Annotated in this window: 47 protein-coding genes and 1 pseudogene (1 of these 48 cut by a window edge); 29 read left to right on the top strand and 19 right to left on the bottom strand. The window is 68.8% G+C overall.

Annotated elements, in window-relative coordinates; genetic code table 11:
• Window positions 1–312: 312 nt before the first annotated feature.
• Entirely contained in the window at window positions 313–2,112 is a 1,800-nt protein-coding gene (locus tag AB3K92_RS15350) for a methyl-accepting chemotaxis protein (RefSeq protein ID WP_021162001.1), read from the top strand.
• Window positions 2,113–2,170: 58 nt separating this feature from the next.
• Here the strand turns inward: AB3K92_RS15350 and AB3K92_RS15355 are convergent, their stop codons facing one another.
• Entirely contained in the window at window positions 2,171–3,208 is a 1,038-nt protein-coding gene (locus AB3K92_RS15355) for a sigma-54-dependent Fis family transcriptional regulator (RefSeq protein ID WP_048023164.1), read from the bottom strand.
• Window positions 3,209–3,589: 381 nt separating this feature from the next.
• Here AB3K92_RS15355 and AB3K92_RS15360 point away from each other — a divergent pair, with 381 nt between their 5' ends.
• Both AB3K92_RS15360 and AB3K92_RS15365 read left to right on the top strand, forming a co-directional pair.
• Window positions 3,590–5,581, top strand: coding sequence for an ATP-binding protein (locus AB3K92_RS15360; protein ID WP_369465362.1), 1,992 nt, complete (start codon window positions 3,590–3,592; stop codon window positions 5,579–5,581).
• Window positions 5,582–5,962: 381 nt separating this feature from the next.
• Window positions 5,963–6,574, top strand: coding sequence for a DUF4142 domain-containing protein (locus AB3K92_RS15365; protein WP_060232759.1), 612 nt, complete (start codon window positions 5,963–5,965; stop codon window positions 6,572–6,574).
• Between the two features lie 21 nt (window positions 6,575–6,595).
• Here the strand turns inward: AB3K92_RS15365 and AB3K92_RS15370 are convergent, their stop codons facing one another.
• The 3 genes from AB3K92_RS15370 to AB3K92_RS15380 all read right to left on the bottom strand — a co-directional run bounded on the left by AB3K92_RS15370 (window position 6,596) and on the right by AB3K92_RS15380 (window position 8,203).
• Window positions 6,596–7,102 (bottom strand): PRC-barrel domain-containing protein, encoded by a 507-nt coding sequence (locus AB3K92_RS15370; RefSeq protein WP_059492251.1) that lies wholly within the window; start codon window positions 7,100–7,102, stop codon window positions 6,596–6,598.
• Between the two features lie 57 nt (window positions 7,103–7,159).
• Window positions 7,160–7,591: a CBS domain-containing protein gene (locus AB3K92_RS15375; RefSeq protein ID WP_021162006.1), complete on the bottom strand. Its 432-nt coding sequence runs from the start codon at window positions 7,589–7,591 to the stop codon at window positions 7,160–7,162.
• 363 nt (window positions 7,592–7,954) lie between these two features.
• Window positions 7,955–8,203 (bottom strand): hypothetical protein, encoded by a 249-nt coding sequence (locus tag AB3K92_RS15380; RefSeq protein WP_021162008.1) that lies wholly within the window; start codon window positions 8,201–8,203, stop codon window positions 7,955–7,957.
• A 141-nt stretch (window positions 8,204–8,344) separates the two neighbouring features.
• On the opposite strand from AB3K92_RS15380, the gene AB3K92_RS15385 reads away from it, so the two are divergent.
• From AB3K92_RS15385 to AB3K92_RS15405, 5 genes are all read left to right on the top strand, one after another.
• Window positions 8,345–8,644 carry a hypothetical protein gene (locus AB3K92_RS15385; protein ID WP_369465363.1) on the top strand — a complete coding sequence of 100 codons (300 nt, stop codon included), beginning with the start codon at window positions 8,345–8,347 and terminating at the stop codon, window positions 8,642–8,644.
• Window positions 8,645–8,950: 306 nt separating this feature from the next.
• Window positions 8,951–9,262 carry a hypothetical protein gene (locus AB3K92_RS15390; protein WP_042977308.1) on the top strand — a complete coding sequence of 104 codons (312 nt, stop codon included), beginning with the start codon at window positions 8,951–8,953 and terminating at the stop codon, window positions 9,260–9,262.
• 201 nt (window positions 9,263–9,463) lie between these two features.
• Window positions 9,464–10,345, top strand: a complete 882-nt coding sequence (locus AB3K92_RS15395) for a MipA/OmpV family protein (protein WP_021162747.1) — start codon at window positions 9,464–9,466, stop codon at window positions 10,343–10,345.
• Between the two features lie 96 nt (window positions 10,346–10,441).
• A complete protein-coding gene (locus AB3K92_RS15400; protein WP_369465364.1) occupies window positions 10,442–12,136 on the top strand; it encodes a VRR-NUC domain-containing protein in 1,695 nt (564 codons plus the stop codon).
• Entirely contained in the window at window positions 12,133–14,433 is a 2,301-nt protein-coding gene (locus AB3K92_RS15405) for an ATP-dependent DNA helicase (protein WP_369465365.1), read from the top strand. The genes AB3K92_RS15400 and AB3K92_RS15405 overlap by 4 nt, the downstream gene beginning before the upstream one ends.
• Window positions 14,434–14,446: 13 nt before the next feature.
• Here AB3K92_RS15405 and AB3K92_RS15410 read toward each other — a convergent pair whose 3' ends face one another.
• Window positions 14,447–15,217: an IclR family transcriptional regulator C-terminal domain-containing protein gene (locus AB3K92_RS15410; RefSeq protein WP_021162744.1), complete on the bottom strand. Its 771-nt coding sequence runs from the start codon at window positions 15,215–15,217 to the stop codon at window positions 14,447–14,449.
• Window positions 15,214–15,447, bottom strand: coding sequence for a hypothetical protein (locus AB3K92_RS15415; protein ID WP_369465366.1), 234 nt, complete (start codon window positions 15,445–15,447; stop codon window positions 15,214–15,216). Before AB3K92_RS15415 ends, AB3K92_RS15410 begins: the two co-directional genes overlap by 4 nt.
• Window positions 15,448–15,602: 155 nt before the next feature.
• Here AB3K92_RS15415 and AB3K92_RS15420 point away from each other — a divergent pair, with 155 nt between their 5' ends.
• Window positions 15,603–16,214, top strand: a complete 612-nt coding sequence (locus tag AB3K92_RS15420) for a hypothetical protein (RefSeq protein ID WP_021162742.1) — start codon at window positions 15,603–15,605, stop codon at window positions 16,212–16,214.
• A 110-nt stretch (window positions 16,215–16,324) separates the two neighbouring features.
• On the opposite strand, the gene AB3K92_RS15425 is transcribed toward AB3K92_RS15420, so the two are convergent.
• Together AB3K92_RS15425 and shiA are read right to left on the bottom strand one after the other, a co-directional pair.
• Window positions 16,325–17,626: a UDP-N-acetylglucosamine 1-carboxyvinyltransferase gene (locus AB3K92_RS15425; RefSeq protein ID WP_059591134.1), complete on the bottom strand. Its 1,302-nt coding sequence runs from the start codon at window positions 17,624–17,626 to the stop codon at window positions 16,325–16,327.
• Window positions 17,627–17,831: 205 nt separating this feature from the next.
• The gene (shiA, locus tag AB3K92_RS15430; RefSeq protein WP_369465367.1) at window positions 17,832–19,139 is read right to left on the bottom strand and encodes a shikimate transporter; all 1,308 of its coding nucleotides are present in this window, start codon (window positions 19,137–19,139) and stop codon (window positions 17,832–17,834) included.
• Between the two features lie 355 nt (window positions 19,140–19,494).
• Here shiA and AB3K92_RS15435 point away from each other — a divergent pair, with 355 nt between their 5' ends.
• A complete protein-coding gene (locus AB3K92_RS15435; RefSeq protein ID WP_021162738.1) occupies window positions 19,495–20,622 on the top strand; it encodes a 4-hydroxyphenylpyruvate dioxygenase family protein in 1,128 nt (375 codons plus the stop codon).
• A 46-nt stretch (window positions 20,623–20,668) separates the two neighbouring features.
• On the opposite strand, the gene AB3K92_RS15440 is transcribed toward AB3K92_RS15435, so the two are convergent.
• From AB3K92_RS15440 to AB3K92_RS15460, 5 genes are all read right to left on the bottom strand, one after another.
• A complete protein-coding gene (locus AB3K92_RS15440) occupies window positions 20,669–21,904 on the bottom strand; it encodes an NADH:flavin oxidoreductase (protein ID WP_369465368.1) in 1,236 nt (411 codons plus the stop codon).
• Between the two features lie 177 nt (window positions 21,905–22,081).
• Window positions 22,082–23,422, bottom strand: a complete 1,341-nt coding sequence (locus tag AB3K92_RS15445; protein ID WP_369465369.1) for a type II toxin-antitoxin system HipA family toxin — start codon at window positions 23,420–23,422, stop codon at window positions 22,082–22,084.
• Between the two features lie 2 nt (window positions 23,423–23,424).
• On the bottom strand, window positions 23,425–23,853 hold the full coding sequence (locus tag AB3K92_RS15450; RefSeq protein ID WP_369465370.1) for a helix-turn-helix domain-containing protein: 429 nt from the start codon (window positions 23,851–23,853) through the stop codon (window positions 23,425–23,427).
• Window positions 23,854–24,005: 152 nt separating this feature from the next.
• Window positions 24,006–25,130: a bifunctional 3,4-dihydroxy-2-butanone-4-phosphate synthase/GTP cyclohydrolase II gene (ribBA, locus tag AB3K92_RS15455; RefSeq protein ID WP_048024702.1), complete on the bottom strand. Its 1,125-nt coding sequence runs from the start codon at window positions 25,128–25,130 to the stop codon at window positions 24,006–24,008.
• Entirely contained in the window at window positions 25,127–26,065 is a 939-nt protein-coding gene (locus AB3K92_RS15460) for an alpha/beta hydrolase (protein ID WP_124466301.1), read from the bottom strand. The genes ribBA and AB3K92_RS15460 overlap by 4 nt, the downstream gene beginning before the upstream one ends.
• Window positions 26,066–26,346: 281 nt before the next feature.
• Here AB3K92_RS15460 and AB3K92_RS15465 point away from each other — a divergent pair, with 281 nt between their 5' ends.
• The gene (locus tag AB3K92_RS15465) at window positions 26,347–27,537 is read left to right on the top strand and encodes a LuxR family transcriptional regulator (protein WP_021162732.1); all 1,191 of its coding nucleotides are present in this window, start codon (window positions 26,347–26,349) and stop codon (window positions 27,535–27,537) included.
• 193 nt (window positions 27,538–27,730) lie between these two features.
• On the opposite strand, the gene AB3K92_RS15470 is transcribed toward AB3K92_RS15465, so the two are convergent.
• The 3 genes and pseudogenes from AB3K92_RS15470 to AB3K92_RS15480 all read right to left on the bottom strand — a co-directional run bounded on the left by AB3K92_RS15470 (window position 27,731) and on the right by AB3K92_RS15480 (window position 29,349).
• Complete coding sequence (locus AB3K92_RS15470; RefSeq protein WP_059650693.1) at window positions 27,731–28,396, bottom strand: cation diffusion facilitator family transporter; 666 nt, start codon at window positions 28,394–28,396, stop codon at window positions 27,731–27,733.
• A gap of 92 nt (window positions 28,397–28,488) precedes the next feature.
• Window positions 28,489–28,722, bottom strand: a pseudogene (locus AB3K92_RS15475) (LysR substrate-binding domain-containing protein); the annotation flags it as partial.
• A 135-nt stretch (window positions 28,723–28,857) separates the two neighbouring features.
• The gene (locus tag AB3K92_RS15480) at window positions 28,858–29,349 is read right to left on the bottom strand and encodes a papain-like cysteine protease family protein (RefSeq protein WP_059814131.1); all 492 of its coding nucleotides are present in this window, start codon (window positions 29,347–29,349) and stop codon (window positions 28,858–28,860) included.
• 262 nt (window positions 29,350–29,611) lie between these two features.
• Here AB3K92_RS15480 and AB3K92_RS15485 point away from each other — a divergent pair, with 262 nt between their 5' ends.
• Complete coding sequence (locus AB3K92_RS15485; protein ID WP_369465794.1) at window positions 29,612–30,631, top strand: DNA-binding protein; 1,020 nt, start codon at window positions 29,612–29,614, stop codon at window positions 30,629–30,631.
• A 113-nt stretch (window positions 30,632–30,744) separates the two neighbouring features.
• Here the strand turns inward: AB3K92_RS15485 and AB3K92_RS15490 are convergent, their stop codons facing one another.
• Window positions 30,745–32,316, bottom strand: coding sequence for a hypothetical protein (locus tag AB3K92_RS15490; RefSeq protein WP_059677894.1), 1,572 nt, complete (start codon window positions 32,314–32,316; stop codon window positions 30,745–30,747).
• Between the two features lie 309 nt (window positions 32,317–32,625).
• Here AB3K92_RS15490 and AB3K92_RS15495 point away from each other — a divergent pair, with 309 nt between their 5' ends.
• From AB3K92_RS15495 to AB3K92_RS15530, 8 genes are all read left to right on the top strand, one after another.
• On the top strand, window positions 32,626–33,246 hold the full coding sequence (locus tag AB3K92_RS15495) for a TetR/AcrR family transcriptional regulator (RefSeq protein ID WP_021162725.1): 621 nt from the start codon (window positions 32,626–32,628) through the stop codon (window positions 33,244–33,246).
• Between the two features lie 233 nt (window positions 33,247–33,479).
• Window positions 33,480–34,538 (top strand): NADP-dependent oxidoreductase, encoded by a 1,059-nt coding sequence (locus AB3K92_RS15500; protein ID WP_059650687.1) that lies wholly within the window; start codon window positions 33,480–33,482, stop codon window positions 34,536–34,538.
• A 93-nt stretch (window positions 34,539–34,631) separates the two neighbouring features.
• Window positions 34,632–34,931: a putative quinol monooxygenase gene (locus AB3K92_RS15505; RefSeq protein ID WP_021162723.1), complete on the top strand. Its 300-nt coding sequence runs from the start codon at window positions 34,632–34,634 to the stop codon at window positions 34,929–34,931.
• A gap of 147 nt (window positions 34,932–35,078) precedes the next feature.
• Entirely contained in the window at window positions 35,079–35,534 is a 456-nt protein-coding gene (locus AB3K92_RS15510; RefSeq protein WP_021162722.1) for a (2Fe-2S)-binding protein, read from the top strand.
• Between the two features lies 1 nt (window position 35,535).
• A complete protein-coding gene (locus AB3K92_RS15515; protein WP_369465371.1) occupies window positions 35,536–37,770 on the top strand; it encodes a molybdopterin cofactor-binding domain-containing protein in 2,235 nt (744 codons plus the stop codon).
• Between the two features lie 15 nt (window positions 37,771–37,785).
• Entirely contained in the window at window positions 37,786–39,084 is a 1,299-nt protein-coding gene (locus tag AB3K92_RS15520; RefSeq protein ID WP_111997276.1) for a cytochrome c, read from the top strand.
• A gap of 152 nt (window positions 39,085–39,236) precedes the next feature.
• Window positions 39,237–40,682: an NAD-dependent succinate-semialdehyde dehydrogenase gene (locus AB3K92_RS15525; protein ID WP_059552233.1), complete on the top strand. Its 1,446-nt coding sequence runs from the start codon at window positions 39,237–39,239 to the stop codon at window positions 40,680–40,682.
• Between the two features lie 451 nt (window positions 40,683–41,133).
• Complete coding sequence (locus tag AB3K92_RS15530; RefSeq protein ID WP_059650683.1) at window positions 41,134–42,612, top strand: sensor domain-containing diguanylate cyclase; 1,479 nt, start codon at window positions 41,134–41,136, stop codon at window positions 42,610–42,612.
• Between the two features lie 54 nt (window positions 42,613–42,666).
• Here AB3K92_RS15530 and tagH read toward each other — a convergent pair whose 3' ends face one another.
• Complete coding sequence (gene tagH, locus AB3K92_RS15535; RefSeq protein WP_369465372.1) at window positions 42,667–44,112, bottom strand: type VI secretion system-associated FHA domain protein TagH; 1,446 nt, start codon at window positions 44,110–44,112, stop codon at window positions 42,667–42,669.
• A gap of 44 nt (window positions 44,113–44,156) precedes the next feature.
• Entirely contained in the window at window positions 44,157–44,543 is a 387-nt protein-coding gene (locus AB3K92_RS15540; RefSeq protein ID WP_021162715.1) for a TssQ family T6SS-associated lipoprotein, read from the bottom strand.
• 631 nt (window positions 44,544–45,174) lie between these two features.
• On the opposite strand from AB3K92_RS15540, the gene tssJ reads away from it, so the two are divergent.
• From tssJ to tssC, 9 genes are all read left to right on the top strand, one after another.
• Window positions 45,175–45,690 carry a type VI secretion system lipoprotein TssJ gene (gene tssJ / locus AB3K92_RS15545; RefSeq protein ID WP_042977289.1) on the top strand — a complete coding sequence of 172 codons (516 nt, stop codon included), beginning with the start codon at window positions 45,175–45,177 and terminating at the stop codon, window positions 45,688–45,690.
• Window positions 45,687–47,093, top strand: coding sequence for a type VI secretion system baseplate subunit TssK (gene tssK / locus AB3K92_RS15550; protein WP_369465373.1), 1,407 nt, complete (start codon window positions 45,687–45,689; stop codon window positions 47,091–47,093). The genes tssJ and tssK overlap by 4 nt, the downstream gene beginning before the upstream one ends.
• A gap of 15 nt (window positions 47,094–47,108) precedes the next feature.
• Window positions 47,109–48,431 carry a DotU family type VI secretion system protein gene (locus AB3K92_RS15555; RefSeq protein WP_059484913.1) on the top strand — a complete coding sequence of 441 codons (1,323 nt, stop codon included), beginning with the start codon at window positions 47,109–47,111 and terminating at the stop codon, window positions 48,429–48,431.
• A 1-nt stretch (window position 48,432) separates the two neighbouring features.
• Window positions 48,433–52,062: a type VI secretion system membrane subunit TssM gene (tssM, locus tag AB3K92_RS15560; protein WP_369465374.1), complete on the top strand. Its 3,630-nt coding sequence runs from the start codon at window positions 48,433–48,435 to the stop codon at window positions 52,060–52,062.
• Window positions 52,044–52,742 (top strand): type VI secretion system-associated protein TagF, encoded by a 699-nt coding sequence (gene tagF / locus AB3K92_RS15565; RefSeq protein WP_369465375.1) that lies wholly within the window; start codon window positions 52,044–52,046, stop codon window positions 52,740–52,742. Before tssM ends, tagF begins: the two co-directional genes overlap by 19 nt.
• Before the next feature lie 75 nt (window positions 52,743–52,817).
• Window positions 52,818–55,193 (top strand): protein kinase, encoded by a 2,376-nt coding sequence (locus tag AB3K92_RS15570; RefSeq protein WP_369465376.1) that lies wholly within the window; start codon window positions 52,818–52,820, stop codon window positions 55,191–55,193.
• The gene (gene tssA / locus AB3K92_RS15575; protein WP_369465377.1) at window positions 55,180–56,295 is read left to right on the top strand and encodes a type VI secretion system protein TssA; all 1,116 of its coding nucleotides are present in this window, start codon (window positions 55,180–55,182) and stop codon (window positions 56,293–56,295) included. The genes AB3K92_RS15570 and tssA overlap by 14 nt, the downstream gene beginning before the upstream one ends.
• Before the next feature lie 82 nt (window positions 56,296–56,377).
• Window positions 56,378–56,932 carry a type VI secretion system contractile sheath small subunit gene (tssB, locus tag AB3K92_RS15580; RefSeq protein WP_048024666.1) on the top strand — a complete coding sequence of 185 codons (555 nt, stop codon included), beginning with the start codon at window positions 56,378–56,380 and terminating at the stop codon, window positions 56,930–56,932.
• Window positions 56,925–57,292, top strand: the 5' end (the start) of a protein-coding gene (gene tssC, locus AB3K92_RS15585; RefSeq protein ID WP_048024664.1) for a type VI secretion system contractile sheath large subunit. Its footprint extends 1,141 nt past the window's final position; the window shows 368 of its 1,509 coding nt (coding positions 1–368); it begins with the start codon at window positions 56,925–56,927; the stop codon falls past the right edge of the window. The genes tssB and tssC overlap by 8 nt, the downstream gene beginning before the upstream one ends.

Below are 57,292 nucleotides of genomic sequence, written 5' to 3' on the forward strand. Positions count from 1 at the left end.
TCGCCGCGCCACGGCCGGGCTCCAATCGACACGCATGCATCCGTCGACCGAGCACCGGCCTGTCTCAACCTCCTTTTCGACGCCTCCTGCCCACGCTCACAGGTGCCGTCGTCGCGTCCCGGCGGCGTACGCGTGCGGCGCAGGACGGCGCACTCATCCCGACGATTCGCCGACAATCCGCTGACGATCGGCATTACGTTTCATCAGACGTTTCACGGAATTGTCACAGCAGCCTCAAGTAAGCGGCGCGATTGCCGTTTACCCGGTGAATTCGTCCACCGGGCGTTCGCGCTCCCTTACCGAGTCGTTGCCATGTTCTCGTCCATCCGCGCCCGCATCCTCGCCGCGTGCGTCGCCATCGTCGTATTCGCGCTCGTCGCCACCACGCTCATCAACTACTTCATCGCGCGCTCGTACAACGACGACGCGATCGACCGCAACCTGACCTCCGTCGCAAGCGGACACGTGGTCGGGATCGCCGACTGGGTCGCCACCCGGAGCCGGATGATCGCGTCGCTGCAGGATGCCGCGCTGACGCCCGATCCGCTGCCGGTGTTCAAGCAGATGGCCACGGCCGGCGGCTTCACGAACGTCTATGCGGGCTACGCCGACAAGGCGTTCCACTTCTCCGACCCGACCGGTATCCCGCCCGACTACGATCCGACCGGCCGCCCGTGGTACAAGCAGGCCGCGCAGGCCGGCAAGCCGGTCGTCACGCCGCCTTACGTCGATGCCGGCACGGGCAACCTCGTCGTCACGTTCGCGGTGCCGATCCTGCGCGACGGTACGCTGAAGGGCGTCGTCGCCGCCGACGTCGCGATGGACACCGTGATCGCGAACGTCAAGTCGATCCACCCGACGCCCGCGAGCTTCGGGATGTTGATCGACAGCAGCGGCCACGTGGTCGCGCACCCGGACCCGAAGCTCACGCTGAAGCCGGTCGCCGACGTGTCGCCCGAACTCGGCGCGACGAACGGCGCGACGATCGCGGCCGCGACGGCGCCGGTCGAGGTGAGCGTCGGCGGCGACGCGAAGCTGGTGCGCGCGCGCCCCGTGCCGGGCACCGACTGGTACGCGCTGGTGCTGCTCGACAAGAACGAGGCGACGGCCGGGATGCGCTCGCTGCTGACCGCTTCGCTGATCACGCTGCTCGTGATCGTCGGCGTCGCGTCGCTGATCATCGGCGCGATCACCGCGACCGCGTTCCGCCGCCTGTCGCAAGTGCGCCAGGCGATGGCCGCGATCGGCTCGGGCGCCGGCGACCTGACGCAGCGCCTGCCGGCCGACGGCCGTGACGAAGTAGCCGACATCGCACGCTCGTTCAACAGCTTCGTCGACAAGCTGAACGACGTGATGCGCGAGATCCGCGATGCGAGCGAATCGGTGCGCACGGCCGCGAACGAGATCGCGGCGGGCAACCAGGATCTGTCGTCGCGCACGGAATCGGCGGCGGCGAGCCTCGAGGAAACGGCCGCGTCGATGGAAGAGATCACCGCGACCGTCGGCCAGTCGGCGGCGGCCGCCGGCCAGGCCGACGAACGCGCGGCAGCTGCGTCGCGGATCGCGTCGCACGGCGGTGTGGTCGTGTCGGACGTCGTCGCGACGATGGAGAAGATCGAGGAAGCGTCGGGCCGGATCGGCGACATCATCGGCGTGATCGACGGGATCGCGTTCCAGACCAACATCCTCGCGCTGAACGCGGCCGTCGAAGCGGCACGCGCGGGCGAGCAGGGCCGCGGCTTCGCGGTGGTCGCCCAGGAAGTGCGCAGCCTCGCGCAGCGCAGCGCGCAGGCCGCACGCGAAGTGAAGGTGCTGGTCGAATCGACGGTCGCGAGCGTGTCGGCCGGGTCCGGACAGGTGCGTCAGGCCGGCGATACGATGCGCGAGATCGTCTCCAACGTGGCGAACGTGACGACGATCATCTCGGAGATCACGCACGCGGCGAACGAGCAGACGCGCGGCATCCAGGAAGTGAATCGCGCCGTGACGCAGCTCGACGAAATGGTGCAGCAGAACGCGGCGCTCGTCGAACAGTCGACCGCCGCCGCGACCGCGCTGCAGTCGCAGGCGAACGCGCTCGCGACCACGGTCGGGCGGTTCAAGGTCGCGTAATCATGTTGCGCCACGCGCAGCCGCGGCATGCGGTGCGCGGGCGATACGGCCGCGCCGCTCAGGAGCGGCCGTTGTCGCGCATCAGCGCGAGCCGGTTGTAGAGCGTTTTCAGGCTGATGCCGAGTGCTTTCGCGGCGCGCGGCTTGTTGCCGTCGAAGTGGCGCAGCGTCGCCGCGATGAAGCGCTGCTGCGCATGGTGCAGCGTCGCGCCGAGCGGCAACGCCATCGTGTCCTCCGACAGACGCTCGGGCGGCACCGCCGGCTTCGGCAGCGTGACGTCGATGCCTTCGTCCGACAGGATGTACGCGCGCTCGATCGTGTTGTGCAGCTCGCGGACGTTGCCGGGCCACGAATACGCGCGCAGTGCTGCGATCGCCGCGTCGGTCAGCCGCTTGTGCGCGTGGTGCCGTGCGTTGAGCGTGTCGACGAACTCCAGCGCGATCGTCTCGACGTCGCTGTCGCGCTGGCGCAGCGGCGGCACGTACAGCGCGAACGCGGCGAGGCGATAGAACAGGTCCTCGCGCAGCCGGCCGTCGCGCACGGCTTCGGCCGGGTTGTGGCGCGTGGCCGACACGATGCGCACGTCGAGCGGAATCGGCTCGGTGCCGCCTACCCGGACGATCGCATTCGATTCGAGCGCCCGCAGCAGCTTCACCTGCAGCGACGCGGGCATTTCCGCGATCTCGTCGAGCAGCAGCGTGCCGCCGCGCGCGGCTTCGAAGAAACCCTCCCGCTGTGCGATCGCGCCGGTAAAGCTGCCCTTTTCGTGCCCGAACAATTGCGATTCCGCGATATCGGGCGGAATCGCGCCGCAGTTCACGGGCACGAACGGGCCGTCCCGCCGGGCACTGAGATCGTGCAGCCGGCGCGCGACGATATCCTTGCCGACCCCGCTTTCGCCGGCAATCATCACGCTGGCGCGGGTCGGCGCAATTTTTTCGATGCGGCCGAGCAGCGTGCGCATCGCGGACGAGCGGCCCGACAAACGGCGGCCGTCTGCACGCTGCTTCGAACGGTTTGCGGTATCTCCCATCGGCATTAGCGGGTCGTTTTGAAAATCGGCATCACCCGTTCCGTTGATTGCAATATTTATCATCGACAGCGAAACGACCACGAAGGTGCCTCGGAATAGAAATTTCCAATGTGGGTAGCGGGGGCGGAAGAAACAGGCCATCGATTTACGGCACGAATCGCGGCACTTCCGGGATCCAGGGGCACATCGGTGCTTTTTTACAGCGCTCCGATGAAAAAGACGGTCGCGACGCCTTGTGCCGATGCGTACCCCTATACCAGCCGGAGCCCGACCGGCCGCGGCCTTAGGAGCAGCCAGGCCGGCTGGCGCCGGCCGGGCGCCTGAAACACGCATCGGGCATGTCGCTTGCGGGTGCCATCAGGCTCGCCCGGCACGCTCGACGGCAGGTCGGTCGACAAGCGGCATGACGCCGTGCGACGGGAGCCGGCGCGAGGCAAGGATGCAATGAGGACCCTGACCCGTGAGCTGTTACGGCAGGGTGCATGGGTCGTGCTGGCCGTCGGGCTGGCGTCCGCGCTGCAGGCGTGGACGGTTCGCGTCGTCGGCGAGCACGCGCCATTTGCGCCGCTGCCTTTCTATGCAGGCGTTGCGGCCGTCGCATGGCTGGCGTCGTTCGGCGGCGGCCTGGTCGCGGCCGCCGCGAGTGTGGCCGTGATCTGCGCGCTCTGGTGGCGCAATGCGCCGCTGGCCACGCTGCTCGAGCAAGCCGGCGCGTTCGTCGCGATCAGCTTCGTCGAGTGCGTGCTCGTGATGGCCGTGAAGCCGCTGCTCGCGAGCGATCGTCTCCGCGAAATCCATGACGATGGCGACGCCGGTGCCCGCGAGCCGCATGGCGAGCCTTCGCCGGCCGCGCGCGTGCCCGTACCCGACGACGTCCTGCTGCGCCGGGTGGTCGACGCGTCGCCCGACGCGATCGTCGGCGTCGATACCGCACACCGGATCACGAACTGGAACCCGGCCGCGCGACGGATCTTCGGCATCGATGCGGCGCAGGCCATCGGGCTCGACGTCGCCGAACTGATCGCGCCGCGCTGGTTGCGGCGGCATCCGCTGCCCGGATCGTTCGCGACGCTGCGTGCGCCGGTCGGTCCGCTCGACGTGCTGTGCGTGCGACGCGACGGCGGCCGCTTTCGCGCGACTTTCGCCGCGTCGCCGATCGTCGATGCGCGGGGCGATTGCACGGGGCTGTCGATGACGCTGCGCGACGCGCACGAACGGCGTCGCGGCGAGCGGCGCAACATGCGCTCGCTGCGCGGCGCACGCGACGCACGCGCACAGGCGGACGCGTCGAACCGGCTGAAGGACGAACTGCTCGCCACGGTGTCGCACGAACTGCGTACGCCGCTGAACGTGATCTACGGCTGGGTCGAGGTCCTGCGCAACGTCGACGGCGAAGGGCTCGCGCAACAGGCGGTCGACGCGATCGACCGCAGCGCGCGATCGCTGTCGCACATGGTGGCCGACCTGCTCGACGCGTCGTCGCTGGCGACGGGCCGATTGCGCCTCGAGCGCGTGCCGGTCGATCTCGTGCGGATCGTGCGCGATGCCATGCGGGAACTCGACGCGACGGCGCAGGCGAACGGGCTCGACCTGTCGACGAAATACGAAATGGCGACCTGCGTGATTCCGGCGGATCGCGAGCGCGTGCGCCAGATCCTGTCGAACCTGCTGTCGAACGCGATCAAGTTCACGCCGTCCGGCGGCCGCGTCGTCGTGTCGCTGACCCGGGCCGGCGAGCGCGTGCGGCTGTCGGTCGCCGACACGGGCCAGGGCATTGCGCCGGAATACCTGCCACACCTGTTCGAGACGTTCAGCCGGCCCGAACGCGCATTCGCATCGCCGAGGCGCGGCCTCGGGCTCGGCCTGTCGATCGTGCGCAACATCGCGCAACTGCACGGCGGCGAGGTCGTCGCGACGAGCGCGGGCACCGGGCGCGGGACGACCGTCACGGTCACGCTGCCGGCCCGGTGGGATGCCGACGATCCTGCCGAGGACCTGCTGCACGCGGCCGGCACGCCGGATACGGTGGCGCTCGACGGCCGGCGCGTGCTCGTCGTCGACGACGACGCGACCTCGCGCGCGAGCCTCGCCGCGGCACTCGAAACGATGGGCGCGCAGGTGTCGACCGCGCAATCGGGGCACGACGCACTCGAAGTGGTGGAACAGGATGCGCCGAACGTCATGCTGTCGGATCTCGCGATGGCGGACGGCGACGGTTTCTGGCTGCTCGACCGCATCCGTCATTTGCCGGGTGGCAGCGGGCGTCTGCCCGTCGTCGCGGTCACGGCGCACGCCGGCAACGCCGACCGGCACCGCGTGATGGCCGCTGGCTTCGACGCGTATCTGTGCAAGCCGGTGGACATGCCGACGCTGGCGAGCGTGATCGCCGATGTCGCGCCGGACGCCGGGCACGATCGGAACCCGCATGACCGGTAGCGGCAGGTAGCCGGGGCATCCGGCGCTATCGACGTGCAGGTTCGCCATCGTGTGGCCGAACTGACGGGCAGCGTATCCAACGAACGGCGGCGCGCGATCGCGGTCTGCGTCGTGCACGACGTCGGCGGCGTGAGCGGCGTACTCGACAGGCGGCAGATCTGCCGGAAGCAACGTGACGCACCGGCAAAGCACCGGGCCGGTCGCGCGCCGCGTGCGCGCGGCCCGACCCGGTACTTTGCCGGGCAGGAGGGATCGACATGGACACCATCATTGCCGGCCGTTTTTCGACGCTCGGGCAGGCGCAACACTGCGCGGAGCGGCCCCCGGCGTGACGGGAACCCGCGCGACCGGCGCGTTCCGTCGAGACACACGGAGGTCGCGATGAAAGCGAACCGAACCCGCCGGCCGACGGCGACCGTGCTGGCCGCCGCCGTCGGCCTGCTGGCCGCCGCGTTTCCGCCGGCCCAGGCGTCGCCCGCTTCGTCGGCGCAGGTCGGGCCCGGCGTGATCCGCCCCGGCACGACGGCCGACGAGGCCGGCATGACGCAGCGGCCGACCGGTATCGATGCCGAGTTCGTCGACAAGGCCGGCATGATCGGCAAGGTGGAGCGGCAGGCCAGCCAGCTCGCGCTCGACCGCTCGTCGAACCCGGACGTGAAGGCGTTCGCGCGCCGGATGGTCGACGATCATCGACGGATCGCCGGCGAATTGCAGCAACTCGGGGCGGCCAAGGGCCTGCCGGTGCAGTCGCGGATGCTCGTCGATCCGGCCGTCACGGCATTGAGAACCAGGGAAGGGCGCGCGTTCGACACGGCCTATGTCGCGCTGGCGGGCCCGCGCGCGCATGAAGCGGCGATCCGTCTCTACGAAGCGGAGGCACGGAACGGCCGCGATCCGCAGCTTCGCGCGTTCGCGGCCAACACGCTGCCGATGCTCAACGCGCATCTGGCGGCCGCCCGGCAACTCGAACGGACGGTGGCGGCCGCGCACTGACCGGCGTGACCGGCGATCGCGTTACCGCTTGCCGCCTTTCGTACCTTCCGGACCTTCCGGCGACGCCTCGTACGGCGGCGAGTCGAGCGCCGTTTCGCCTTCCTCGATGAGCCAGTACGGCGAACTGCCGTAGTACGCGTGCAGTGCCTCGGCCCAGTCCGGATCGGCCATTGCCGGCCAGCGATTCCTGTCGAAGCCGGGGGCTTCGCGCACCCGTTCGGTGGCCACGGGCAGCACGAAGCATTGGCGCTCGACGTCGAGCACGAGTACGTTCCACGGCACTGCGAGCAGCTTGTCGCCGATCCCCGGCTCGCCGCGTGACGAAACGACCGCGTACGCGATGCGGCCGGAACGCACGTCGAGCATGATGTCGTCGATCTGGCCGATGTCGTCGCCGTCCATCGTCAGCACGCGATCGCCTTCGAGCGTGCGGGCGGCCATCACGTCGGGCCCCGGCCCGCCGCCGGCCGTGCGGCGGTCGTTGCCGACGATGCGCGTGTCGTCGCGCGACGGTCTGTCGGTTGTCATCGAACACCTCCTGGTCGAAGCGGCACCCGGGCGGGTCGCCGATATGAACGGCGCCGGTCAGCGTCGGCGCGGCAGCGACACGTCCTCGAGCGTATTGGCCAGTTCGTCGCGCTCGGGGCCGCCCGCGCGCGTCGCGATGTCGCCGAGCGACACCATGCCGACCAGCCGCCGGTGACGGTCGAGCACTGGCAATCGATGCAGCTGCACGTCGGCCATCCGCTGCTGGACGTCGCCGACACCGTCGTCCTCGACGCACCATTGCACGGGCATGGACGCAACCGCCTGCACCGGCGTATCGAACGAATGGCCGTGCGACAGCCCGCGCACCGCAAGGTCGCGGTCGGTCACGATCGCGACGAGTTCGTCGCCGTCGCAAACGGGCAGTACGCCGATATCGAAGCGCCGCATCAGCTCGGCCGCGTGGCGAATCGTGTCGGTCGGCGCGACGCACACCACGTCGCGCGACATGATCTCGGTGACGCGATACATGAAGCCTCCTTCGTGAGCGGGACGATGTGCAAGCAGATGGCGTGCCGCGCGCGTAACTCACACGCCAGGGCACACGCCGGGGCACACTCCGGGCCTCGACGGCCCTGCGACGGAGAAATTTGCCAGCCCGCTTGTACATCTTCCACGGCGCAAGCCGCGAACGGGCCGTACAGGGTGTCAGTGGCCGATGCCCGTCATCGCGACGATCGCGAGCACCACTGCGCTTTCGATTGCCGCCAGCGCCGCGACGCCGGCGGCGCCGCTGATTTCATGCCATCTGCGTTCAAGGCGTTTCATCAGATCAACTCCGGATTGCTCCGGCGCGCCGCTGCGCCGCCGCGCAGCGCGAGCCGGGTGCCGCCGTCAGCCGTGATCGCGGGGCGGGGAAGGAACGTGCGGCGCGCGGCGTTCGTGCTCGCCGGACGGCCTGGCAGGGTCGATACGGGTCGCGCCGCCAACGGCGGGCGGGTCGCTGGCCGGAAACGTCTCCTCGAGTCCCTCGTCGATGCGCTCCTCCGTCTTGTCTTTCGACGGCGGGCGCGACGTGGCGAGCCAGAGCAGTCCGGCAGCCGGTGGCACGGCGTGGTGGCGGCCGGGGGCGTGAACGGTCATGGTCGAACCTCCTTGATGACGATTGAAGGCGCAAGCGCCGTGCCCGTCATGCATCGGCGGTACGGCGCTTGCGCGCCGGGGGCGGCGGACGGGATGCGGCCACGCGGCACGCGCCGTCGGCAGGAACGAGAGGACAACGTGATGGATGCATCCAGGGAAAGGATACGTTACGACGCGAACGTATGCGGCAGCGATTTCGGTCACGTGCGCGAGCGCTTCGACACGTGGAAACGCGAATCGCTGGTCTACCGGCCCGAGCGGCGCATGTTCGACGGCAAGGACGAGGTGCGCGAACTGAACCGTACCGTCTACGACAGCCCGGCGCGCGCGCAGCGGGCGCTCGTCGGGCAATGCGCGCCGTCCGACCCGTACGCGCTCGCGGTGCGACTGACCGCGGAGGGACGCACGATGTGGCTGGTGATGGCGGCCTACGACGACTGAGCGAAGCCGCCGACGGGCGCGGCGCGACAGCAGGCATGCTGCTTGCGCGCTCGCCGCGCCATCGAAATGCGCACGCCGCCGCGCAGGAGCGACATGAAGACACCATCCATGCTGCACCGCCCCGAGCCGACGACTCCCGACGTCGACCCGGACCCGCCGCCGCCCGGACACGACGATCCGGTCGACCCGCCGGTGCCTGACGGGCTGCCGCAGGGCGACCCGCCGTCGAACCCGCCGCCGATGCGGATGCCGGGCGGAAGCGGTGCGCCGCGACCGGCCGCGCGAACCTTGAAAAGGAGGACCGTCATGGACATTCACGTGCAATCGCCAGACAAGCGCGCGATCGCTCAGGTGCTGGGCCGCTATTTCGAATCGCGTTCGCTGCGCTATCACATCGAGGAACTGCCGGGCGGCGTGCTGCAGATCGGCTTTCGCGCCAGCGGGCGCCCGGTTGCCGTCACCGTGTCGTTCGACGATGCCGCGTACGACACCTATACGCACTGGGATGCGAGCCAGAAGCAGCTGGCGCTCGGTCGGCTCGCCGACGGCTTCTCGCGGATGATGTCGTCACGCAGCCCGGCCGCGCTGGCGGGCGACTATCACGTCGAACGATTCTGATTCGTCCCTGCTTCGCCGCTATCCCCGCGCGGGGCAAAGTGCCCGCGCGCAGCGGGCGCTTTGCGTCTGCGTGCGCGTCGCGTAGGATGTCCGTTAATTCAGCACACGCTACGTTCGCGCCGCAGCCTGGCAGCCGCTGCGGCCGAAGAGGCGCGATGCGCTTTCCCTCAGGTTCGTTTCACGCAACCGACGGAGACCACCTTGGCCACAGTTGCTCGCCTGTTGCTGTCACCCGGCGCTCGCCGGTTCGTTTCCGGCCTGTCGGCATGCGCGGCGCTTGCCGCGGCCGGCACCCGCGATGCGTCGGCCCAGACGCCTTCGCCGCTCGGCGAGTGGCAATACTCGGCGGGTGTGCCGCTCGAAAAACTGTTCGACCCGAACATTTCCACGTGGAATATCAGCGTGGGCGCCGCGATGACGCTGCAGCCGCGCTATGCGGGCTCCGACCGCTATCGCGTGATGGGCGGCCCGAACCTCGACATCCGCTATCGCGACCTGTTCTTCCTGTCGACGGGCGAGGGGCTCGGCGCGAACGTGCTGCGCGGGCCGAACTGGCGCGTGAGCCTGTCCGTCGGTTACGACCTCGGGCGCCGTTCGGCCGACGATATCCAGCACCTGAACGGCCTCGACAACATCAACGCGGCACCGGTGATGAAACTGGCGGCCGATTACGTGATCTCGAAGGAGTTTCCGCTCGTGCTGCGCGCGGATATCCGGCGCAGCATCGGGGGCTCGAACGGCTGGGTCGGCGATTTTTCCGCGTACATGCCGCTGCCGGGCAGCAACGAGCATTTCTTCTGGTTCGCGGGGCCGACCGTGTCGTTCGCCGATTCGCGCTACATGAACAGCTGGTTCGGCGTGAACCAGGGAGCCGCCGCGCGTTCGGGGCTGCCGGCGTATTCGTCGGGGGCCGGGATCAAGTCGTACGGTGCGGGCGTGACCATGGCCTGGTTCGTGAACAAGCACTGGTTCATCACGATCGACGGCGCGATCGAGCAGCTCGTCGGCCGCGCCGCACGCAGCCCGATCACGCAGCAGTCGACCAACGGCGTATTCGACATGTCGGTGAACTACCAGTTCTGAGCACGGCCGGGCAGCAGGGAGGCGATCGGGGCAGCGGCATTTTCCGTCACATTTGATATGATTCAGACCTGTACAAATGTACAGTGATCGATCCCCGTGACGCCTGCTTCGCCGACGCCCCCGGCGTTTTACTACCTGACCAATTTCGAACGCGCGCTGGCCTGGCTCGGCGCGCGTTACGACGACCTGTTCGATGCGCACGAGCACGCGTTCGTCCGGCAGTTCACCGCGCTGCCGCAGGCGTCGCGCGCGCTGCTCGTCCGGATGCTGATGCGCAACGGGTCCGATTTCCGCGCGAGCAAGCTCGTGTACGACGAAATCGGCTGCGCGCTCGACGCGGCCGCACCGCTCGTCGAACTCGGCTGGGTCGATCCGGCCCCCGCGCTGACGCTCGACGAACTGTTCGCGCTGTCGACCAAGGCCGATCTGCTGCGTATCTTCCCGGCACTCGCTGCGCATGCGGGCGAGCGCAAGGCCGAGTGGCTCGAACGGCTGCGGCCCGCGCACGACATCGCGCAGCCGCTCGACGCGTGGTGCGCGCAAGCCGGCGACCGCGTGCTGCGCGTGACGGTCGGCGCGCTGTGCGACCGGCTGCGCCTGATGTTCTTCGGCAATCTCCACCAGGACTGGAGCGAATTCGTGCTCGCCGATCTCGGCGTGTTCCAGTACGAAAGCGTGCCGATCGCGCCGTCGTCGCGCGCGTTCCAGCAGCGCGGCGACGTCGACGCGTATCTCGCGCTGCAGACGTGCCGCGATGCGCTCGACGCTTGGCCCGACGATCTGCCGTTCGACGACCTGGTGCGCGCGATCGATGTGGTCGGCTGCGCGCAGCCCTGGCTCGCGACGCGTCGCGCGAAGCTGCTGTTCGCCCTCGGGCAGACGTGCGAGCGCCGGGCGGACTGGGCCGGCGCGCTCGACGCGTATGTGCGCAGCGCCTGGCCGGGCAGCCGCCATCGTCGCATCCGCGTGCTCGAACGCTGCGGGCGTGACGACGATGCGCTCGCGCTGGCGCTCGAGGCGCGCGGCGGTTTCGAGAGCGACGAGGAGCGCCAGCGTGTCGAGCGCATGCTGCCGCGCCTGCAGCGACGCCTCGGCCAGCGCGTCGAACGCGCGGCCCCTGCGGCAGACGTGCCGCGCGAAACGCTCGTGCTCGCGCGCCCCGATGCGTTCGTCAGTGTCGAATTCGCGGTGCGCGACCATCTGGCGCTACCGGCTTCGCCGGTTCATTACGTCGAAAACACGCTGATCAATTCGCTGTTCGGGCTGCTGTGCTGGGAACCCGTGTTCGCCGCGGTACCCGGCGCGTTCTTCCATCCGTTCCAGCGCGGCCCGGCCGACCTGCACGCGCCCGATTTCGCCGCGCGCCGCGCGGATGCATTCGCCGCGTGCTTCGCGCAACTCGATTCGGGCGCTTATCGAGAGACGATTCGCCGGCACTTCGTGACGAAAGCGGGGCTGCAATCCCCGTTCGTGTTCTGGGGCGTGCTGAGCGACGCACTGCTCGACGAGGCGCTTGCGTGCCTGCCGCCGGAGCATTTGCGGCTGTGGTTCACGCGCCTGCTCGCGGATATCCGCAGCAACCGTTCGGGGCTGCCCGATCTCGTCCGCTTCTGGCCCGGCGAGCGCCGCTACGAACTCGTCGAGGTGAAAGGCCCCGGCGACCGCCTGCAGGACAACCAGACGCGCTGGCTCGCATACTGCGTCGCGCACGGCATTCCGGTGCGCGTGATCGATGTCGAGTGGGCCGGCGCGGACGTCGCGCCCGTCGAGGCGGCGGGCCTGTCCGCATGAGCTACGTCGTCGCGGTGCGGGCGATGTGCGAGTTCACCGCGCGGCGCGGCGATCTCGACCTGCGCTTCACGCCCGCGCCCACCGCGCTCGAAGGCATCGCCGGCCACGGCGCGGTGACGTCGAACCGTGGCGCACGCTACGAAACCGAGATCGCGCTGACGGGCACGTGGGGCACGCTCACCGTGCGCGGCCGCGCGGACGGTTACGATCCGGTGGCGAACCGCCTCGAGGAAATCAAGACCTTCCGCGGCAGCCTCGACGCGATGCCGGCCAACCACCGCGCACTGCACTGGGCGCAGGCGAAGGTCTACGCGCACCTGATGTGCGACGCGCGCGATCTCGCTGAAATCGACGTCGCGCTCGTCTATTTCGACATCGTGTCCGAGCGCGAGACGGTGCTGACGCAAACGCTGGGGGCGGCAGAGCTCGCGGCGTTCTTCGCCGAGCAGTGCGCCTGCTTCGTCGGCTGGGCCGAACGCGAGACGGCGCATCGCGCGGCGCGTGACGCGGCGCTGCGCGCGCTCGCGTTTCCGCACGGGCAGTTCCGCAGCGGCCAGCGCGAGCTGGCAGTGGCCGTCTACCGCGCGGCCCGCGACGATCGTTGCCTGATGGCGCAGGCGCCGACCGGCATCGGCAAGACGCTCGGCACCGTGTTTCCGCTGCTGAAGGCCTGCGGCGAGGGCGAGCTCGACCACGTGTACTTCCTGACCGCGAAAACGCCCGGCCGCGCGCTCGCGCTCGAAGCGGCGACGACGCTCGGCGCCGGCACGCCCGCGCTGCCGCTGCGCGTGCTGGAACTCGTTGCGCGCGACAAGGCGTGCGAGCATCCCGACAGTGCGTGCCACGGCGAGTCGTGCCCGCTCGCGAAGGGCTTCTACGACCGGCTGCCGGCCGCGCGCGACGCGGCGATCGAGGCCGGGCTGCTCGACCGCGACACCGTGCGCGCGGCCGCGCTCGCGCACGACGTCTGCCCGTATTACCTGTCGCAGGAACTCGCGCGCTGGTCCGACATGGTGATCGGCGACTACAACTACTACTACGACGGCAGCGCGATGCTGCACACGCTCGCGCAGCAGAACCAGTGGCGCGTCGGCGTGCTCGTCGACGAAGCGCACAACCTGCTCGATCGTGCGCGCAAGATGTACAGCGCATCGCTCGATCCGTTCGCATTCGCGGCCGCGCGCGAGGCCGCACCCGCCGCGCTTCGCAAGGCCTTCGACCGGCTTGCCCGCGCGTGGGGCACGGTCAATAGCGCGCAGGCCGAGCGTTATGCCGCGTATCCGGAGATACCGGGCCCGATCGTGTCGGCGTTGCAGAACCTCGTCGCGGCGGTCGGCGAGCACCTGGCCGACGCGCCGCGCGCGAACGGCGACGCGCTGCTGCGGTTTCATTTCGAGGCGATCCAGTTCGGCGTGCTTGCCGAAGCGTTCGACAGCGCGTCGATCTTCGACGCGACGCTGCACGGCGAACCGATGCCGCGCCAGCCGGCGCTCGACGGCGTTGCGTCGGCCGGCCGCCGGCGCCGCGTCCAGTCGACGCTCTGCGTGCGTAACGTGATTCCGGCCGGCTTTCTCGCGCCGCGCTACGAAGCCGCGTGCGCGACCGTGCTTTTCTCGGGCACGCTGAGTCCGTTTCATTTCTACCGCGACACGCTCGGGTTGCCCGGCGACACGGGCTGGCTCGACGTCGACGGGCCGTTCCGCGCCGAGCAGCTGACGGTGCGCGTCGCGAGCCACGTGTCGACCCGCTGGCGCGACCGCGACCGGTCGCTCGAACCGATCGTGGACCTGATCGCCGCGCAATACGCGACGCGGCCCGGCAACTACCTCGGGTTCCTGAGCAGCTTCGACTATCTGGGGCGCGTGGTCGCGCTGATGCAGGCACGGCACCCGGACGTGCCCGTCTGGGCGCAGGCGCCCGGCATGACGGAAGGCGAGCGCGACGCGTTTCTCGCGCGCTTCGACGCGGGCGGGCGCGGCGTCGGCTTCGCGGTGCTGGGCGGGGCGTTCTCGGAAGGCGTGGACCTGGTCGGCGAGCGGCTGATCGGCGCGTTCATCGCGACGCTCGGGCTGCCGCAGGTCAACGACGTCAACGAGCAGATGCGGCGTGCCATGGACGCACGCTTCGGCAACGGCTACGACTACATGTACCTGTATCCGGGCTTGCAGAAGGTCGTGCAGGCGGCCGGGCGCGTGATCCGCACCGAGCACGACGAAGGCGTCGTGCATCTGATCGACGACCGCTACCGGCGGCGGGAGGTGCGCGATCTGCTGCCGCGGTGGTGGCGGATCAAGTGACGGGGGCGCGTCGTTACAGCACGTTGAGCATCGCGAGCGCGGCTTCCTGCAGATGCGGCAGCACGCGCCGCACGGCCGCGTCGGTCGTCTCCGCACCGATCGGCATGTTCGTGCTCAGCGCGGCGACCACTTCGCCGTGACGGTTCTTCAGCGGCACCGCGATCCCGCGCACGCCGACCTGCAATTGCTGTTCGATCGCCGCGAAACCGGCGTCGCGTGCCTGGTCGACCTGTTCGAGCAGGCGCGCCTTGTTGGTGACCGTGTGCGGCGTGAACGGCGGCAGTTCGGTGTCGTCGAGCCATGCGCGCACGGCTTCGCGATCGGGATGGTGGGCGAGCAGCACGACGCCCGGCGACGTGAGCGGTGCCGGCACGCGCGCGCCGAGCACGAAGCCGGTCGTCATCACGCGCGACACGCCGTTGCGCGCGATGAACACGAGCTCCCAGCCGTCGAGCACGCTCACATACGCCGATTCGTTCAGCGACGCGCTCAGTTGCTGCAGATAGGGCTGGACGGTGCGCGGCAGGCGTGCCGAATCGAAGTACGACCAGCCGACCCGCAGCACGCGCGGGGTGAGGCCGTACAGCTTGCCGTCGGTGTACACGTAGCCGAGCGATTCGAGCGTCAGCAGGTAGCGCCGCGCGGCCGTGCGCGTGAGGCCGGTGCGCGCGGCGGCCTGGGTGGGCGTCATGCGCGCGTGCTGGCTGTCGAACGCCTCGAGGATCGCCAGGCCTTTTTCGAGGCCGGCAATCCAGTCGCGTCGGTCGAGTTCGGGCTTTTTCATCGTCGGAAGGTGGCGTCTCGGTGCGCGGTAATCGCGCGTGAGTGGGCGATTATCGCGCGAAATTCACCGGAGGCGATCGCCAACCTGAAGGCGTCGATCGAGTCGACGATTTCGATTTTGGCCGTGATCGAGCGCGTGACGCCGATCGACCTCGGCGGTGGCGTGAAGGGAGGGAAACCGGGTATTCGCCGAAGATCGGCCCCGATCATGAGCGCGTACAGGCTGTACATGGCGCTCGGCGATACGCAGAGCTACCGGATCGGCGCTGACATGCGCGACCTGTGTGGAAGACATGCCGCAGGCCTTGCCGCTGTTCCGCTGCATTGCCGGGACGATCTCGCTGGCGAAGGCGCGCTAGAATCGCCGGCTCAACTGGACCACAACAATGAAAATTCGCGAATCCGTGTTGGCCGTGCTCGTCGCGGCCGTGCCGCTGCTTGCCGCGGCGAATCCTTCGTCCGGCACGCCCCTCCCGAAGCCGTCCGTCGACGTGCGTGCGTGGCCGCGCATGACGTCGCCGAAATTCGGCTGTTACGTCGAAACAACCTTCGGCTACCGTGACAAGCGCTTCAATTGCGCGCTGAAGAAGTACCGGAATACCGGCGATGCGTGCGGAAACACGAAGGCCTACTACGAAGGCCCGGTGTTCCCCGACCGGCTCGCGGCCAGCGTGCATCCGCTCGCGACGAAGGTCGAACTGGACTGGGAGCACGGCGATCTGCAGATGGTCACCGTCACGCTCAAGGGAACCTGGAACGAAGCGGACGTGCGCAAGGCGTTCGGGCTGCCGCGCGCGGAAGCGCGCCAGCTGACCGACGCGGAGTTGCGCTCGGCGCCGGGCAACCTGATGGACACGAGTGTCCAGTACCCGTCGTCCCCGCTCGACGAAAGCCTGGCGAAGCGCCCGAGCAACCCGGCGCGCGGGACGACGGCCGTGATGCTCTACGGGTTCGACCACATGGGCGCCGGCGATGCCGATTGCGGGGGCGGCGAGTAACGGGGGAGCGCGCGGCGGGAGAGAGACGGGAGAAGGCGGCTGACACAGCCGCCAACCGGGTGCGGGTGGCGGTACGGCGCTCGTGTGGCGTACGCCGTACCTTCAGGGTCTTACTCGCTGCTCGTCCATTCGACGTTCGCGCCGACCGAGCGCAGGTTCTCGACGAAATGCGGATGCGCGCGGCGGATCGGCAGCGCGTTCATGATTTCCGAGCGGCCTTCGATGCTCGCGGCCACCATCAGCAGCGCGATCGCGACGCGGATGATGTACGGGCTCTCGACGCGGGCCGGCGTCAGTTGCAGCCCGCCGAACGTGATCAGCCGGTGCGGATCGGACAGCAGCACGTGCGCGCCGAACTTCGACAGTTCGCCGGACCAGCCGAGCGCACCGTCGTAGACCTTGTTCCAGAACATCGCGCTGCCTTCCGCGCGCACGCCGAGTGCGATGAAGATCGGCAGCAGGTCGACCGGCAGGTACGGCCACGGCGCGGCTTCGACCTTGGTGAGGATGTTCTGCGTGAACGGCCGGCGCACGCGCAGCGGGCCGTCGCGTTCCGCGCGCGACCAGCCGTCGCGGTGCGTGACGTTGACGCCGAACTTCGCGAACGTGCGGTCGATCAGCGGGAAGTGTTCGGGCGACGAGTTGCGTACCGTGATGTCGCCGCCGGTGATCGCGCCGAGCGCGAGGAACGTCGCGATTTCGTGGAAATCCTCGGCGAAGCGGAACTCGCCGCCGCCGAGCTTGCCGCCGCCCGTCACGCAGAGCCGCGACGTGCCGATCCCCTCGATCGCGACGCCGATCATCGCGAGGAACTGGCAGAACTCCTGCACGTGCGGCTCGGACGCGGCGTTCATCAGCGTGGACGTGCCGTTCGCGGTCGTCGCGCACAGCGCGAAGTTTTCGGTGGTCGTCACCGACGCGTAGTCGAGCCAGTGATCGTTGGCCGTCAGCGGGCCGTCGGTGCGGACGATCAGCGAATCGGGCGTGCGCTCGATGTGCGCGCCGAAGCGCTCGAACACCTCGACGTGCGGATCGATCTCGCGCACGCCGAGCGTGCAGCCCTTCACGTCGTTCTCGAGGCGCGCGACGCCGAAGCGCGCGAGCAGCGGCGGAATCAGCATGATCGACGAGCGCATCGCTTCCGGCAGCCGATGGACGGCCGGATCGAATTTCGTGTCGCGATGGTGGAGTTCGAGCAGGCCCGTCGTGAAGTCGACCGACACGTCGCTGCCGAGCGTGCGGAAGATGTCGAGGATCTTGCGCACGTCGGTGATGTCCGGCACGCCGACGAGGCGCAACGGCTGGTCGGTCAACAGGGTGGCGCACAGGATCGGCAGGACGGCGTTCTTGTTCGCGGACGGCTTGATGTCCCCGCGCAGCGGAGTGCCGCCGTGGACGATGAGATTCGACATGATATGGGGGCGTATCGGTGACTGACGTAGGCCCATATGATGCCATTGGTCGGCGGGCGGCGTGGAATGTTCAGAGGGGAAAAGGGGGAATCAGGGCGTATAACTGACAGTGTTTGACGTCGCGCGCACGACGAGCGACGCCGTTGGCGGCCGCCATCGAGCGATGCGTGATGGCCGGCCACGGTGGGGGCCGGCCATCGGGTCGTTACTGCGCTGCCCGCATCCGCGCGGCGACGATCAGCGAGATCAGGCAGCCCACCGCGAGATAACCGGCGACGAGGTGCCACGAGCCGCCTGCCACGCTGACGAGGCCGACCGCGATGAACGGCGTGAACCCGCCGCCGACCACGCTCGCGAACTGGTAGCCGACGCCCGCGCCGCTATAGCGGTATTCGGCGCCGAACAGCTCGGTGAACAGCGGCTGCTGGACGCTCACGACCATGTCGTGCGCGGCGTTCGCGAGCAGGATCGAGAAGATCACGATCCACGCGATCGACCGCGCCTCCAGCGCGAGGAAGAACGGCACCGCGGACGCGACGCCGATCAGCGCGCCGATCAGGTAGATGCGGCGCAGGCCGTAGCGGTCGGCCAGCCATGCGAAACACGGGATCGTCACGCAGCTCACCGCCCCCACCAGCAGGCCGATGTTCAGGAACAGGTCGCGCGACATGCCGAGGTTCGTCGTCGAATAGCTGAGCGCGAACGCGGTGACGATGTACATCGTGAACAGCTCGGCGAGCCGCAGCGCAACGATCAGCAGGAACGCCTTCGGATGGCGCGTCAGCGCCTCCAGCACCGGCAGGCGCAGCTTGCGGTTGCCGTGTTCGACCTTCTCGACGAACTCCTGCGATTCGTCCATGTTCTTGCGCACCCACAGCCCGATCAGCACGAGCACGATGCTGAACACGAACGGCAGGCGCCAGCCCCACGACTTGAACGCGGCCTCGCCGAGCGTATGGCTCAGGATCGACACGATGCCCGTGGCCAGCACGAGGCCGACGCCGTAGCCGACCTGCACGCCGCTGCTGTAGAACGCCTTCTTTTGCCTCGGCGCGCTTTCGACGGCCATCAGCGCCGCGCCGCCCCATTCGCCGCCGACCGCGAACCCCTGGATCGCGCGCATCAGCACCAGCAGCACGGGTGCCCACCAGCCGATCGTCGAGAATGCCGGCAGCAGGCCGATTGCGACCGTCGACAGCCCCATCAGCATCACCGTCAGGACCAGCATCCGCTTGCGGCCGAGCCGGTCGCCGTAGTGGCCGAACACGACACCGCCGAGCGGCCGGAACAGGAAACCGACGCCGAAGGTTGCGAACGCCGCGAGCGTGCCCATCGTCGGGCTGACTTTCGGAAAGAACTCGGAATTGAATACCAGCGCGGCGACGATCCCGTACAGCAGGAAGTCGTACCAGTCGACAACGGCGCCGACGAAGCTGCCGATCGCGGCCTTGCGGGCCTGGCTGCGGACGCGGGCGCTGGCGGCGGCGTCGAGGGTGTCGAAGGTTGGGGTCATGGCGGTGTCTCCTGGCACGGCGCATCGTGGAATCGTGGCGGCGCCGCGTCCGATGCTGCATTGAAGTCGATGAGTGAACGGAGAATAGGGCGCGCGCCGTACGGCGGCAATTGGCCAATCGGACAAGATGCGCGATTATCGTACAAGTCCGTGCGATTATCGAACGCTTTTCGGGTTTGCACTAGGCGGTGCGACGATATCCCGTTTGGCCAGGGTGTGCCGCCGTGAACGATCTGGTTAAAATCTGCAGCATTGAGAACTTGCCCGTTCGGAGCGGATGCGGTCGCCACGTTGGCCGCGCTTGCCGCCAGCGACGGGCGCCATCCCCATCGAACGCATGCCCCCGGAGACTGGAATGCCCGGCAATTCCCACCCCCTGTCCAGCGATACGCCGCCCGTTGCCGATCCGGCTGCCAATCCGCTCGGGATGGCCGGCCTCGAATTCGTCGAATTCGCGGCGCCCGTGCCCGAGGCGCTTGCTCAGCGCTTCGAGCAGCTCGGGTTCAAGGCGATCGCGCGGCATGTCAGCAAGAACGTCACGCTCTACCGGCAAGGTCAGATGCATTTCCTGATCAACGCCGAGCCCGATTCGTTCGCCGCGCGCTACGCGGAGGAATACGGGATGGGTGTCTGCGCGATCGGCCTGCGCGTGGCCAGTGCCCGGCGCGCGTTCGAGCGGGCGATCGAGCTCGGTGCGTGGGCGTTCGAAGGCGAGAAGGTCGGGGTCGGCGAGCTGAAGATCCCCGCGATCCAGGGCATCGGCGATTCGCACCTCTATTTCGTCGACCGCTGGCGCGGGCGCGACGGCCAGCGGGGCGGCGTCGGCGACATCTCGATCTTCGACATCGATTTCCGGCCGATCGACATCGCGACCGCGCATACCGATCTCGACTGCGTGGGCGTCGGGCTGCAGCAGGTCGATCATTTCACGCAGACCGTCGGCGCGGGGCGCATGCGGGAGTGGCTGGATTTCTACCACGACCTGCTGCATTTTCGCGAGATCCACGAAATCGACGCGCACTGGCATGTGTCGGAGGAATCGCGTGTGATGGTGTCGCCGTGCGGCGCGGTGCGGATTCCGGTCTACGAGGAAGGCACGCGGCGCACCGAGCTGATGCACGCGTATCTGCCCGACCATCCGGGCGAGGGTGTGCAGCACGTCGCGCTGGCGACCGACGACATCCTGTCCTGCGTCGATGCGCTGCGGGCGAACGGCGTCGAATTCATCGAGCCGCCGGCCCGCTATTACGATGACGTCGACGCGCGGCTGCCGGGGCATGGTGTCGATCTCGACGCGCTGCGCCGTCGCGCGGTGCTGGTCGACGGCGAGATCGGCGGCGACGGCGTGCCGAGGCTGTTCTTCCAGACCTTCGTCAAGCGCCGGCCCGGCGAGATCTTCTTCGAAATCGTGCAGCGCAAGGGGCACCACGGGTTCGGCGAAGGCAATCTCGCGGCGCTCGCCCGCGCGCGCGACGCCGGCTGAGCAGCGTCGGCGCCCGCATCGGGCGTCCCGCGCCCCGCGTCGCGCCTCACGTGCCGGCGGCCGGCACCCGGTTCGGCGCGGGGTCGTTCGGCTCGTGCAGGACGCACGCGGTGCCGCCCGGCGTGTACATCGACACGACACAACGGTTGCACGACGTGCAGCCCGACTGCGCGAGCCGGCCGTCGCGCAGTCCGTTGACGAAATCCGGCTCGAACACGAGCGCGCGGGCGAGCGCGACCGCATCGAACCCTTCGCGCATCGCCAGCTCGACGTTCCCGCGCGAACGTACGCCGCCGAGGTAAGCGAGCGGCATCCGGACGGACGCGCGCACCTTCCTCGAGTGCTCGAGGAAATACATCTCGCGAAACGCGCCCATCTTCGGCTCGGTGAGTTTTTGCAGCGCCATCGCCGCGCGCACGATTGCGTTGTCGGCGTTCGCGCGCGCGTCGCCGGGCAACGGGCTGCCGAACAGCTGCCACACCGATTCGACGTTCATCCCGCCGCTGAGCACGAGCAGGTGCGCGCCTTCGGCTTCGAGCCGCCGCGCGATCTCGCATGCGTCGTCGGCGGTTCCGCCGCCGCGAACGCTTTCGGTCACGCCGATCTTGCAGATGACGGCGAGATCGCGGCCCACCGCGTCGAGCACGCGGCGCAGCACCTCGGCCGGGAAAGCGGCACGCCGTGCCGCGTCGCCGCCGTACGCATCGCGGCGGCGGTTGTACAGCGGCGACAGGAACTGGCTGAGCAGATACCCATGCCCCATGTGGATCTCGACCGCATCGAAGCCGGCGTCGCGCGCATGGCGTGCGGCCTGCGCGAATTCGTCGGCGATCGCGGACATCTGGTCGCGCGTCATCGCCTGCTTCAAAAAGCGGCCGCTCATCACGCCGACCTTGTTGAAGCCGCCCGATGCGCTCAACGGCCGCCGGGTCGACAGCGACGGCAGGAACGTGAAGCAGCCGCCGTGCGTGATCTGCGCGGAGGCGGCGGCGCCGTGGCGATGGACGGCGTCGGTCAGCGCGCGGAACTGGCGGACCGTCGGCACGTCGAGCCGTGCCTGGTCGACGAACGTGCGTCCGTCGTCGCTGATCGCGCAGTACGCGACGGTCGTCAGCGCGGCGCCGCCTTCGGCGATGCGTTCGTGAAAACGGACGAGCGCGCGCGACGGCACGCCGTTCGGCGTCATGCCCTCGTTGGTGGCTGACTTGATCAGGCGGTTGCGCAGCGTCAGCGGGCCGATCTGCAGCGGGCTGAACGCGGTCGTGAGGTCGGCGGATTCCATGAGGGGGCGGGGGCGGGATTGGGCACGGCGACCATTGTGCGGCGGTGGCGCGGGGGCGCATCGTCCGGGTGGACGAGCCCGGCACAATCCGTTCCGGGCGCGCCCCGATTCAGTACATCGAAGCGCGCCACCGGACGCCAAAGCCCGCCGCGAACCCGACCGTCTCCCGTCGATCCGTCACGCGAGATCGCCTGCCTTGAGCTTGCGGACCTGACGACGCATCCCGTCGAAGATCGCATCCGCCACATCCATCGGAAATTCCGCCGGGATCTGCGCCGCGGCTTCCGCGATCGCAGGCTCCGTGCGAGCGACGACGGCCGCCATCGCGGCGCGCACGTCGTCTTCGGTCAGGCCGACGCGCCGGCCCTGCGCGACCCAGTGGCGCGGCTGTATTTCGCCGATCACGTAGTGCCGGTTCTTCCCGCACACGGCCATCGCGAGCCGCGCGCGGCGCGGCGGAAGCTGGTTGCGGCGCGTGCCGATGATCGGATGCGCGGACAGCACGTCGTATAGCGGCGTGCTGCGGTACGTGTTGCCGGGCAGGTGCGCGATGCTGAAGTTCTTCGCATGCCCGTCGATCGCCGCCAGCACCCAGAACACGAGCTGCGCGACGAAGAAATTCATCCGGTCGGGCGCGGCGTCGGCCGAATTGGCGAGGATGCCCATGATCGTGTCGATGCCCGGGCCGCCGTCGGATTCGTATTTCGCGGCCGACGGCGTGCCGGTCGCCTGGCACATGTCCTCCTGCGGCAACCGCAGAATCCACGTGCGGTCGCGCGAAGCACGCCGGTCGAAGCGCTCGACGATCAACGCCTTCTGGTCGTCGAACCGGCCGATGTCGCACGCCGCGACCGGCAAGCCGTACGCGGCGACGAGCTTCGCGCACAGCCATTCGTTTTCGACGGACGTCCGCATGTCGGCCTGCATGTTCCCGACACGCCCGAGCGGCAGCTTGAAGATGTGCGTCGTCGGCGTGCTGCCCGACGGCCGCAGCCAGCGGTTTCCCTGGCGCAGCAATGCCGTCTTTTCCTGCGCGCCGGCAATCGACAGGCGCAGGTCGCCTTCCGGCTCCGCATGGCCGGGCAGCGGCGCGGCGGTCGCGTGGCGCAGCACCTCGGCGACGGCCGCATCGTCGAGCGTCACGCCGTCGATCGTCTCGAGATCGATGGGCGTTTCGCCGGGCGGCAGCATCTGGATCGCGCCGACGCAATCGCGGCCGATCGACGCGAGCAGCTCGAACGGCGCCGTCGACCGGAGCCGGTAACGCTGCGCGATGCGGCGGCGGATCGGCTCGCTGTCCGGCAGCAGGTTGTCGAAATAGTCGGCGACGATCGCGCCCTGGTGCGGCTGGTTGCCGGGCGTGAAGGGCAGCGACAGCGACAACGGCCGCCCCTGTGGATCGTCGAGCCAGGCCGGCAGGTAGACGAGACGCTCGACGCCGCGGCGGACTTCCCAGTAACCCACCGGAATGCCGTTCATCCACAGGTCGAGCCGGTCGTGACGGGCACGCATGGCCATCGTCACCAGTCCTCCCGCTTCGAAACCCGTGGCTTGCCGGGGGTCACCGTCGCGGGCCGCTTGCGCGCGGCGCCGGCCGCAGGCCGGGCTGGTTTTTTGGCGGCCGTGGTGCCGCGCGCCGCATCCGGCTTGCGTTTGCTCGCGGCGGGTTGGCGAACCGCCGGCGCGGCATCGGCATCGGGCGCAGGATCGGCCGATGCCGCCGAAGCGTCCTGCGTGCCCAGCGCGAGCGTCATGCGCACGCCGAGCGTGTTCAGCACCTTGAAGAGCCGCTCGATGCTGACCGCCGACGGGTTGGCTTCGAGCTGCGCATAGGATTGCTGCGTGACGCCCAGGCGGGCGGCCAATTGCGCCTGCGTGAGCCCCGCGGATTTCCGGAAGCCGACGAGTATCGGACGCAGCTGGGTCAGGGTCTGGACAGGAAAGGCCATCGGGCGCTCCGCGGAATGACAGGCGATCGTTTGTAATCGGAAAATACAATCTACAGCATGTATTGTCAAAATACAAACCAAAGGCTGTATTCAACAAAAACAAACGATAGCCTGTCAAGCGGGCAACCCACCGACCATCCCGCGCCAACGCGTCACGCCGCTCGCAGCGGATTCGCATGCGCGCTTCGCACGCTTTCCGGATCGTCGTCGCCGAGCGGAATGAACGCCATGATCTCCAGGTCGTGTCCCGACAGCGCGGGCAACCGGAACGGGCTCGACAGCACGTTCAGCCGCCGCACGCCGAGCTCGCGCAGAATCTGCGAGCCGATTCCCGTCACGCGTCCGTCGCGCCGCGCATGGCCGGCCGGCATCCGCATCGCGTCGCCGCGCATGTCGCAGTCGAGCAGCACCGCGACCCCGCAGCCGGCCGCGTCGATCCGTTGCAGCGCGGCATGCAGCGGCCACGAATGCGCGGACGGCTCCGCATCGAGCAGGTCGAGCAGCGAATGGCATTCGTGCACGCGCGTCAGCACCGGCGTCGACGGATCGGGCTCGCCGCGCACGAGCGCGAGATGCGGCGCGCCGTGCACGGTGTCGCGATACTCGATCGCACGGAATCGTCCCCACGGCGTATGCAGCGGCCGCTCGCCGACGCGTTCGACGAGCGATTCGTGTTCGCGCCGGTAATGGATCAGGTCGGCAATCGTGCCGATCTTCAGCCCGTGATGCGCGGCGAACGCCTTCAGCTCGGGCAGCCGCGCCATCGTGCCGTCGTCGTTCATCACCTCGCAGATCACCGATGCGGGCGTGAGCCCCGCGAGCGCCGCGAGATCGCAGCCGGCCTCGGTGTGTCCCGCGCGCACGAGCACGCCGCCCGGGCGCGCGGCGATCGGGAACACGTGGCCCGGCTGGACGAGATCGTCGGGGCGGGCGCCCGCCCGCACCGCCGCGCGAATCGTATGCGCGCGATCGGCCGCCGAAATGCCGGTCGTCACGCCTTCGGCCGCTTCGATGCTGACGGTGAACGCGGTGCCGAACGGCGTACCGTTGTGATCGGCCATCGGCGGCAGGCGCAACTGCTCGCAGCGCTCGGCGGTCAGCGTCAGGCAGATCAGCCCGCGCCCGAAGCGCGCCATGAAATTGATCGCTTCCGGCGTCACGTGATCGGCCGCGATCACGAGATCGCCTTCGTTCTCGCGATCCTCTTCATCGACGAGCAGGACCATCCGCCCCGCACGCAGCTCGTCGACGATCTCCAGCGTGCCGGCGACGCTCATGGCGCCTCCGTCGCGTCGAACGCGCGGCGCAGCGCGTCGGCGCCGAAGGTCAGCACGCGGTCGGCCGCATCGATCGCGCCGAGCATGCTGGCGAAACCGTGAAGCTGGCCCGGCCAGCGCACGACGGTCACCGGCGTGCCGGCCTGCGCGAGACGCAGCGCATACGCTTCGGCCTCGTCGCGCAGCGGATCGAATTCGGCGCTGACGATCGTCGCCGGCGCCGCGCCCGCGACGTCCGGCGCGGCGAGCGGGCTTGCAAGCGGCGACGCGCGATCGGCGCCGTCGTCGAAATAGTGGCGCTTGAACCAGCGCATCATGTCCGCCGTCAGGAAATAGCCGTTGCCGAGCGTTTCGTACGACGGATGCTCGGTCGCGCAATCGACGACCGGATACAGCAGCAACTGGTGCGCGATCGCGATGCCCGAGCCGCGCAACTGCAGCGCGGCGACCGCCGCAAGATTGCCGCCGGCGCTGTCGCCAGCGACCGCCAGCGCGCCGGCGCGTGCGCCGAGATCGCGCGCGCTGGCGGCGGCCCACCGCACGGCGTCGCATGCGTCGTGCGCGGCGGCCGGGAAACGCGCCTCGGGCGCGAGCCGGTAGTCGACCGACAGCACGAGCGTGCGCGCACGGGCCGCGAGGCTGCGGCACAGGTTCGCGTGCGAATCGATGCCGCACGCGACGAAGCCGCCGCCGTGGAAGAACACCGTCAGCGGCAAGGGCCCGTCGGCAGCGGGCCGATACAGCCGTGCGGACAACTGACGGCCCGATGCGGGAATCCGCCAGTCCTCTTCGGCGGCGACGGCATCGCCCGGGGCGAATGCGCCGCCGGCGGCGAGACTCGCGCGATACGCGGGAACGGTGAGCTGCGCGAAATCGATCGCGGGTGCCTGGGCGAACGCGGCGAGCAGCGCCTGCGCCTGTGGGTCGAGCGGCATGGGGACTCCTGTCTGAATCGGATGCGGTTTGAATCAGGTAAACCCGTGTCGCGGTTTTCCCTGAGTCCGCGCCGGACGCTTGCCGGCACGGCCTGACGGGCATTCCAGCGTAGCGGGCAGGGCGCCACATCATCCGATCGGACGATGGTTGGTTCGCCCGGATGGCCAATTCTCACCATTCAGTGAATCTCCCGATGACGCCGGAATTTAGACGCGTCTTAATCATGGCGGCGCGGTTGGGTCGCGTCGGAAACATGTCGTATGGAGGATGGAGCGTGCTGATGGAGACGAGATGGGCTCCGCAAGAGAGCCAGGCAACCAGTGACGAAGCCGACATCGGCGTCGCGGATTTCAGCGAGCTGATGGCGCGCATCTACCAGGGCCCGCTGGAAACGCCGCCGTGGGCGGGCGCGCTCGAGCTGGTTCGCCGGTTGCTGCAGGCCAACTACGTGACGCTGATCCTGCGTGCGGCCGCGAGCGACCGCCGCGCGCCGCTGTCCGTGCACGCATCGGAATACGGCCCGGTCGTGCCGGGTGACGGCGAAGCGTCGTACAACAACTATTACTATTCGCTCGATCCGTTCGTCGGCCTGCCGGCCGATCGCGTGGTCACCGTCGACGACGTGTTCGGCGACACGGGCTGGCTGTCGAGCGAACTGTACAAGCAGTTCCTGAAGCCGCAGGACGTGCGCTACATCCTCGGCGCAGACCTGCGCACGCCGTCGGGCGTCGAGTGCCGGTTCCGCGTATGCCGCAACCATGCATCGAAGCAGTTCTCCGCGCGCGACAAGGCGATCTGCGCGTTGCTGCTGCCGCACCTGAAGCGTGCGGTCGAGCTGCATTCGAGGCTCGACACGGCCGAGGTCGAGCGCTCGATCTACGCGAACGCGATCAACCGGATGCAGATCGGCACGATCACGCTCGACGAGAACGGCACGATCATCGACATGAACAGCGTCGCCGACGAGATCCTGAAGCAGAACAACGGTCTGACGATTGCGCGCGGCACGATCGAGGCGACCGACGCGCAGGAGAACCGCACGCTCAAGCGGCTGATCCGCCACGCGGTGATGGGGCACCACGGCACGGCCGCGGCGACCGTCGAGGCGATGCCGATCACGCGCAGCTTCGACAAGCCGCGCCTCGGGCTGCTGGTGCGCACGGTGCTGCTGTCCGACTGGTCGGAGGACAACAAGCGGCGGCCGGCCGTCACGCTGTTCCTGCGCGACCCCGACCGCAAGCCGCAAGGTGCGCAGGAAATCATCCGCAAGCTGTTCGACCTGACGCCCGCCGAGACGTCGCTCGCGTTGCTGCTGACGAACGGGCTGACGCTCGAGGAGGCCGCGGAGGAATCGGGGATCAGCAAGAACACCGCCCGCACGCACCTGCGGGCGATCTTCTCGAAGACGGGCGTCACGCGCCAGGCGACGCTCGTGCGGATTCTGCTCGGGAGCGTCGTGCCGCTCGGGTAAGCGACGGCCGACGCCGATTCATCGGAACCGGCCGCATTCGTCCGGCGATACATCGACAACGATCGACGCGTCACGCGTCACGCCGTGGCGGCGACATCATGCGAAAAGGGCTCGCACCCGCGCGAGCCGCTCCTTCATTCAGCGCAGCCGCTCGCGGAGACCGGATGCCCGACGCAGGCGCTGCCGGGCACGTTCACGACCCCCGCGTGGAACGACCCGCCCACGACGCCAGCGCCGGCCACTGCGCGCAACCGCGCCGGATGAAACCGGCGCCCGTGCGGATCACGAGCGCGCCGATCGCAAGCGCGGCCAGATCGTCGAGCCGGCCGAAGCCGACCCGTGCCGCGCCCATCGCGAGCGCCGCCAGCAGCGACGCCAGCGCATCGGTCCGGACATGCCAGCCGCTCGCCTCGAGCAGCGCGGAGCCCGTCTCGCGTGCCTTGCGCAGCATCCAGTGCGACAGCGCGGCCTTGCCGGCGAGCGTGACGGCGACAAGCGCGAGCGTCGTCATGCCCGGCTGTACGACGGGCGGCGCAGCGAACCGGTTCGTCGCGTGCCAGATCATCTGCGCGCCGGTCGCCACGAGCAATGCGCCGAGGCCCGCGAGCGCAAGCGGTTCGCAGGTCGGGCGTCGTTCCGGCGGCAGGCGCGCGTCGAGCCGGCATGCAACGAGGATCAGCGCATCGGCTGCGAGATCGATCGCCGCGTGCGCGACGTCCGCGAGCAACCCCGACGAATGCGCGGACCATGCCGCGACCGTCTCGACGACGAGCAGCAGCAGGTTGATCGCAAGGCTGGCGGCGAGGGCACGGGACGTGGCCGCATAAACGTGGGGCGTGGCGCGCGACGTGCGCTGCATGGCGGATTCGTCTGTCGAAAGCGTGGGTCAGCCCCGAACGCTACCGGGCGACGGTGGCAGATCGGTGACAACGCCGGATGCGGCGCGGCCGGTCAGCGCTGCACGTCCGCCGACGGCAGCAGCGCGGCGAAGCGATCCGCGAGCGTCGGGCGCGACCGCGCGGGCCGGATCGCGCTGAGTTCGAACAGCGGCAGCGCGCCGCCGTCGCGGATGGTGCTGTAGGCGACGCCTTCGCACGCGAGCGTATGAATCGAATGCGGCAGCAGCGACACGCCGCACCCGGCGGCGACGCACGAGATCACGGTCAGCGTGCGGTTCACGTTTCGTCACGGCTGTGCCGGGCGGATGCCGACGACGCGGCAAGGCAGGGCACCGGCGCTCAATCCCGCAATGTCGACGGTTTTCCGAGGCGGTTGCTGGGGCGTTTCCGCCGGACGGGGAATGGACGCCCGCCAAGGCCATCAATAACGGTGCTGCCCCTTCACCAGCAGTCCGTCGGGTCTCCACCGTCCGGCGTCGAGCGTGCCCAGCAGCATCGTGCGCGCGGGTGGTCCCTCCGGGTCGTTGTAATGAACGATGCGTTGCTGGATGCCCGTGATGACGATCACGTGACCGATTTCAGGCTGGTCCGGCCGATCCAGGAAGTGCCCCGCAGCCCAGATCGGGCCGTAGTCCGTCAGTACCGACGCAAGCCACTCGGGTGTAATGACCGTTGGCTGATTGAGCGGCACGAGCCCTTCGGCCGCGCACAAGTCGGGGATCCGCGACGGGGGAAGCCCCTGATCCGCCCGCCATAACTCCGGCATGCCCAGCCGCGGCCCGGGGCGGTGGAAGTACGAAACCATGCATGCCGCCGCATACCAGCACGCGTTCTTCAGTGCCCTGGATCCTGATTTGGTCTTCTTTACGCCGCTCTGATCGACCAACGGCACGTTCAATCTGACGTCCACCATTTCGGATCTCCCGGCAGGAGTGATCCCTAAGCGTATGAAGAATCAGGCGCGACGACAACTTTCTCGACAGGCGATTGCATCGGCTCAGCCGGCATGCGCGGATGCGGAAGGAGGGGGCAACCAGACGTCTTCCATTTCACACGCCGCGTCGATACGCATCGAACTCGACATTATAGAAATAATGTCAAATTATGGAATATGATGAATTGGATTTTTGACGGTTTACGTAATATTATTCACGAAATTTCCACCGAACCCCGCCATGTCCGATCTCGCCGCCGACGAATCCCGCCTGACCGCCGAAATCGAGCGCCTCAAGGCCGACTTCCCGAAAACCCGCGAGCTGTATCGCGAAGCCTGCGCGCTGCTGTTCTTCCGCTTCGGCATCACGCCCACCGCGAACCGCCTGTACCAGCTCGTCCGCAAGGGGAGCATGAGCACGCCGACAGCCGTCCTCGGCGAGTTCTGGGCCGAGTTGCGGGAAAAGAGCCGCGTCCGCATCGAGCATCCCGACCTGCCGGCCGATCTGCAGGCCGCCGCCGGCGAACTGGTCGCGGCGCTCTGGAATCGGTCGAGCGCCGACGCGGCCGCCGCCCTCGACGCATTGCGCGCGGAAGTCGAAGCCGAGCGGACGACGGCGAAGGCGGAAGTCGCGACGCTGCAGGCTGAGTTGGCCCGTACCGAAACCGCGTTGGAGCAACGCACGGCCGCGCTGCTGGCCGCGCAGGTGCGCATTCAGGAACTGGAGCAGGCGAGGGCGGCCGACGAAGCATCGCGGCAAGCGCTGCAAGCGGACATCGAGCGCCTGACGGCCGACAACGCGGAGGGCGACCGCGCACTCGCGCAGGCCCGCGCGGATTTCACCACCCAGCTCGACCGGCTGCGCGACGATGCCGGGCGAGCCGAGGAACGCTTGCGTGCGTCGGAGAAGCGGGCGCTCCAGGAGATCGATCGAGAGCGGCTCGCAGCCGCGCGACTGCAAAAGGAGCTCGATGCGATGACATCGCGCGCGGAGCAGCGCGATGCGCAGCAGCGGAAAGATGTTGCCGCGCTGCAGGCACAACTGGGCGACGCGCTGCATCGATGCGGCGTGCTTCAGGGGCAGCTCGACGCTGCGCAGGCGACCGATGCGGCGCGCGCCAAGGAACTCGATGCACTGCGGCGCGAGATGACGGTGCTCGTGCGCCGCGCACCGCTGCGCGGTGCCAAGGCGGCACCGGCTGCGCAACGGGATGAGCGAAGGGCGCGCACGCGAAAGCGCGCCGATGAAGCACCGCGCTGACGGCGAAACCGCAATCGTGCATCAGCCGATGGCGGCGCACGCCCTAATCCCGCAACAAGCAGGCAAGAGCCGAATCCCACCAGCGCGATCGCTCGCCCGCCCACCGCAACAGCTCAACTCGACACATACCGCGACGGCAGCGCCGGCGCATCTGCCGGAATCGTGACGAGCGACGTGTTCAACCAGCCCTGCGGCGTACCGTTCGACTGCGCATAGGCGCCGACGTACGGCATCATCCGCGTCGTCTGATAGACCTGCGGCGTCCACCCGGCGGGCGCGAGGAAGATCGACGTCGCGCGCTTTTCGCTATACGCGGACGCGCCGTACGTCGAGATGTTCCACAGCGTCTGCTGATACGTCGCATAGTCGGCGTTGTGCCGCGAACCGCCGGCCTGCCAGCCTTCCAGCTGGATGAACGTGTTGTACGTGCCGGCGCCCGCGAGCAGATTGTTCACCGTGCGCCCATAAAGGAACGACAGGATCAGCCCGCAGTTCGCCGGCGCGAAATCGCTGCCGACGCTCAGGTAATAACGACCCGTCGTGTTCAGGACCGACGCGTAGTGCGAGTTGCCGATATCCGTCGACGTCGTCAGCCCGCTCGCACCCATGAAGCTGTCGAACGCCTGCATCGTGACGCCTGCCGGCAGGTCGCTCGTCGCGCTGATCGCGACGATGTGCGAACCGGCCGCGAGCAGCGTCAGGAACGCAGAGAGCGTACCGGCGATCCAGTTGCCCTGCGCATCGACGAACGGAAACGCGCGATAGCCCGTCAGCGCGAACACCGCCGGATCGGTTCCGGCCTGCCACGCGATCTGCGGCACCCACATCGTCAGCGGGCCGGCATTCGATGCGCCGGATACATACTGCTTCAACGCATCGATCAGCTGCGCATCGGCAGCGGGCAGCACGCCATACGCCGAGCCGTTCTGCCAGCGCTGCACCCATTGCGCGACGAAGCCCGCGAGCTGGCCGCCGGTAAAGTCGGCGGGCGGCACGTAGCCGAGCGAGCCCGTGCTTTGGTACGCAGACTGGATCGCCGCGGCGGTGCGCACGTTGCTGCCGAACATGCTGTTCGCGAAATCCTGGCAGTTGTTGCCCGGCGGCGTAGCCAGTTGCGCGAGCGGGGCAACCCACGCACCGTTCGCGGTGGCGACGCCGCGATACAGCGTGAGATTCGCGACCGAGTCGTGACCGGGAAACGTCGCGGCGTCGGCGCCCGACACGTAACCTGCCGACGGCGTGACGCTGACGGTGGTCGGCTGCGACCCGAACGGATGCGTGTACGAGATCGCAAACGACGCGTCGCCGCCGGCAAGGCCGAACGATCCCGTGCAATCGCCCCAGCTGTTCGACGCGCCGACAGCCGTCGATTGCCCGGTCGCAATCGTCGATTGCGACGCCTGCGGCAGCGAGCCGCTCTGGCTCGCCGCATTGCCGTATGCGAGCGTCGTCGACGGAATCGCATTGACCACGTTGATCGTAATCGAGCGGTCGGCGATGCCGTAGCTGCGCGTGGAGGTATTCGCGGCGCCGGCGGCGGCGAACGACGACGCGGCAGTCGGGCTGCCGTCACCGCCGCAGCCAGCCAGGGTGCCGACGAGCGGCGACAGGGTCAGCGCGGCGCCGCGCTGGATGAAGCGCCGGCGGTTCGGCGCGGACGGGCGTTCGGGTTTCGAAGCGGTCATGGGCGTTCCTGGTCACTGGTTTGGGGAGGCTACATCGACGATCCGGCGCATTGCACACGTGTGCAATGCCGGTGGAAAGTGCGCAGCCCGCCGGCGCATGCGCCGCGCGTATTTATGAGGGAGATCGATGAAACGCCTGCGACGAAACCGAGTCGTGCGTGTGACGCCGCGCGCGCGGCAACGCGGAGCAGGAACGAGGAAGGCCGCCGCAACGTTTGGGTGCCCGCCGGGGATCGGGTAAAGTGCCGCTCAACATGCCGGGCCGATGCCGCTAGACGACCGGTCTAATCGTTGCTAACATACGCCACCATGAATGCATCTTCGGGCGCCGAAGTCCGCCAGCACATCCTGAATATCGCCAAGCCGATCATGCTCCACAAGGGGTTTTCGGCGGTTGGCCTGAACGAGATTCTCGCTGCGGCGGGCATCCCGAAGGGCTCGTTCTACCATTACTTCGGCTCGAAAGAGGCATTCGGCGAAGCGCTGCTCGAAGCGTATTTCGACAGCTATCACGCGCATCTCGACAACCTGCTCAAGCATCAGGCCGGCACCGGCGCCGAGCGCCTGATGACGTACTGGCGCAACTGGCTGCACACGCAATGCGCGGACGATCCGCAAGGCAAGTGCCTCGCGGTGAAGCTCGGCGCGGAAGTGTCGGATCTGTCGGAAGCGATGCGCGCGGTGCTGCGGCAGGGCACGAGCCAGATCATCGAGCGGCTCGCGGGCGGCATCGAGGCCGGGCTGGCCGACGGCTCGCTGAGCGGGATCGCCGATCCGTCGCACACGGCCGCGATCCTCTACGAGATGTGGCTGGGCGCGACGCTGCTGGAAAAGATTCACCGCGACCGCAAGCCGCTCGAAAGGGCGATGGTCGAAACGCGGCGCATGCTGAACCTGCCGCCGGCCGAGCATGGCGGAGCACAGTCGTAACCCGGGCGCGCATCGGCGCGCCTTGTTTTTGCCCTGAATCTAGACGACTGGTCTACTCAAACACGCATGACGAACGTGCCACGCCGCGTTACGCTGTTCCCGATTGTTTCAAGCGCCCGCACGCAGCCGCGACGGCCCGATCGCCGACGTTGCCGCTGCGGGCGTCTCCGCTGGTCCACCCCTGATCCGATCGTGCCCACGAAGCACGTCCATTTCTGTTGACGGAGACTCACATGCCGCAAAGCAAGACCGCAAACCGCCAGATCGTCCTGAATTCGCGCCCGGTCGGCGCGCCGACACCGGGCAACTTCCGCGCCGAATCCGGTGCCGTGCCGACGCCCGGTGCCGGTCAGGTGCTGCTGCGCACGGTCTGGTTGTCGCTCGACCCGTACATGCGCGGCCGGATGAGCGATGCACCGTCCTATGCGCCGCCGGCCCAACTCGGCCAGCCGATGGTCGGCGGCACCGTCAGCCAGGTCGTCTCGTCGAACCTGCCCGCGTTCCGCGAAGGTGACCTCGTGGTCGCGGGCGCCGGATGGCAGGACTATGCGCTGTCCGACGGCCGCGACCTGATTCCGCTCGGCCGCGACGTCGCGCATCCGTCGTATGCACTCGGCGTGCTCGGCATGCCGGGCTTCACCGCCTATACGGGGCTGCTGAAAATCGGCGAGCCGAAGGCCGGCGAAACCGTCGTCGTCGCGGCGGCGAGCGGCGCGGTCGGCGCGGTGGTCGGCCAGATCGCCAAGCTGAAGGGCTGCCGCGTGATCGGTGTCGCGGGCGGCGCCGACAAGTGCGCATACGTGACCGATACGCTCGGTTTCGACGCGTGCGTCGATCACCGCGACCCGGCATTCGCCGCGAAGCTGAAGGACGCCTGCCCGAACGGCATCGACGTCTATTTCGAGAACGTCGGCGGGGCCGTGTTCGACGCGGTGTGGCCGCTGCTCAACGATCACGCGCGCGTGCCGGTGTGCGGGATCATCGCGCACTACAACGACGCGGCATACGACGACACCGCGGTGTCGACCGGCCGTGATCGCGTGCCGGCACTGATGGGCACGATCCTGCGCAAGCGCGTCCGGGTGCAGGGTTTCATCATCCTCGACCACTATGCGACCGGTTATGCACCGTTCCTGAAGGAGATGAGCGAATGGGTCGCGCAGGGCAAGGTGAAGACGCTCGAGGACGTCGTCCCCGACCTGGCCGACGCGCCGGAAGCGCTGATCGGCTTGCTGGCCGGCAAGAACTTCGGCAAGGTCGTCGTGCGCGTGGGCCCGGACGAACTGGCCTGATACCGCAGCACGGCAAACCATGACGGTTGCACGCTGGCGTCGCGCGACGCCGGCTTGTGGCATGCTCGATTTCGATTCAAAAGGAGTGACAAGATGGCGCTTCACGTGATTGCTTCCCTGTACCTGAAACCCGAACATGCGGAGGCCGCCGAAGCCGAACTGCGCAGCATGGTCGCGAAGACGCGCACCGAGCCCGGCAACCGGCGCTACGACCTGTTCCGCGAACAGGACGGTTCGCCCAACCTGCACCTGTACGAGATCTACGACGACCAGGCTGCGTTCGACGCACACCTCGCGAGCCCGTATTTCGGCGAATTCCGCGTGAAATCGGCCGACTGGTTCGCGGCGCCGCCGGTCATCAAGGTGCTGTCCGGCATCGACGTGGCCGAGTAACAACGCAGCACCCACGCCGCGGCCCGTCCCGACCCGGGCCGCGCGGCAGCCGTCTCGCCCGGCAACGGCGAAGACAGCGACGAAATCGAAAACCCCGCGCGGCGCGCGATACGCGTCGTTTCCCCAATACACCGGCCCGGAGGCTGAATGGTCACCCTCAACATCAACGGCGAAACCCGCACGGTCGACGCCCCCGACGACATGCCCTTGCTCTGGGTGCTGCGCGACGTCGTCGGCCTCACCGGCACGAAATTCGGCTGCGGGATCGCGCAATGCGGCGCGTGCACCGTGCATCTCGACGGCGTCGCCGCGCGCTCGTGCGTGCTGCCGGTCGCGGCCGTCGCGGGCCGCAAGATCACGACGATCGAAGCCGTCGGCGCGACGCCGGCCGGCCACAAGGTCCAGCAGGCGTGGCGCGAGCTCGACGTCGTCCAGTGCGGTTATTGCCAGTCGGGGCAGGTGATGGCCGCCACCGCGCTGATCGCATCGAACCCGAACCCGAGCGACGCCGACATCGACGCGGCGATGGCCGGCAACATCTGCCGCTGCGGCACGTACAACCGGATTCGCGCGGCCGTGAAGCAAGCCGCGAAGGAGGCGTGACATGTCCCGAGGACTGATCGAAGCAGGCAAGGTCGCAGGACAAGCCGCCGGCGCGGGCGTATCGCGCCGTTCGTTCCTCAAGCTCGGCATGTCGCTGGGCGCGGCGGCGGGCGGTGGCCTGCTGCTCGGCTTCAGCCTGCCGGCGGCAGGCGACGACGCGCGCCGTTCGGTGATCGGTGGCGACGGCGATGAAACCGCGCGCGCAGGCGTGTTCGCACCGAACGCGTTCGTGCAGATCGACCGCGCCGGCAAGGTCACGCTGGTGATGCCGAAAGTCGAGATGGGGCAGGGCGTCTACACGGCGCTGCCGATGCTGATCGCCGAGGAACTCGAAGTGCCGCTGTCGAGCGTGACGCTCGACCATGCGCCGCCGAACGAGAAGCTCTTTCTCGATCCGCTGCTCGGCGGCCAGCTCACCGGCGGCTCGACGTCGATACGCTACGCATGGGAGCCGCTGCGCCGCGCGGGCGCGACCGCGCGCACGCTGCTGGTCGCGGCCGCCGCGAAGCAATGGAACGTCGATCCGGCATCCTGCCGTGCGGTGAACGGCGAAGTGCAGCATCCGCCGAGCGGCCGGCGCACGTCGTACGGCCAGCTCGCCGACGCCGCCGCGAAGCTGCCGGTGCCGAAGGACGTCGCGCTCAAGAAGCCGGCGGATTTCAAGCTGATCGGCACATCCGCGAAGCGGCTCGATTCGCCGGAGAAGGTCGACGGCACCGCGCAGTTCGGGCTCGACGTGCGGCTGCCCGGCATGCTGTACGCGGTGATCGTGAACAGCCCGGTGTTCGGCGGCACGGTCGCGAGCATCGACGATACCGCCGCGAAGAAGATCCCGGGCGTGCGCCAGGTCGTGCGCGCGGACAACGCGGTCGCGGTCGTCGGCGATCACACCTGGGCCGCGAAGCGCGGCGCGTCGGCGCTGGTCGTGAAGTGGAACGAAGGCGCCGGCGCGAAGGTATCGACGAAGGACATCGTCGCCGATCTCGCGCAGGCCGCGGCGAACGGCAAGGGTGCCGTCGCCCGCAAGGACGGCGACGTCGGCAAGGGTTTCGCGGATGCGAAGACGCGCATCGACGCCGTGTACGAGCAGCCGTTGCTCGCGCACGCGACGATGGAGCCCGTGAACTGCACGGTGCACGTGCGCGCCGACGGCTGCGAGATCTGGGTCGGCACCCAGGTGCCGACGCGGGCGGTCGACACCGTGCAGCAGCTCACGAGCTTTCCGCCGGAGAAGATCGTCGTGCACAACCACCTGCTCGGCGGCGGCTTCGGCCGGCGCCTCGAGACGGACATGATCGGCCAGGCGGTCAAGATCGCGAAGCAGGTCAACGCGCCGGTGAAGGTGATCTGGACGCGCGAGGAAGACATCCAGCACGACATGTACCGCCCGTACTACTACGACCGGATCTCGGCGGGCCTCGACGCGAACGGCAAGCCGATCGCGTGGCAGCACCGGATCGTCGGCTCGTCGATCCTCGCGCGCTTCGCGCCGCCCGCGTTCCAGCACGGCGTCGATCCCGACGCGGTCGAGGTGGCCACCGACCTGCCGTATGACCTGCCGAACCAACTGATCGACTACGTGCGGCAGGAGCCGCGCCACGTACCGACCGCGTTCTGGCGCGGCGTCGGGCCGACGCGCAGCACGTTCGTCGTCGAGAGCTTCATCGACGAACTGGCCGCGCAGACCAAGACCGACCCCGTGCAATACCGCCGCGCGCTGCTCGGCAAGACGCCGCGCGCGCTCAACGTGCTCGACGTCGCGACGAAGGCGGCCGGCTGGGGCCCGTCGCTGCCGACGGGGCAAGGGCGCGGCGTCTCCGTGATGCACGCGTTCGGCAGCTTCTTCTCGATCGTCATCGACGTCGCGGTGGACAACGGCGAGGTGCAGGTCAAGCGCGTCGTGTGCGCGGTCGATTGCGGCATGTCCGTCAACCCGAACACGATCGAGGCACAAGTGCAGGGCGGCATCATCTTCGGGATCACGGGCGCGCTGTACGGCGAGATCACGATCGAGGACGGCCGTGTCGTGCAGAGCAATTTCACCGATTACCGGATGCTGCGGATCAACGAGACACCGCCGATCGAGGTGCATCTGGTGAAAAGCGGCGAAGCGCCGGGCGGGATCGGCGAACCGGGCACGGCCGCGACGGCCGCGGCATTGTCGAACGCGATCTTCGCGGCGACCGGCAAGCGGCTGCGCAAGCTGCCGGTCGGCGACCAGCTGAAGACGGCTTGAGGGGAGGCGACGATCATGCGAAACCTCACCCTGAATACGTTCCGTGCATCGCTGCTCGCGCTGTCCGCCATGCTGGCCGGCCCGGCCGCGCAGGCCGCGCAGACGGCGCCGGCCGACAGCGCGCTCGTCGCGCGCGGCGCATACCTCGCGAAAGCGGGCGACTGTGTCGCGTGCCACACCGCACCGCGCGGCACGCCGTTCGCCGGCGGCCTGAAGATGGTCACGCCGATGGGCGCGATCTACACGACCAACATCACGCCCGATCCGGAAACGGGCATCGGCGGCTATACGGAAGCCGAGTTCGCCGGCGCGCTGCGCAAGGGCGTCGCGAAGGACGGTCACAACCTGTATCCGGCGATGCCGTATCCGTCGTACGCGAAACTGAAGGACGAGGACGTCAAGGCGCTGTACGCGTACTTCATGCACGGCGTCGAACCGGTGAAGCAGGCGAACCGGCCGTCCGACATCCCGTGGCCGCTCAACATGCGCTGGCCGCTCGCGTTGTGGAACATGGTGTTCCTCGACACGACGCCTTACGCCGACAAGCCGGCCAAGGACGCGATGTGGAACCGCGGCGCGTACCTCGTGCAGGGGCTCGGGCACTGCGGGTCGTGCCACACGCCGCGCGGCGTCGGCTTCCAGGAGAAGGCGCTCGACGAAGGCGGCGCGGCGTTCCTGTCGGGTGCGCCGATCGACAACTGGTTCGCATCGAACCTGACCGGCGAGCCCAACACGGGGCTCGGCCGCTGGAACGAGGCCGAGGTCGCGCAGTTCCTGAAGACCGGCGCGAACCGCCATGCGACCGCGTTCGGTTCGATGGTGAGCGTGATCAACCACAGCACGCAGGCGCTCACGGACGACGATCTGGCGGCAATCTCCCGTTACCTGAAATCGCTGCCGGCGGCAGGCGGCACGGGGGCGCCGCCGTACCGCTACGATCCGAAGGCGACGCAGGTCGCGCTGGGCCGGCCGGCAGCCGATCCGGGCGCGAAGGTGTATAACGCTTACTGCCTGCATTGCCACGGCGCGGACGGGCGCGGCTACGCGCCGCTGCTCGCGCCGCTCGCCGGCAACCCGAACGTGCTCGAAGGCGATGCCGCGTCGCTGATCAACGTGACGCTGAACGGCAGCGAGACGCTCGTGATCGATGGCGTGCCGTCCGCTTATCCGATGCCGGCGTTCTCGAACCAGTTGAACGACCGGCAGATCGCCGACGTGCTGACCTTCATGCGCGCCGGCTGGAACAACGGCGCGCCGGCCGTGCAGGCGGCGGACGTCGCGAAACTCCGCAAGGCGACGGCGGCCGCGCACTGAGCGCGACTCCATGCGGAACGATGGCGGGCCGGCGTGCCTGCCGTCGACGCCGCCGGGTGCGTGCCAGCCCCGGCGGCCTGGCTTTTTCTGTCAACCGGCGCGCGGCCGTTCGCGGCAGCGCGCGTTTATCGACGCAATGTAGGGGTGTCTGGATGGCTAACGTGACTTATACGGATACGCAACTGCTGATCGACGGCGAGTGGGTCGACGCCGCGAGCGGCAAGACGATCGACGTCGTGAACCCGGCGACCGGCAAGCCGATCGGCAAGGTGGCCCACGCGGGCATCGCCGATCTCGACCGTGCGCTCGCCGCCGCGCAACGCGGCTTCGAGGCGTGGCGCAAGGTGCCCGCGCACGAGCGCGCGGCGACGATGCGCAAGGCGGCCGCGCTGGTGCGCGAACGTGCCGACGCGATCGCGCAGCTGATGACGCAGGAACAGGGCAAGCCGCTCACCGAGGCGCGCGTCGAAGTGCTGTCGGCGGCGGACATCATCGAATGGTTCGCGGACGAAGGCCGCCGCGTGTACGGCCGGATCGTGCCGCCGCGCAACCTCGGCGCGCAGCAGACCGTCGTGAAGGAGCCGGTCGGCCCGGTCGCCGCGTTCACGCCGTGGAATTTCCCGGTCAACCAGGTCGTGCGCAAGCTGAGCGCCGCGCTGGCAACCGGCTGCTCGTTCCTCGTGAAAGCGCCGGAAGAAACCCCGGCGTCGCCGGCCGCGCTGCTGCGCGCGTTCGTCGACGCGGGCGTGCCGTCCGGCGTGATCGGCCTCGTCTACGGCGATCCGGCGGAAATCTCGTCGTACCTGATCCCGCACCCGGTGATCCGCAAGGTCACGTTCACGGGTTCGACGCCGGTCGGCAAGCAGCTCGCGTCGATGGCCGGCCTGCACATGAAGCGCGCGACGATGGAGCTCGGCGGTCATGCGCCGGTGATCGTCGCCGAGGACGCCGACGTCGCGCTCGCGGTGAAGGCCGCCGGCGGCGCGAAGTTCCGCAACGCGGGGCAGGTCTGCATTTCGCCGACGCGCTTTCTCGTGCACAACAGCATCCGCGACGAATTCACGCGCGCGCTGGTCAAGCATGCCGAAGGGCTGAAGGTCGGCAACGGCCTCGAGGAAGGCACGACGCTCGGTGCGCTCGCGAACCCGCGCCGGCTCACCGCGATGGCATCCGTCGTCGACAACGCGCGCAAGGTCGGCGCGCGCATCGAAACCGGCGGCGAGCGGATCGGCTCGGAAGGCAACTTCTTCGCGCCGACCGTGATCGCGGACGTGCCGCTCGAAGCGGACGTGTTCAACAACGAGCCGTTCGGCCCGGTCGCGGCGATCCGCGGTTTCGACAAGCTCGAAGACGCGATCGCGGAAGCGAACCGTCTGCCGTTCGGTCTCGCCGGCTACGCGTTCACGCGTTCGTTCGCGAACGTGCACCTGCTCACGCAGCGCCTCGAAGTCGGGATGCTGTGGATCAACCAGCCCGCGACGCCGTGGCCGGAAATGCCGTTCGGCGGCGTGAAGGACTCGGGCTACGGATCGGAAGGCGGGCCGGAAGCGCTCGAACCGTACCTCGTCACGAAGTCGGTGACGGTGATGGCCGTCTGACGACCGTCTGACGGCCGACCGATCGCGTGCGCGGCGCCGCCGGCGCGGCGCGCACGATCGGCGCGGGCCGGGCGGCACTCGCGTTGCGCACTGCGCAACGGCATGCCCGCTCTCCCGCCGGTTTTCCCGCTGCTTTCCCGCCGGCCGTGCATTCGCATGGCAACCTGACGGGAATTTCAATACGCGTACCGCTGCGGACGGATTGTTTCGATTCAGTCATCGACAGCACCACACGCCAGACCACGCGACGCGCGTCGGTGAACGAGCGCCGACATCCTGTGCCGGCCCGAGCGGAGCACGATCCGCCCGACACCGTTCAGGTCACGCCGTACGCGACCCGACAAGTCAGGACTGCACCTCGTACCCGGAAGCCGTACTTTTTGGTATAGGTTATTCAGAACAAACCATAACGACCGGTGCGTCAGCGCCGGGCCAATCTGAGAGGACACGGATGCATCCGCGGGCGGCAGCGCCGTACTACGTTGTGCTGGCGGGGACCTTGATAGCGTGCGCGCTGATGGGCCTCTGCGTGTTGCAGTTGTTTCAGAGCCGTCACGATGCGCTCGATCGCGCGCGCGAGACGTCGCGGAATCTGGCGCTCGTCGCCGAGCGCGACATCGAACGCAACATCGAGCTGTACGGCCTGTCGCTCGAGGCGGTGATCCAGGGCCTCCAGCGGCCGGACGTCATGGCCGCATCGCCGGCCTTGCGGCGCGGCATCCTGTTCGATCACGCGATGACGGCGAATTTTCTCGGCTCGATGCTCGTGCTGGATTCCGCCGGCAACATCATCCTGGATTCGGCGAACGACGTGCCGCGCCAGGGCAATTTCGGCGACCGCAAGTACTTTACGGTTCACCGCGACAATCCGGACGTCGGGCTTTACATCAGCGATCCCTATGCGTCCCGCCTGCGTGGCGGCTCGCTCAGCGTCGCGCTGACGCGCCGCGTGTCGAACCCGGACGGCTCGTTCGCCGGCATCGTGATGATCGCGGTCAATCTCGAGTATGTCCACACGCTGTTCGCCGGCCTCGCGCTCGGCTCGCACGGCGCGATTTCGCTGGTGGGCACGAACGGCATCATGTTCATGCGCCAGCCGTACGACGTGCGCACCATCGGTCGCGACATCAGCAAGGCGGCAACGTTTCGCCACTTCATGACGGCGCCGGAAGGCTCGTTCGTCGAGACCTCGACGATCGACAACGTGCGCCGCCTGTACTACTTCAAGACGCTGCCGCACCTGCCGCTGATCATCATGGTCGCCGAGGCGGAGCAGGACATCTATGCCGCGTGGCGGCACCGGGCCATCACGATCGGCGCGCTGGTCGCCACCTTCGGCGCGGCGTTCATCGTGCTGTCCTTCATGCTGGGCTCGCAGCTGCGGCGCAGGATGCGCGCCGAATCCGAGCTGGTCATGCTCGCGCGCACCGACGGCCTCACCGGGCTCAACAATCGCCGCTCGTTCGGGGAGGTGCTGGAGCTCGAATGGCGCCGCGCGCGCCGTGCCCGATCGGTGTTTTCGCTGCTGTTCGTCGACGTCGACCGCTTCAAGGCCTACAACGACACGTATGGCCACCAGGCCGGCGACGACGCGCTGGCGGCGGTCGCACGATGCATCGGCGACAACATCCGGCGCCCGGCGGACACCGCGGCCCGCTATGGCGGCGAGGAATTCGTCGTGATCCTGCCGGATACGCCGGCGACGGGCGCGACCGAGATCGCCGAACGGATTCGCGCAGCCATCGACGGACTGGCGATCGAACATGCGGAAAGCGAATTCGGGCGCGTCACCGCGAGCATCGGCGTGGCAAGCTGGGCGCCCGGGCAGGAAGGGGAGGTCGAGTCGGTGATCAAGGCAGCCGACGAGGCGTTGTACCACGCGAAGGAAACGGGGCGAAACAAGGTCGCGTCGTGTGGTGCGGCCACCTGACGCCTCCGCCGGCACCCGTCGCCCGCGACCGATGGCGCGCGCGCGGTTCGACGCTCAATGCCGGCCGCTGCCGCGATAGCTTTCCACTTCCGCGTCGTAAGCCGCCAGAAACGCCTTGCCGAACACCGACGCGAAATCGTCCTCGATCGCGAACACCGTGTCGCGATGGGTCGCCGCGTAGCGATCCCACATCCTCGCCTTGTACAGCACGGGCACGCGCTTCTCGTACCAGCGCGTCGCGTCGTCGCGCTCGCGCAGGCGCTGCGGTGAAAAGCGCGTCAGCAGGTCCATCAACGCCGCGCGCATGCCCGCGACCATGCCGATCTGGTGCGCATGCAGATCCTGGAACGCGTCGCTGACCGCGCTCTGCGGCGACATGAAGCCCGGCAGCGGCAGCCCGAACATCTGCCGCAGCACGGCGCCGCCGTCGGGCAGCAGCTTCAGCGGATTGTTCTCGCGATCGAGCAGCATCGTCATGTGCGCCTTCACCTCGCGCTTCAGGATGCTGCGCGACGACAGCAGCTCGACCGTGCCGTTCGCGAACAGCGCCAGCAACTGGCCCGCGATGAACAGTTGCTCGGCCGACCACTGATGCGATTCGGCGGCGGTGTCTAGCCCCGCGCCTTCGAAGAACGCGCTCAACAGTTCGTCGGGGGTCGGCGCGCGCGCAGCATGCGGCGCCGCATGCTGCGCCGGATCGTCGGCCGGCCGCGTATCGGTGCGCGCGGCGGCCGGTTGCACGCGCACGTGCTGCGTCCACTCGGGCGCGTGATCCGCCTGCGTCGCGGATGACGCATCGCGAGCCGCGTTGCCGCGATCGGCGTGCGCCGCGGTGCCCGCCGTGCCGAGATCGCCCGACGACTGCGCGAACAGGTCGAGCGGATCGGTCGACAGCTGGTGCAGGTCGCGCTGCGACGGCGCGGGCGGTGCGGCCTGCTGCGCGGCGCCCGTCCGTGCGGGGCCGCCCGGCCGCGTAGCGGCGTCCGCCGCCTTGCCGCGCGGTGCGAGACGATCCTGGAGGAGCCCCCACAGCCGGTTGCCGGCGCCTTTCGTATCGATACGCGATGACGGCGGTTGCGCGGGTGGCGCTGCCGCCCGGGCCTGCGCTTGCGCTTGCATATCGACGTGCATGCCGGTATCGGTCGCCATGTCGATGACCGGTGCGTGGCCTCCATCGCCACCGTCGTCACGTTCGGCGCGCAGCACGTACGGCCCGATGCGGATGATGTCGCCGGTGTTGAGCGCGCGCTCCTGCGCATAACCGACCGGCTCGCGGTTCACCTCGATCGTCGAGACGCTGCTCAGGTTCTTCAGCAGGCAGGCGTCGTCGCCCACCTGCAGCAGCGCCTGCAGCCGCGAAATCTGCCGCGTGTCGTCGCGCAACACGAGATGGTTGTCGCTGGCCCGGCCGATGGTGCCGCCCGGCGGATGAAACACGACGGCGTCGTAGGAGTCGTTTTCGACCGGCTCGCCGGCATGTTCGATCACGATCAGTTGCATGTCATACGTCGCTCGGTGAAGTGCTCGCGCGCAGGCCGGTTCGTTCAGGACGACGACGCATGCCTGCGGCGCGCGAATTCGAACGCGGGCCCCCAGATCGGATGTCCCTTCTCGGCGGGGGACAAGTCGAAGCGCGGGTTGAGGTCGAGAATTTTCGAGAACTCGGCGCGGCACGGCGTGATGCGGTTCGTCACGCAATAGCTGAACGCGAGGAGCTTGTGCGCGGCAACCTGCGTGTCGGTGTCGGCGCCGTCGATTTCCTTCGCGTGGCTCAGCAGCGCGATCGTGCGCCCGTAGTCGCCGCTGTCGTACGCGGCGCGCGCGCTGTCGACCGTCGCGCGTGCAGCCGACTGGGTCGGGGACGTACTGCACCCGCCGGCCCCCAGCAACAATGCGCCGAGGAAAAGAACGTGCGATGAACGACCTTTCATTATTGAAATCAGGAATTGGCGTAATTGGAAGGTGCCACACAAGCGCTGTTGGATTCTAGTGCCAATCATCGATACGGAATAGCCTGTTACGTTTTGTTTCATTTGGCCATTCCATTTCCACGTGAATGCAGAATCGACTACGAATTTCAGTGCTTGTGAATCCAGAAAAACGGCCTATAGTTCGCTGTGTTTTTCGGATTCGTCAGTTGTTTGGTCAGCGCACGTCAATGCACGAAAAAACGGGCCGTCCGTTCGTGCGAAACGAATAGCCTGGCACACCGTCAGCGCCGCGAGCGTTCGTTGCACGGTGGCCGGCCGGCTTGCGCCCCAAGCCCATCCGACAGGGTGTCCACTTCACAGAACCGGGCCGCGACGGCGAACCGGTCGGATTGATTTTTGCCAATAACTTATCAACCCCAATTCAATTGACCACCATCTCGCCGAATCGACTTCCAAAATCCATGAATGATATGACCCGGCTTTTTACAAGAACAATTTGCCGATACGGATTGCGATGGATGGATATACGGATTACACAATTACCGATCAATTAATTGTCCCTTTTTCAATCGGATCATCCGGTTTCGCGGTCGAAAACCGGCGAACGGCTATTGGGTGGCGAGGGTGGAATATGCAATGGCGGTCGAGCAGTTTCATCGTATGGGGATGCGTGATGCTGTTGCCGGGGTGCGGCGCGACGGAGCACGCCGCGGCGGTGCCGTATGCGATCACGGTCGACGTTGCGCCCGACGTCAACCCTGACCCGAACCGCAAGCCTGCGCCGATCGTGCTGAAGGTGTTCCAGCTCCGCGCGGCATCGTCGTTCGACAGCGCGGATTTCTTCTCGCTGCAGGACAAGCCGGAGAACGTGCTCGGCGCGGACCTGCTCGGCACCGATCGCGTGATCCTGCGGCCGGGCGAGTCGCGCACGCTGCACTATCGCGGCAACGTCGAGGCCGGCGCGATCGGCGTGGTCGCCGAATACCGGATGCTCGAAAAGAACCGCTGGCGACTGACAGTGCCGCTGCCGCGCGCGAAGCAGCTCAATCTCTACAAGTTCTGGCAGACGTCGCCGGGCGAGCTGAAGCTGTCGATCGCGGTGCGCAACGGCGGCCTCGCACTGAACGATGCGAAGGGGCGCCCATGACCGAACCGACGATGTCCGCGACACCGGTCGCGGCGCTCCGCCAGCGGGTGGTGTGGACCGAGGGGATGTTCCTGCGGCCGCAGCATTTCCAGCAGCTCGAACGGCACTGGGAACGCTACGTCGCGCTGCGCTGCCTCCCGCTGCAAGGCTTCTTCTGGGGTTTCGACACGCTGGAGCTGGACCGCGAGCAATTGGCGCTCGGCAAGGTCGCGCTGCGCACCGCGTCGGGCGTGATGCGCGACGGCACGCCGTTCGACCTGTCCCATCCGGACGATCTTCCCGAACCGCTCGACGTGCCGGCCGACGCGAAGGACCAGCTCGTCGTGCTCGCGTTGCCGCTGTGGCGCGGCGGCGGCGAGGAGGTGTCGTTCGGCGCAGGCGGAGGCCATGCCGCGAACGGCGCGAACGGTACGAACGGCGGCGCCGATGTCGCGCGCTACGTCGTGCGCGAATACGAAGTGGCCGACGCGAACGCGGTCGCGCTCGGTCCCGCACTGCTGCAGACGGGGCGCCTGAACGTGCGGCTGATGCTCGAAGCCGAGCTGACCGGCGACTGGCACGCACTCGGCGTCGCACGGATCGTCGAGCGGCGCACCGATGCACGGTTGCTCGTCGACGACGGCTACATCCCGCCGCGCCTCGTCGCGCAGCACGACGCCGTGCTGCTGGCCTACGCACGCGAGCTGCACGGGCTGCTCACGCAACGCAGCGAAGCGCTCGCGGAACGGCTGTCGGAGCCCGGGCGCGGCGGCGTGTCGGAAGTCGCGGACTTCCTGCTGCTGCAACTCGTGAACCGCTATCTCGCGCTGACCTGGCATGCGCAACAGCACGTGTCGACGCATCCGGAGGCGCTGTTCTGCGACTGGCTGAAGCTCGCGTGCGACCTGAGCACGTTCACGGCGGCCGGCCGGCGCCCGCAGTCGCTCGCCGTCTACGTGCACGACGACCTGCGCACGAGCTTCGCAGAGCTGATGACCGAACTGCGGCGGTCGCTGTCGACGGTGCTCGAGCAAAACGCGATCCAGATCGAGCTGCGCGATGCGGGCAACGGCATCCGCGTCGCGACGCTGGCCGACCCGGTGCTGCGCGATACGGCCGGCTTCGTGCTCGCGGTGCGCGCGGACATACCGGCCGACAGCCTGCGCGCGCGTTTTCCCGCGCAGGCCAAGCTCGGGCCGGTCGAGCGGATCCGCGATCTCGTGCAGCTGCAACTGCCGGGCATCACGATGCGCCAGTTGCCGGTCGCGCCGCGGCAGATCCCGTATCACGCGGGCCATACGTACTTCGAGATCGACAAGGGCAGCGACCTGTGGAAGCAGCTGGCGCGCTCCGGCGGTCTCGCCTTTCATTTCGCCGGCGAATTCCCTGGACTCTCGATGGAGTTCTGGGCGATACGCGGGTGAGGGCGGGGCGACGCGATGAATTCCTCCTCCGATTCGATCTCCCCCGGCGCAGGCGGATTCGTACCGCCGAATCCGGGCGGCATGCATCCGGCCGCGGCGGGCGCGGCCGGCCCGACCGCGACGCAGCCGCGCCCCGGGCGCTGGGCCGCGAGCGGCACGAACCCGCTCGTCGCGGCCGCGAATCCGTTGCTCAACCTCGTGCCGCAGATCCGTTCGACCGTCCATCACCCGAATCCCGCGTGGCTGCGCGAGCATCTCGTCGTCGAGATCCGACAGTTCGAGGCGCGCGCGCAGGAGGCCGGCGTGCCGTCGGAAGCGATCATCGGCGCGCGCTACTGCCTGTGCACGGCGCTCGACGAGGCGGCCGCGCTGACGCCATGGGGCGGCAGCGTGTGGTCGTCGCACAGCCTGCTCGTGTCGTTCCACAACGAGACCTGGGGCGGCGAGAAATTCTTCCACCTGCTCGAACGCCTGTCGCAGCAGCCGCGCCAGCATCTCGACCTGCTCGAGCTGCTGTATTTCTGTCTCGCGCTCGGCTTCGAGGGCCGTTATCGCGTGCTCGACAACGGCCATGCGCAGCTCGACGCGCTGCGCCACCAGCTCGCGCTCACGATCCGCTCGGTGCGCGGCGAATTCGAGCCGGCGCTGTCGCCGCACTGGCGCGACGTCGTCACGCGCGATGTCGCGCGCCGGTTCGTCGTGCCGCTGTGGGTGTGCGTGGCGCTCGCGCTGCTGATCGGCTTCGGCGTGTTCGTCGGGCTGCGGATCGCGCTCGCCGGGCATTCGGACCGGCTGTTCGCATCGATCGACGCGCTGCACGTGCCGAAGCTGCAGCCCGCGCAAGCGCCGCCGCGCGCGGCACCGGCCCCGCGCATCGCGAAGTTCCTGGAACCGGAGATCGCGGCCGGCCTCGTGTCGGTGCGCGACGCCGCCGATCGCAGCGTGATCGTGCTGCGCGGCGACGGGTTGTTCAAGTCGGGATCGACGTCGGTGATCGACCGCTACGTGCCGGTGCTCGCCCGTGTGGCCGATGCGCTGGACAAGGTGCCCGGCAACGTGCGCGTGACCGGTTACACGGACGACACACCCGTGCATACCGCGCGCTTCGCGTCGAACTGGGACCTGTCGCGCGAACGCGCGGAAGCCGTGCGCGGCATGATCGCCGCGCGGCTCGACCATCCGGAACGGCTCGCGGCGGAAGGGCGCGGCACGCTCGACCCGGTCGCGCCGAACGATTCGCCCGCGAATCGCGCGCTGAACCGGCGCGTCGAGATCACGCTGCTGCCGGCGCCCGGCAGTGCGGCCGTCGGCGCGAGCGCAACGCAGGGGGCCAACTGACATGAATCAGGCTGTCGCGCGTTTCGTCCGGCCGTTGCCGTCGCGGGAGATCTGGACCTTCGCCGGTCTCGTCGTGCTCGCATGCTTCGTGTGGCTCGCGGGCCCGCTGTTCGCGTTCGCCGAGGTCCGCCCGCTCGAAAGCGGCTGGGCGCGCGGGCTGACGATCGCGGTGCTGTTCATCGCGTGGGGCGCGCGCGTCGCGTGGCGCAGCTGGCGCGCCGGCCGGCTCAACGCGCAGTTGCTGAACCAGCTGCGCGAAGCGGCGCCCGGGCCGGCCACCGCCGACGATCCGGCGAAAGCGCAGCTCGACGAGTTGCGCAGCCGCTTCGACGAAGCCGCGACGCTGCTGAAGAAGGTCCGCTTCGGCCAGGCCGACGCCGTGCGCAAGGGCCTGCCGCGCTGGTTCGACCGGATGTCGCGCCAGTATCTGTACCAGTTGCCGTGGTACGTGTTCATCGGCGCGCCGGGCTCGGGCAAGACCACCGCGCTCGTGAATTCCGGGCTCAGTTTTCCGCTCGCCGAGCAGTTCGGCCGCGCCGCGATTCGCGGCGTGGGCGGCACGCGCCATTGCGACTGGTGGTTCACGAACGACGCGGTACTGATCGACACGGCCGGCCGTTATACGACGCACGAGGGCAACCGTGCGCTCGACGAGGCCGAGTGGAAAGGCTTCGTCGACCTGCTGAAGAAGTACCGCACGCGCCAGCCGCTGAACGGCGCGATGCTGACGATCAGCGTGGCCGACCTGCTCGGCGCGTCGGAGGCCGAGCGCACGCAGCACGCGATGGTGCTGCGCAAGCGGCTGCTCGAACTGCGCGCGCAGCTTGGCATTCGCTTTCCCGTGTACCTGCTCGTGACGAAGGCCGACCTGCTCGCGGGCTTCGCCGAGTATTTCGGCAACTACGGCCGCGCGGAATGCGCGCAGGTGTGGGGTTTCACGTTCCCGCTCGCGCAGAGCGAGGCGCCGGGTTTCGACCTGCGTGCGGCATTCGACCGCGAATACCGGCTGCTGCACCAGCGGCTGAACGACGGGCTGCCCGAACTGCTCGCCGCGCAGACCGACGCGCGCCAGCGCGAGATGACGTACCTGCTGCCGCAGCAGATCGCCGACCTGCAGGACATGCTCGGCCAGTTCGTCGCCGAGGTGTTTTCCGTGTCGAGCTACGAACCGATGCCGATGCTGCGCGGCGTCTACCTGACGAGCGGCACGCAGGAGGGCACCGCGTTCGATCGCGTGATGAGCGGCATCAAGCGCTTCCTGAAGATCGAGGGCGTGCCGCCGGTCGCGCAGGTCGGCTCGACCGGCCGCAGCTTCTTCCTGAAGTCGCTGCTGCAGGAGCACATCTTCCGCGAAGCCTCGCTCGCCGGCAGCGACCTGCGCTGGCATCAGAAACGGCGCGTGCTGCAGATCGCCGGCTACGTGCTGCTCGCGCTGGTGTGCGTGGCCGTGCTGGTCGCGTGGCTGCGCAGCTATTCGAACAATCGCGCGTATCTCGACCAGATCGGCGCGCGCGTGCCGGCCGTCGATGCGCAGATTGCCGGCGCGAAGTTCTCCGATGCGGCCGACGTCGCCCGCCTGCTGCCCGTGCTCGACGCGCTCGGCGGCCTCGCGAATACCGGCGGCGTCGACCTGCAGCATCCGCCGCTCGCGTACCGGTGGGGGCTGTTCCAGGGCGAGAAGATCGACGAGGCCGTCGATGCCGTGTACCGGCGCGCGCTCGAGGACGTGCTGCTGCCGATCGCCGCGAGCCGGATGGAGGCCGCGCTGCGCGACGCGCGGCCCGACGAGACCGAATTCGCGTATGCGGCGCTGAAGGCGTACCTGATGCTGTACGACAGCGCGCACTACGATCCTGCGTTCGTGCAGGCCGTCGTCGATCTCGAAATGGAACGCGCGCTGCCGCCCGATTTCTCGCCGGCCGAACGCACCGCGCTGCGTGCGCATCTCGCCGCGCTGTTCGGCGGCCGCGTCGCGGTGTCGCCGTATCCGATGAACGAGCGGCTCGTGGCCGACGTGCGCGACCGGCTGCGGCAGGTGCCGTTCTCGCAGCGGCTGTACCGGCAGCTCACGCTGACGCTGCGGCCGGCCACCGCCGCGTTCGACTTCAGCGTCGCGCGCGCGGTCGGCCCCGACGCGTCGCTGGTGTTCCGCCGCCAGGGCGGCAAGCCGCTGTCGGAAGGCGTGCCGGGCCTCTATACGCGCAACGGCTATCGCAATGTGTTCGCGCCGCGCCTGGCCGGCGAGGTCGACGCCTACGGGCGCGAGGAAGTGTGGGTGCTGAACCTCGGGCTCTCCGAGATTCCCGGGCCGAACGACGCGGCCGCGTGGGCCCGCGATATCCGCCAGCTCTACCTGAACGACTATCTGAAGATCTGGGACGACTATCTCGCCGACATCAAGCTGCAGCGCACCGCGACGCTCGCGCAGAGCATCCAGGTGGCGCGCGCACTGTCGTCCGCCGATTCGCCGCTCACGCGGCTGATGGTCGCGCTCGCGCGCGACACGGCGCTCGGCGATGCACCGGGCGGCGGGGCGCGCAATCTCGCCGCGCGCGCGCAGGACAAGGTCGACGAGGCACGCAGCTCGCTGTCGCAGATCTTCGCGAGCCAGGGAAGCGATGCGAACACGTCCGCCGCGGCGCCCGCGAGCGCCGAGCAGATCGTCGACAGTCACTTCGCCGGGTTGCGCACGTTCGCGCCGGGCAGCGGCGACCAGGCGCAGGCGTTCAATGACGTGCTGAAGTCGATCGACGCGCTGTACACCTACCTGACGGCCACCGACGACGCATTGAGGAGCGGCGCGCAGCCGCCGCCGTCCGACGCGCCGGCGAAGCTGCGCGCACAGGCCGGCCGCCTGCCGACGCCGTTCCGCGAAGTGCTCGACGACCTGTCGAACGTCGCGAACGGCAGCGTGGCGACCGTCGAGCAGCGCAGCGTCGCGACGCGGGCCGGCGCGAACGTCGGCGACTTCTGCCGGCAGGCGATCGCGGGGCGCTATCCGTTCGCGCGCGGATCGTCGCGTGACGTCGCGCCGGCGGATTTCGCGCAGATGTTCGCGCCCGGCGGCCTGATGGACGACTTCTTCCAGAAGAACCTGCAGTCGATCGTCGATACGACGTCGCACCCGTGGCGCTTCGCGAACCGCAATGCGGACGCCGATCCGTCGGCCGCCGCGATGCTGGCGTCGTTCGAGAAGGCGGCGGTGATCCGCGACGCCTATTTCGGCGGCGGTGCGCGCACCGCGCAGCTGAAAGTGCAGATCCAGCCGCTCGAAATGGACCCGTCGATCACGGAGATGGTGCTCGACGTCGACGGGCAGATCGTCCGTTACGCGCACGGCCCGCTCGTGCAGAGCGCGGTGGACTGGCCGGGCCCGCGCGGCAGCAACCAGGTGCGGCTGCAGGTGTCGGGCCAGGCCGGCGCAACCGACGGCTTCACGACCGACGGGCCGTGGGCGCTGCACCGGCTGTTCGACCGCGCGGCCGTATCGGCCGGGCGCGGGTCCGACCAGATGATTGCGCGCTTCACGGTCGACGGCAAACCGATCGTGCTGCAAGTGAATGCGGGCAGTGTCCGCAACCCGTTCAGGCTGCCCCAGATGGAGTCCTTTACATGCCCTCCGAAGCCATGAGCCCGACACCGCCGTTCACGCGTACCGACGGCGATGCGCCGGCCTGGTACGGGAAGATTCCCGGCGCCGGCGACTTCGTGAACAGCCGGCTGCCGCATGCGCTCGCGCTGTGGTGGGAGCGCTGGCTCCAGCAGGGGATGGCAGCGATGCGCCAGCGCGGCGCGGACGAGATCGAGCGCCATTACACGGTCGCGCCGGTCTGGAATTTCCTGATCCCGGCGGGCGCCGGCGCGTCGTGCGTGCAGCCGGGCTGCCTCGCGCCGAGCTGCGACCGCGTGGGGCGCTACTACCCGGTGATCGTGACGCTGCCGATGCGTGCGGCCGATTACTGGAACGGGCTGCCGGACGCCGCCGACGCGTTCTACTGGCAGGTCGGACAGGCGCTGCTCGACGCGATCCGCCATGCGCGCGCGCCGGGCGATCTCGAGCGGACGCTCGAACGCGTGCGGCTCGCGCCGGGCGTCGGTCGCGACGCGGCGGACATCGTCGATGGTATGCCGGCGGCGCTGCCGGACCGCACGGCGCCGGCAGCATGGCCGGGGCTGTCCGGTTACTTCGATCCGCACGGCGGCACCAGTTTCTGGTGGACCAATCGCGCGGACGGATCGCCGCTGCGCACGCACGCGCACACGGGCACGCCCGACAACGCGCTGTTCCTGGCGCTGTTCGGCGGCGGTTAGCGGCCGGACAAAGGGAAGGCCGGCCGCCGGGCGCGGCGGCGGACGGAAAGGACGCGGTTTCGAGAGGTGGTGGAGATGAAGGACGCTGGATCGAGAGACAACGAGCACGACACGGCGACACGCGGCGACGCATCCGGATTCACGGTGCGGCCGCTGCCGCTCGGCCATCGTCTCGGCGAATTGCAGCTCGACGAGGTGCTCGGCATCGGCGGCTTCGGGATCGTCTATCGCGCGTTCGACCGCACGTTGCGGCGCGCGGTCGCGATCAAGGAGTACATGCCGTCGATGCTGGCCACGCGCGGCGGCGACTATACGGTGTCGCTGCGCTCCGAGCGGTTCGCGCAGGCATTCGACGCAGGGCGCGGCGCGTTCCTCAACGAAGCGCGCCTGCTCGCGCAATTCGACCATCCGGGGCTTGTCAAGGTCCTGCACTTCTGGGAAAGCCACGGCACCGCGTACATGGTGATGCCGTTCTATGAGGGACGCACGCTCAAGCAGCTGCTCGACGGCGGGATGCGGATCAGCGAGACGCAATTGCGCAACATCGTCGGCGCGCTGCTCGGCGCGCTCGACACGCTGCATCGTGCGCAGTGCTTCCATCGCGACGTCGCGCTCGACAACGTGCTGATCCGCCCGAACGGCAGCGCGATCCTGCTCGACTTCGGCGCGGCGCGCAAACGGATCGGCGATCTGGTCGACGACGGCGCGATGATGATCAAGCCCGGATACGCGCCGATCGAGCAATACACCGACGATCCCGCGTTCAGCCAGGGGCCGTGGACGGATCTCTATGCGCTCGGCGCGGTGATGCACGCGATGATCACCGGCGAGTTGCCGCCCGCGGCCGTCGTGCGCAGCATCAAGGACACGTACCGGCCGCTCGCGTCGCGTGAACTGCCGGCCGGCGAGGTGTACAGCCCGGCTTTTCTCGCGGCCGTCGATCATGCGCTGCAGTTGCGGATTCCGGACCGGCCGGAATCGGTCGCGGCATTCGCGGCGGAACTCGGGTTGCGGGACTTCGACCGGACGGGCAGCGGGTATGGCGCGCCCGCCGTGCCGCCCGTGGGCGATGCGGGCAGGGGCGAGGGCGACAAGGGGGCGGCTTCTGTCGAGAACGGTACCGCGCCGGCTGCCGCCGCGACTTCGATCGGTGCGGGTGGGACCGCTTCGGGTAGCGCTGCGCCGGACGCGCGGCCGCCGACGCCGGCGGGTGCGGGCCCTGTATCGACGCCCACGGACACGGCATCCGCATCGCCCGGTGTGTCGGACGGCAAGCCGGAAGCCGATGATGTGTCTTCGACGTTGAAAGCGGTCACGCAAGGCACAGCCGCCACGGCGGCTGCGGGAGCGCTCGCAGCTTCCGCATCGCATGCGTCCCGGCCGGCCGCGAAACCGGTTGAATCCGATGCGCCGAATGGAGACTTCGAACGCGCGAAAGAACCGGCCGCTGCACGAACCGACACGCACGACGAAGCCAGTGCGCGATCCGCAAGTACCGATACGGAGATCGGCGCGCGTGGTGCGGCGGGTTCCGGGGAAGCGGTCACGTTCGCGGCTGAAGGTGCTGGTGCTGGCGTCGGTGCCGGTGCCGCCAGTGCAACCGCACCGTATCCCGCCGCATCGTCGTCGGCGGCGTCAGGCGGCGCTTCCTTGCCGGCCGGCGCCCAGCGCGACCAGGCCCCCGCTGGATCGCGCAAGCGCCGGCTGCCGGTCTACGCCGGGGGCGCGGTCGTTGCGCTGATCGCCGTCGGCCTTGCCGCGACCTATCTGTCGCGTCCTGCCCGCGTGGCCGACGAGCCCGCGCCCGTCGCGAGCCAGCCGCAGGCCGGCACGTCACCGCCCGCGAGCACGCCGGCTGCCGCACTGGCCCAGCAGGGGCCGACTCCGATCGTCGTGCCGCCGTCCAGCCTGCCGGCCGGATCGTCTGCCCAGGTTCCGCCGCCACGCGTCGCCGCCGAGCCCGCCAGCACGCCGGCCGTCGAGGCCGCCGCGCCCGCGCCGCAGATCGCGACCACCGTGACGAACACGGCCCCGCCGCCGGCCGGCGCCAGTCCCGCCATCGCGCCCGCCGGCAGCCTCGACGCGTCGGAGCGCGTCGTCAACGTGCCGCCGTCGGAAGCCGCCGTACCGCCGGTGACGACACCATCTCCGGCACCGAAACCGCCGGACAGCCAGACAGCCGTCGCGGCCGTGAATGCGCTGCCTGCCGAGCAACAGCCGCGTGCGCCGAAGGCGCAGGAAACGGTGCAGGTGCGTTTCAACGTGCGGCCATGGGGCGACGTCTACGTGAACGGCGCTCGGCGCGGCGCGAGCCCGCCGCTGCGTTCGGTAGCGCTGACGCCGGGCGTCTACGTGATCGAAATCCGCAACGGCTCGCTGCCGCCGTTGCACCGCACCGTGGCGATCGATTTCGGCAGCAAACCGGTCAACATCGACTATGCATTCGAATGACGTCAGCCAGGCGGCGCTGGCCGCCGCCGCTTTTTCCGCGGTGCCGCCCGGCATCCCTGCGACGCCGCGCGCGGGCCTGATCGGCCCGTTGCTCGCGGATGTCGCACCCGATACGCCGTGCGGCGCGAACCTCGAATACGACGCCGAGTTCCTGCAGTTGCAGGAGCGTGCGACGCCGCGCGCCGAGCAGCAATACGGCGACACCGTGATCCCGGCCGAAGCGCCCGACTGGCGCGCGGTCGAGCGGCTCGCGCTGGCGCTGTCCGCGCGCACGAAGGACCTGCGCGTGATCGCCTGTCTCGCGCGAAGCTGGACCGAGCAGCACGGCATCCCCGGTTATGCGGACGCGCTCGCGCTCGTCGCGAACCTGCTCGAGCGCCGCTGGGACACCCTGCATCCGCGGCTCGACGCGGACGGCGAACCGGACCCGACACCGCGGATGAACGCGCTCGCCGACGTGGCCGGCGCACACGACTGCGCGCGCGCAGCGCGCCGCCAGCCGCTGTTCGAAGGCGGGCCGAGCGTGCGCGACGCCGAACGGCTGCTCGATGGCCGCGACGACGTCGGCAGCCCCGCGACCGGCAGCCGCGAAAGCCTGCTGGCCGCACTGTCGGCCGCGTCGGGCGACGGCACGACGCCGCTCGACGCAACGCGCGCGGCACTGCACGCGCTGGATGCGATCCGCGTGTGCGTGACTGACAAGCTGGGCCGCGAATGGGCACCCGACGAAGGCGACGCGGAGAGGGCGCTGCGGCGCATCGTACGCGAGGTGCCGCTGCCCGAGCCGCAACCGGTGTCGCCCGACACGCAGCAGGCCGTTCCCGGCGACGCATCGCAGGCTGCACTGGCACCCGCTGCGTCGACGCCGATGCCGAACACCCACGCGTGGCGCGAAGCCGCCATCACGAGCCGCGACGACGTGCGTATCGGTCTCGACAAGATGTGCCGCTATTTCGAGCAGCACGAACCGAGCCACCCGGCGCCGCTGCTGCTGCGACGCGCACAGCGGCTGCTCGCGCTCGACTTCTACGAAATCATCCGCGACCTCGCGCCGGAGAGCCTCGCGAAGCTGGACCTGCTGAGCGGCGAGCGAAGCGAATGAAACGAATGGACCGAACGAAAGAAACCGCCATGCGGGCGGCAACGACGGACTGCGCAACCTGATCGATGTGAAGGAGTGGACGATGACGGACAGAACCAAGGCGGCGGGCAGCGGACAGAAGTTCATCGCGCGCAATCGGGCGCCGCGCGTGCAGATCGAGTACGACGTCGAGACCTACGGCGCCGAACGTAAGGTACAGCTGCCGTTCGTGATGGGGGTGATTTCGGACCTGGCGGGCAAGCGTGCCGAGCCGCTGCCGGACCTGCCGGAGCGCAAGTTTCTCGAGATCGACGTCGACAACTTCGACGAGCGGATGAAATCGATCGCGCCGCGCGTCGCGTTCCAGGTGCCGAACACACTGACGGGCGAAGGGATGCTCAACGTCGACATGACGTTCGAGCAGATCGACGATTTCTCGCCGGCCGCGATCGCACGCAACGTCGACGCGCTGCGCCGGCTGCTGGAGGCGCGCACCGAGCTGTCGAACCTGCTGTCGTACATGGACGGCAAGCACGGTGCCGAGCAACTGATCGAACGCGCGATCAACGACCCCGACCTGCTGAAGACGCTCGTGCGCGAACCGCACGCGAGCGCGCAGAGCGGCGACGCGACCCAACCGGAGGCCCGCGATGAATGATCCTGTCCAGTCCCGCGCCGATGCGCGCGACGCCGCGCAACCCGCCGTCGCGCACGACGAATTCGCGGCGCTGCTGCAGAAGGAGTTCAAGCCGAAGACGGCCGAGGCGCGCGAATCGGTCGAGCGCGCGGTGCGCACGCTTGCGCAGCAGGCGCTCGAACATACGGTCGGCATGACGACCGACGCATACGGCAGCGTGAAGCAGATCATCGCGGAGATCGACCGCAAGCTGTCCGAGCAGATCAACCAGATCCTGCACCACAACGAATTCCAGACGCTCGAAGGCGCGTGGCGCGGGCTGCATTACCTCGTCACGCATACCGAGACCGACGAGCTGCTGAAGATCAAGGCGCTGCCGGC

The sequence above is a fragment of the Burkholderia sp. Bmkn7 genome, assembly GCF_041103175.1.
Taxonomy (GTDB): Bacteria; Pseudomonadota; Gammaproteobacteria; order Burkholderiales; family Burkholderiaceae; genus Burkholderia; species Burkholderia cepacia.

What these genes read in the sequence shown, in the direction of transcription:
- AB3K92_RS15350 (WP_021162001.1), top strand. Translation starts at nt 313, where the DNA reads ATGTTCTCGTCCATCCGCGCCCGCATCCTCGCCGCGTGCGTCGCCATC.
- AB3K92_RS15410 (WP_021162744.1), bottom strand. Translation starts at nt 15,217, where the DNA reads ATGAAAAAGCCCGAACTCGACCGACGCGACTGGATTGCCGGCCTCGAA.
- AB3K92_RS15500 (WP_059650687.1), top strand. Translation starts at nt 33,480, where the DNA reads ATGCCGCAAAGCAAGACCGCAAACCGCCAGATCGTCCTGAATTCGCGC.
- shiA (WP_369465367.1), bottom strand. Translation starts at nt 19,139, where the DNA reads ATGACCCCAACCTTCGACACCCTCGACGCCGCCGCCAGCGCCCGCGTC.
- AB3K92_RS15490 (WP_059677894.1), bottom strand. Translation starts at nt 32,316, where the DNA reads ATGACCGCTTCGAAACCCGAACGCCCGTCCGCGCCGAACCGCCGGCGC.
- tagF (WP_369465375.1), top strand. Translation starts at nt 52,044, where the DNA reads ATGCCCTCCGAAGCCATGAGCCCGACACCGCCGTTCACGCGTACCGAC.
- AB3K92_RS15495 (WP_021162725.1), top strand. Translation starts at nt 32,626, where the DNA reads ATGAATGCATCTTCGGGCGCCGAAGTCCGCCAGCACATCCTGAATATC.
- AB3K92_RS15480 (WP_059814131.1), bottom strand. Translation starts at nt 29,349, where the DNA reads ATGGTGGACGTCAGATTGAACGTGCCGTTGGTCGATCAGAGCGGCGTA.
- AB3K92_RS15505 (WP_021162723.1), top strand. Translation starts at nt 34,632, where the DNA reads ATGGCGCTTCACGTGATTGCTTCCCTGTACCTGAAACCCGAACATGCG.
- tssB (WP_048024666.1), top strand. Translation starts at nt 56,378, where the DNA reads ATGACGGACAGAACCAAGGCGGCGGGCAGCGGACAGAAGTTCATCGCG.
- AB3K92_RS15515 (WP_369465371.1), top strand. Translation starts at nt 35,536, where the DNA reads ATGTCCCGAGGACTGATCGAAGCAGGCAAGGTCGCAGGACAAGCCGCC.
- AB3K92_RS15355 (WP_048023164.1), bottom strand. Translation starts at nt 3,208, where the DNA reads ATGATAAATATTGCAATCAACGGAACGGGTGATGCCGATTTTCAAAAC.
- ribBA (WP_048024702.1), bottom strand. Translation starts at nt 25,130, where the DNA reads ATGAGCGTCGCCGGCACGCTGGAGATCGTCGACGAGCTGCGTGCGGGG.
- AB3K92_RS15450 (WP_369465370.1), bottom strand. Translation starts at nt 23,853, where the DNA reads ATGGCCTTTCCTGTCCAGACCCTGACCCAGCTGCGTCCGATACTCGTC.
- AB3K92_RS15530 (WP_059650683.1), top strand. Translation starts at nt 41,134, where the DNA reads ATGCATCCGCGGGCGGCAGCGCCGTACTACGTTGTGCTGGCGGGGACC.
- AB3K92_RS15460 (WP_124466301.1), bottom strand. Translation starts at nt 26,065, where the DNA reads ATGCCGCTCGACCCACAGGCGCAGGCGCTGCTCGCCGCGTTCGCCCAG.
- tagH (WP_369465372.1), bottom strand. Translation starts at nt 44,112, where the DNA reads ATGCAACTGATCGTGATCGAACATGCCGGCGAGCCGGTCGAAAACGAC.
- AB3K92_RS15470 (WP_059650693.1), bottom strand. Translation starts at nt 28,396, where the DNA reads ATGCAGCGCACGTCGCGCGCCACGCCCCACGTTTATGCGGCCACGTCC.
- AB3K92_RS15465 (WP_021162732.1), top strand. Translation starts at nt 26,347, where the DNA reads ATGGAGACGAGATGGGCTCCGCAAGAGAGCCAGGCAACCAGTGACGAA.
- AB3K92_RS15520 (WP_111997276.1), top strand. Translation starts at nt 37,786, where the DNA reads ATGCGAAACCTCACCCTGAATACGTTCCGTGCATCGCTGCTCGCGCTG.
- AB3K92_RS15510 (WP_021162722.1), top strand. Translation starts at nt 35,079, where the DNA reads ATGGTCACCCTCAACATCAACGGCGAAACCCGCACGGTCGACGCCCCC.
- AB3K92_RS15370 (WP_059492251.1), bottom strand. Translation starts at nt 7,102, where the DNA reads ATGACAACCGACAGACCGTCGCGCGACGACACGCGCATCGTCGGCAAC.
- AB3K92_RS15420 (WP_021162742.1), top strand. Translation starts at nt 15,603, where the DNA reads ATGAAAATTCGCGAATCCGTGTTGGCCGTGCTCGTCGCGGCCGTGCCG.
- AB3K92_RS15555 (WP_059484913.1), top strand. Translation starts at nt 47,109, where the DNA reads ATGAATTCCTCCTCCGATTCGATCTCCCCCGGCGCAGGCGGATTCGTA.
- tssK (WP_369465373.1), top strand. Translation starts at nt 45,687, where the DNA reads ATGACCGAACCGACGATGTCCGCGACACCGGTCGCGGCGCTCCGCCAG.
- AB3K92_RS15440 (WP_369465368.1), bottom strand. Translation starts at nt 21,904, where the DNA reads ATGGAATCCGCCGACCTCACGACCGCGTTCAGCCCGCTGCAGATCGGC.
- AB3K92_RS15375 (WP_021162006.1), bottom strand. Translation starts at nt 7,591, where the DNA reads ATGTATCGCGTCACCGAGATCATGTCGCGCGACGTGGTGTGCGTCGCG.
- AB3K92_RS15540 (WP_021162715.1), bottom strand. Translation starts at nt 44,543, where the DNA reads ATGAAAGGTCGTTCATCGCACGTTCTTTTCCTCGGCGCATTGTTGCTG.
- AB3K92_RS15390 (WP_042977308.1), top strand. Translation starts at nt 8,951, where the DNA reads ATGGACATTCACGTGCAATCGCCAGACAAGCGCGCGATCGCTCAGGTG.
- AB3K92_RS15415 (WP_369465366.1), bottom strand. Translation starts at nt 15,447, where the DNA reads ATGTACAGCCTGTACGCGCTCATGATCGGGGCCGATCTTCGGCGAATA.
- AB3K92_RS15405 (WP_369465365.1), top strand. Translation starts at nt 12,133, where the DNA reads ATGAGCTACGTCGTCGCGGTGCGGGCGATGTGCGAGTTCACCGCGCGG.
- AB3K92_RS15360 (WP_369465362.1), top strand. Translation starts at nt 3,590, where the DNA reads ATGAGGACCCTGACCCGTGAGCTGTTACGGCAGGGTGCATGGGTCGTG.
- AB3K92_RS15365 (WP_060232759.1), top strand. Translation starts at nt 5,963, where the DNA reads ATGAAAGCGAACCGAACCCGCCGGCCGACGGCGACCGTGCTGGCCGCC.
- AB3K92_RS15385 (WP_369465363.1), top strand. Translation starts at nt 8,345, where the DNA reads ATGGATGCATCCAGGGAAAGGATACGTTACGACGCGAACGTATGCGGC.
- AB3K92_RS15435 (WP_021162738.1), top strand. Translation starts at nt 19,495, where the DNA reads ATGCCCGGCAATTCCCACCCCCTGTCCAGCGATACGCCGCCCGTTGCC.
- tssJ (WP_042977289.1), top strand. Translation starts at nt 45,175, where the DNA reads ATGCAATGGCGGTCGAGCAGTTTCATCGTATGGGGATGCGTGATGCTG.
- tssM (WP_369465374.1), top strand. Translation starts at nt 48,433, where the DNA reads ATGAATCAGGCTGTCGCGCGTTTCGTCCGGCCGTTGCCGTCGCGGGAG.
- AB3K92_RS15485 (WP_369465794.1), top strand. Translation starts at nt 29,612, where the DNA reads ATGTCCGATCTCGCCGCCGACGAATCCCGCCTGACCGCCGAAATCGAG.
- AB3K92_RS15380 (WP_021162008.1), bottom strand. Translation starts at nt 8,203, where the DNA reads ATGACCGTTCACGCCCCCGGCCGCCACCACGCCGTGCCACCGGCTGCC.
- AB3K92_RS15525 (WP_059552233.1), top strand. Translation starts at nt 39,237, where the DNA reads ATGGCTAACGTGACTTATACGGATACGCAACTGCTGATCGACGGCGAG.
- AB3K92_RS15425 (WP_059591134.1), bottom strand. Translation starts at nt 17,626, where the DNA reads ATGTCGAATCTCATCGTCCACGGCGGCACTCCGCTGCGCGGGGACATC.
- AB3K92_RS15445 (WP_369465369.1), bottom strand. Translation starts at nt 23,422, where the DNA reads ATGGCCATGCGTGCCCGTCACGACCGGCTCGACCTGTGGATGAACGGC.
- AB3K92_RS15570 (WP_369465376.1), top strand. Translation starts at nt 52,818, where the DNA reads ATGAAGGACGCTGGATCGAGAGACAACGAGCACGACACGGCGACACGC.
- tssA (WP_369465377.1), top strand. Translation starts at nt 55,180, where the DNA reads ATGCATTCGAATGACGTCAGCCAGGCGGCGCTGGCCGCCGCCGCTTTT.